This is a genomic window from Burkholderia cepacia, assembly GCF_001039005.1.
GTDB lineage: Bacteria > Pseudomonadota > Gammaproteobacteria > Burkholderiales > Burkholderiaceae > Burkholderia > Burkholderia theae.
Genome location: NZ_LDWR01000069.1, coordinates 1 through 57671, shown reverse-complemented (window position 1 = coordinate 57671; position 57671 = coordinate 1). Strand labels below are relative to the sequence as shown.

Annotated in this window: 39 protein-coding genes and 2 pseudogenes (1 of these 41 running past the window's edge); 21 read left to right on the top strand and 20 right to left on the bottom strand. The window is 59.6% G+C overall.

Features of this window, described 5'->3' with window-relative positions; genetic code table 11:
• Together VL15_RS34425 and VL15_RS43380 are read left to right on the top strand one after the other, a co-directional pair.
• Nucleotides 1-1489: the 3' portion of a fimbria/pilus outer membrane usher protein gene (locus VL15_RS34425; protein ID WP_230684585.1), read on the top strand. Its footprint begins 1034 nt before the window's first position; only the last 1489 of its 2523 coding nucleotides appear in the window; its start codon lies beyond the left edge, outside the window; it ends in the stop codon at nt 1487-1489.
• Nucleotides 1490-1698: 209 nt separating this feature from the next.
• A complete protein-coding gene (locus tag VL15_RS43380; protein WP_230684584.1) occupies nt 1699-2757 on the top strand; it encodes a fimbrial protein in 1059 nt (352 codons plus the stop codon).
• A 154-nt stretch (nt 2758-2911) separates the two neighbouring features.
• Here the strand turns inward: VL15_RS43380 and VL15_RS39305 are convergent.
• The 4 genes and pseudogenes from VL15_RS39305 to VL15_RS34400 all read right to left on the bottom strand — a co-directional run.
• Nucleotides 2912-3777, bottom strand: a pseudogene (locus tag VL15_RS39305) (IS3 family transposase); the annotation flags it as partial.
• A gap of 168 nt (nt 3778-3945) precedes the next feature.
• Nucleotides 3946-6123, bottom strand: coding sequence for a peptidase domain-containing ABC transporter (locus VL15_RS34410; RefSeq protein WP_048251255.1), 2178 nt, complete (start codon nt 6121-6123; stop codon nt 3946-3948).
• Between the two features lie 44 nt (nt 6124-6167).
• On the bottom strand, nt 6168-7427 hold the full coding sequence (locus VL15_RS34405; RefSeq protein ID WP_048251254.1) for an HlyD family secretion protein: 1260 nt from the start codon (nt 7425-7427) through the stop codon (nt 6168-6170).
• A gap of 49 nt (nt 7428-7476) precedes the next feature.
• Nucleotides 7477-8808 carry a TolC family outer membrane protein gene (locus VL15_RS34400; protein WP_230684583.1) on the bottom strand — a complete coding sequence of 444 codons (1332 nt, stop codon included), beginning with the start codon at nt 8806-8808 and terminating at the stop codon, nt 7477-7479.
• Nucleotides 8809-9705: 897 nt separating this feature from the next.
• On the opposite strand from VL15_RS34400, the gene VL15_RS34395 reads away from it, so the two are divergent.
• From VL15_RS34395 to VL15_RS34370, 6 genes are all read left to right on the top strand, one after another.
• On the top strand, nt 9706-10308 hold the full coding sequence (locus tag VL15_RS34395; protein WP_230684582.1) for a fimbrial protein: 603 nt from the start codon (nt 9706-9708) through the stop codon (nt 10306-10308).
• Between the two features lie 737 nt (nt 10309-11045).
• Entirely contained in the window at nt 11046-11621 is a 576-nt protein-coding gene (locus VL15_RS34390) for a fimbrial protein (RefSeq protein WP_053077759.1), read from the top strand.
• 107 nt (nt 11622-11728) lie between these two features.
• Nucleotides 11729-12487, top strand: a complete 759-nt coding sequence (locus VL15_RS34385) for a molecular chaperone (protein ID WP_048251251.1) — start codon at nt 11729-11731, stop codon at nt 12485-12487.
• Nucleotides 12488-12651: 164 nt separating this feature from the next.
• Nucleotides 12652-15258: a fimbria/pilus outer membrane usher protein gene (locus VL15_RS34380; RefSeq protein WP_048251250.1), complete on the top strand. Its 2607-nt coding sequence runs from the start codon at nt 12652-12654 to the stop codon at nt 15256-15258.
• A 476-nt stretch (nt 15259-15734) separates the two neighbouring features.
• On the top strand, nt 15735-16412 hold the full coding sequence (locus VL15_RS34375) for a response regulator transcription factor (protein ID WP_048251249.1): 678 nt from the start codon (nt 15735-15737) through the stop codon (nt 16410-16412).
• A 144-nt stretch (nt 16413-16556) separates the two neighbouring features.
• Nucleotides 16557-19619 (top strand): ATP-binding protein, encoded by a 3063-nt coding sequence (locus VL15_RS34370; RefSeq protein WP_048251265.1) that lies wholly within the window; start codon nt 16557-16559, stop codon nt 19617-19619.
• 938 nt (nt 19620-20557) lie between these two features.
• Here VL15_RS34370 and VL15_RS34360 read toward each other — a convergent pair.
• The 4 genes from VL15_RS34360 to VL15_RS42285 form a co-directional block, all read right to left on the bottom strand.
• Nucleotides 20558-20989 carry a DUF1090 family protein gene (locus VL15_RS34360; protein ID WP_048251264.1) on the bottom strand — a complete coding sequence of 144 codons (432 nt, stop codon included), beginning with the start codon at nt 20987-20989 and terminating at the stop codon, nt 20558-20560.
• Nucleotides 20990-22087: 1098 nt separating this feature from the next.
• A complete protein-coding gene (locus VL15_RS34355) occupies nt 22088-25009 on the bottom strand; it encodes an autotransporter outer membrane beta-barrel domain-containing protein (RefSeq protein ID WP_230684581.1) in 2922 nt (973 codons plus the stop codon).
• Nucleotides 24994-25386, bottom strand: a complete 393-nt coding sequence (locus VL15_RS42920) for a hypothetical protein (RefSeq protein ID WP_196319661.1) — start codon at nt 25384-25386, stop codon at nt 24994-24996. Before VL15_RS42920 ends, VL15_RS34355 begins: the two co-directional genes overlap by 16 nt.
• A gap of 345 nt (nt 25387-25731) precedes the next feature.
• Complete coding sequence (locus VL15_RS42285; protein ID WP_230684580.1) at nt 25732-25980, bottom strand: hypothetical protein; 249 nt, start codon at nt 25978-25980, stop codon at nt 25732-25734.
• Between the two features lie 1699 nt (nt 25981-27679).
• Here VL15_RS42285 and VL15_RS34350 point away from each other — a divergent pair.
• A complete protein-coding gene (locus VL15_RS34350; protein ID WP_048251246.1) occupies nt 27680-30736 on the top strand; it encodes an ATP-binding protein in 3057 nt (1018 codons plus the stop codon).
• 363 nt (nt 30737-31099) lie between these two features.
• Nucleotides 31100-31357 carry a hypothetical protein gene (locus VL15_RS42280; protein ID WP_155420349.1) on the top strand — a complete coding sequence of 86 codons (258 nt, stop codon included), beginning with the start codon at nt 31100-31102 and terminating at the stop codon, nt 31355-31357.
• A 625-nt stretch (nt 31358-31982) separates the two neighbouring features.
• Here the strand turns inward: VL15_RS42280 and VL15_RS41080 are convergent.
• Nucleotides 31983-33176 (bottom strand): AAA family ATPase, encoded by a 1194-nt coding sequence (locus VL15_RS41080; RefSeq protein WP_080971045.1) that lies wholly within the window; start codon nt 33174-33176, stop codon nt 31983-31985.
• A 623-nt stretch (nt 33177-33799) separates the two neighbouring features.
• Between VL15_RS41080 and VL15_RS34340 the strand changes: the two genes are divergently transcribed.
• The 5 genes from VL15_RS34340 to VL15_RS34315 all read left to right on the top strand — a co-directional run bounded on the left by VL15_RS34340 (nt 33800) and on the right by VL15_RS34315 (nt 40371).
• A complete protein-coding gene (locus tag VL15_RS34340; protein ID WP_329955981.1) occupies nt 33800-34255 on the top strand; it encodes a helix-turn-helix transcriptional regulator in 456 nt (151 codons plus the stop codon).
• A gap of 1190 nt (nt 34256-35445) precedes the next feature.
• Nucleotides 35446-37434: a DDE-type integrase/transposase/recombinase gene (locus tag VL15_RS34330; RefSeq protein WP_048251242.1), complete on the top strand. Its 1989-nt coding sequence runs from the start codon at nt 35446-35448 to the stop codon at nt 37432-37434.
• A 44-nt stretch (nt 37435-37478) separates the two neighbouring features.
• A complete protein-coding gene (locus VL15_RS34325) occupies nt 37479-38417 on the top strand; it encodes a TniB family NTP-binding protein (protein ID WP_048251241.1) in 939 nt (312 codons plus the stop codon).
• Entirely contained in the window at nt 38418-39443 is a 1026-nt protein-coding gene (locus VL15_RS34320; RefSeq protein ID WP_329955980.1) for a TniQ family protein, read from the top strand.
• A 100-nt stretch (nt 39444-39543) separates the two neighbouring features.
• Nucleotides 39544-40371, top strand: coding sequence for a TniQ family protein (locus tag VL15_RS34315; RefSeq protein WP_048251239.1), 828 nt, complete (start codon nt 39544-39546; stop codon nt 40369-40371).
• A gap of 110 nt (nt 40372-40481) precedes the next feature.
• Here VL15_RS34315 and VL15_RS41075 read toward each other — a convergent pair whose 3' ends face one another.
• Nucleotides 40482-41249 carry an ATP-binding domain-containing protein gene (locus tag VL15_RS41075; RefSeq protein WP_080971050.1) on the bottom strand — a complete coding sequence of 256 codons (768 nt, stop codon included), beginning with the start codon at nt 41247-41249 and terminating at the stop codon, nt 40482-40484.
• A 29-nt stretch (nt 41250-41278) separates the two neighbouring features.
• Between VL15_RS41075 and VL15_RS34310 the strand changes: the two are divergent.
• Nucleotides 41279-41794 (top strand): annotated as a pseudogene (locus VL15_RS34310) (SDR family NAD(P)-dependent oxidoreductase); the annotation flags it as partial.
• 440 nt (nt 41795-42234) lie between these two features.
• Here VL15_RS34310 and VL15_RS34305 read toward each other — a convergent pair.
• From VL15_RS34305 to VL15_RS34295, 3 genes are read right to left on the bottom strand one after another with little or no spacing between them, the layout of a single operon-like run.
• Complete coding sequence (locus VL15_RS34305; RefSeq protein ID WP_011547007.1) at nt 42235-42861, bottom strand: hypothetical protein; 627 nt, start codon at nt 42859-42861, stop codon at nt 42235-42237.
• Between the two features lie 48 nt (nt 42862-42909).
• A complete protein-coding gene (locus VL15_RS34300) occupies nt 42910-43797 on the bottom strand; it encodes an ImmA/IrrE family metallo-endopeptidase (RefSeq protein WP_011547008.1) in 888 nt (295 codons plus the stop codon).
• A complete protein-coding gene (locus VL15_RS34295; protein WP_011547009.1) occupies nt 43790-44113 on the bottom strand; it encodes a helix-turn-helix domain-containing protein in 324 nt (107 codons plus the stop codon). Before VL15_RS34295 ends, VL15_RS34300 begins: the two co-directional genes overlap by 8 nt.
• Before the next feature lie 213 nt (nt 44114-44326).
• On the opposite strand from VL15_RS34295, the gene VL15_RS41065 reads away from it, so the two are divergent.
• Nucleotides 44327-44632: a DUF3892 domain-containing protein gene (locus VL15_RS41065; RefSeq protein WP_011547010.1), complete on the top strand. Its 306-nt coding sequence runs from the start codon at nt 44327-44329 to the stop codon at nt 44630-44632.
• Between the two features lie 29 nt (nt 44633-44661).
• Nucleotides 44662-44868: a DUF2188 domain-containing protein gene (locus VL15_RS41060; protein ID WP_077179465.1), complete on the top strand. Its 207-nt coding sequence runs from the start codon at nt 44662-44664 to the stop codon at nt 44866-44868.
• A gap of 312 nt (nt 44869-45180) precedes the next feature.
• Here the strand turns inward: VL15_RS41060 and VL15_RS34290 are convergent, their stop codons facing one another.
• The 4 genes from VL15_RS34290 to VL15_RS34275 form a co-directional block, all read right to left on the bottom strand.
• Nucleotides 45181-45399, bottom strand: a complete 219-nt coding sequence (locus VL15_RS34290; protein ID WP_048251238.1) for a hypothetical protein — start codon at nt 45397-45399, stop codon at nt 45181-45183.
• Nucleotides 45400-45636: 237 nt separating this feature from the next.
• Entirely contained in the window at nt 45637-46290 is a 654-nt protein-coding gene (locus VL15_RS34285; protein WP_048251237.1) for an NADPH-dependent FMN reductase, read from the bottom strand.
• A 319-nt stretch (nt 46291-46609) separates the two neighbouring features.
• Nucleotides 46610-48106, bottom strand: coding sequence for a methyl-accepting chemotaxis protein (locus VL15_RS43720; protein WP_048251236.1), 1497 nt, complete (start codon nt 48104-48106; stop codon nt 46610-46612).
• A 433-nt stretch (nt 48107-48539) separates the two neighbouring features.
• Nucleotides 48540-48845 carry an NIPSNAP family protein gene (locus VL15_RS34275; RefSeq protein ID WP_048251235.1) on the bottom strand — a complete coding sequence of 102 codons (306 nt, stop codon included), beginning with the start codon at nt 48843-48845 and terminating at the stop codon, nt 48540-48542.
• Nucleotides 48846-49126: 281 nt separating this feature from the next.
• On the opposite strand from VL15_RS34275, the gene VL15_RS34270 reads away from it, so the two are divergent.
• The 3 genes from VL15_RS34270 to VL15_RS34260 all read left to right on the top strand — a co-directional run bounded on the left by VL15_RS34270 (nt 49127) and on the right by VL15_RS34260 (nt 53096).
• The gene (locus tag VL15_RS34270) at nt 49127-49915 is read left to right on the top strand and encodes a GNAT family N-acetyltransferase (RefSeq protein WP_048251234.1); all 789 of its coding nucleotides are present in this window, start codon (nt 49127-49129) and stop codon (nt 49913-49915) included.
• Nucleotides 49916-50275: 360 nt separating this feature from the next.
• A complete protein-coding gene (gene kdpB, locus VL15_RS34265) occupies nt 50276-52333 on the top strand; it encodes a potassium-transporting ATPase subunit KdpB (RefSeq protein ID WP_048251262.1) in 2058 nt (685 codons plus the stop codon).
• 64 nt (nt 52334-52397) lie between these two features.
• Nucleotides 52398-53096 (top strand): response regulator, encoded by a 699-nt coding sequence (locus tag VL15_RS34260; protein WP_048251233.1) that lies wholly within the window; start codon nt 52398-52400, stop codon nt 53094-53096.
• Nucleotides 53097-53106: 10 nt separating this feature from the next.
• On the opposite strand, the gene VL15_RS34255 is transcribed toward VL15_RS34260, so the two are convergent.
• The 3 genes from VL15_RS34255 to VL15_RS34245 all read right to left on the bottom strand — a co-directional run.
• Nucleotides 53107-53754, bottom strand: coding sequence for a lytic transglycosylase domain-containing protein (locus VL15_RS34255; RefSeq protein WP_080971043.1), 648 nt, complete (start codon nt 53752-53754; stop codon nt 53107-53109).
• 128 nt (nt 53755-53882) lie between these two features.
• A complete protein-coding gene (locus tag VL15_RS34250; RefSeq protein WP_048251232.1) occupies nt 53883-55241 on the bottom strand; it encodes a DUF3999 domain-containing protein in 1359 nt (452 codons plus the stop codon).
• On the bottom strand, nt 55238-57671 hold a 2434-nt coding region (locus VL15_RS34245), incomplete at its 5' end, for a DUF2339 domain-containing protein (RefSeq protein ID WP_048251231.1). The genes VL15_RS34250 and VL15_RS34245, both read right to left, overlap by 4 nt.

Genomic DNA, 57671 nt, shown 5'->3' with positions numbered 1-57671 from the left:
GTTGCGCCCGGGCAGCAGCCGCTTTAGCGTCACGGTGGGCAAGTACCGCAACCAGCAGCAGAGCGAATCGCCGCTGATGTTCGAGGGCACGGTGACGCATGGCTTCACGAATGCGATTACGGCCTATGGCGGCTTTCAGGCAAGCGACGGCTATCTTGCCGGAGCATTGGGCGCTTCGCTGAACACCGAGCTTGGCGCGGTCGGTCTGGACATCACGCAGTCGAATACGCGCTTGCCGAACCAGCCGAATCGCAGCGGGCAAAGCGTGCGGATCACTTACAGCAAGCTGCTTGCGCCGACAAACACGAACATCACAGTGGCCGCCTACCGCTATTCAAGCAGCGGCTTCTTGAGCCTGCCAGACGCCAGCGCGTTGCGGGATCTCGCCGGGCGCGGCCTGACCGACCACATGTTGTCGAGCGGTGTGCAGCGCGGCCGGTTGCAGCTCACGGTCAACCAGACACTACCGCAAGGGTACGGGTCGTTCTATCTGTCGGGTTCGACTCAGGATTACTGGAACCGCGCAGGGCGGGACACGCAATTCCAGGGCGGATACAACAACAGCTTCAAGCGGATGAACTACGGCGTGTCGATGTCGCGCCAGTTCGACCTGACGCAGCGCAAGTGGAACAACACGGTGATGTTGAGCGTCAGCATGCCGCTTGGGCGCGGTATGCACGCACCTTATTCGTCGACCAATGCGCAGCGCGACTCGCGGGGCGTCACGCAGGTTCAGCAATCGCTGTCCGGTGCGCTGGGTGAGGACAACGGGCTGACGTACGGCATGAATATCGGCAGCATGAGCGGTGGTTCGACGCGCACCACGACCAATGTGGCCGGAAACGTGGGGTACATGACGCCGGTCGCGTCGGTGAAAGGCAGTGCGTCAGCCGGGACGGGTTATACGCAGTTTGGCGCAGGGGTGTCGGGAGGCATCGTCGCCTATGGCGGTGGCATCGCATTCTCGCCGCAACTGGGTGAAACCATGGCGATCGTCGAGGCCAAGGATGCGAGCGGCGCTCGCGTGACGAACGGCTCCGGCTTGCGCGTCGATCCCTGGGGACATGCCGTGGTGTCCAGCCTGAGGCCATTTGCGAAGAACGACGTGGAGATCGACCCGAAGGGCCTGCCATTGAGCGTGGAGATCAAGTCGACCTCTCAATACACGATGCCGACGGCGGGCGCCGTCGTGCGGCTCAAGTTCGAGACAGAAGGCGGTGGGCGCTCGGCGATCATTCGGGCGAAGACCGCCGACGGCCAGCCGCTCCCGTTCGGCGGTCAGGTGTTTGATTCATCGAACCAGGAGGTCGGCACGGTCGCCCAGGCCGGACGGATCATCGTGCGCAGCATGAAGGGCGATTCTGGCGAGTTCAGCGTGAAGTGGGGAGATGGCGTCAACGAACAATGCAGGATGTCCGTCGTGCTGCCGAAGGTGCCGGAAAACGGGCGAGCGCATTGGACGGTGGTGGACGCAGTGTGTGTCCCGTAACAGGCGCTTGCCGCACTACTCTATTCCTCGGGAGCGGCTGAATTCGATTGTTTGAATGATCAATCTGGATATTCGGGGTTGGCATAAATCCATCTGTTAATAAGTGGCGTAAAGATGTATGGCTTGTCACATACGTGTATGTGGTGGAGCGATTCATCGTTCGAATGACTTGCCGCGTTTATGCATTTAATTTTTAAAGGGCGGTAAAAATGTTTTATCGTGCGGGTTTGATTGCTGCCGTTTTTGCGATATCTGGTGGCGCGCGGGCAGCATGTCTCATGACTCCAACAGGCGGCGTGGCATCGTCCGCGCCTATTGTGCTTTATATACCTGCGTTCCAGATAGGTCCATTTAACCCAAACGTCCCAATCGGTTCGATGCTCGGTGGAACAACTGAAGCGACGGCGTTTAGGGTGCAATTATCTACCACCGGGGGCAAGATCTCTTGTCCTGAAGGCCTTGGAGGCACCTCCAGAGTAATTCAACATCGAGGCAAGACAGCCGTTGTTGGTAAGTACACTAGCGTAAACGGTCACGTTGCCGACATATATGCGACAGGGGTACCCGGCGTAGGGATGATTTATAGGATGGTACATATGGGCGGGGGAGCGCTGAATTATTGGCCCACTGATTTGAGCGTTCGTACCAACAAAGAAATGACCGTGTTCGACAAGGTGGGGTGGTTCTTCAATTTTATCAAGACAGGCCCGATCACGGCAGGGGGGGTACTCACGGGTGGTGAGATAGGAGCGTGGTATGGGGGATCTGACGGGCAGCAACTCGCGTCGTTTCGGGTAAGTGGAGGTATTACGATTCTACCGCAGGTACCCACATGTCGTGTGACCACTCCGTCGATTACGGTCCCTCTCGGGAACATACCCGCAAGTACGTTTGCCGGGGTCGGTACACCTTCGCCCAGCAAGCCCTTCAATATCGTGCTGGAGTGCTCGGGCGGCAACGCGGGTACCTACACCAATGTTTATACAACGCTCACGGATCACACCAATCCGGGCAATGTGTCGGACACACTGACGCTTGCAAGGGATTCTATAGCAACTGGTGTTGGAATTCAGGTGCTAAACGGGACCACGGTGATCAAATATGGCCCGGATTCCAGCGCTACAGGTAACACGAACCAGTGGAAGGCGGGTACAAGCGGGAATGGGACATTTACCATTCCGCTGACCGCGCGGTATGTTCAGACAGCACCTAAGATCACGCCCGGAACGGCCAACGGTCTCGCGACGTTCACGATGAGTTATCAGTAACTGGCGATTATCTACATCGGAAGCCGTCGATTAACGACGCCCTGCCAATGAACGATGGAAGGTCTGAAGCTGAGTGTTCGCGTGGGCACCTGCAATCAGACCCCAATGACAGGGAGTCGGGTCTGATTCTGGCCCAATTTCCGTCCCGGCCTTCGTTGGAAATTTCCGGCTCTTTGGGGTGGGCCGACTCGGCTCGGACGGTGCACTGGCGGGCGAATTCCGCTGGCATCATCCATTGCAGCGCAGAATGAGGACGCGCCTCGTTATAGTGCTCGCGCCAAACCTCAATTTTGAGTCTGGCGTCCTGCAACGACAAGAACCAATGTGCATTGAGGCATTCCTCCCTGAAGTGTCCGTCGACGGACTCATTCTTCGCGGAGTTGGTCGGCTTGCCTGGGCGCGAGAAGTTGATATCCACGCCATTCTCGTACGCCCGTTTGTCGAGCGCCTTCGAAATGAATTCGCTGCCATTGCCGGCCTTGATATTGCGGGGAAGCGAGCTGTATTGGGCAAGTCGGGTCAGCGCTACGACAACATGCTCGCCCCGCACCGAACCGTCGACCTCGATCGCCAAACATTCCCGCGAGTAGTTATCCACGATCGTAAGTGTGCGTAGCCGTCGGCCATCGAAAAGCGCATCTGCGACAAAATCCATACTCCAGACTTCAGTGATGGCACTGACGGACTGCTTCGGCTGCCGGCGCCTTGCCGACTTGTTGCGCCGCGGTCGTCATTTGACGCAACGAATGCCCGAGTTCGCGATACACGTGTTCGACGCGTCTATGGTTGTCCAGCCAGCCTTTGCGGCGAAGCATCGCGTACACGGGGGGGCACCGTAATGCCCCGCACTTAAGTGATCTCAGTGATGCCCATCTCCAACGCACTCTGGTGTCGAGCAACTGACTTATAGCGGTCGACCGTGCGGGACAGATTCAGCAACGAACACGTCTGTCGCTGACTCGCTCCGAAACGCTGCATCAAGTCCGTGATCACTTCAAGGCACCGGGAAGGCTTCAGAGCTAATAGGATGGTCTCCCCTCCCAGAAGGGCGATACTGAAGCGCCTGAAACCGTTGGAGAATGATCATGCGTATCGTTCCCTACAGCTGTGCCGTCTACGGTGTCGACCTGGGGAAGACGACGTTTCGCATCGCCGGAGCCGACCAGCATGGACGGCTCACCCTGAGGATCAAGCTTCGTAGCGACGCGTCGCTACAGTTCTTTGCGGCAGCTTCTCCCACGCGTCGTGGTCCTGTTCGCGTGCGCATCCGTGTGCCAGCACGATCACCCGATCCGCGCTCCGGATCGTTTCCGGCCGGTGCGCGATGATGATCCGTGTGACATTCATCGCGTGCACCGCGTCGTTGATCAGCCGCTCGCGCTCGACGTCGAGATGGCTCGTCGCTTCGTCGAGCACGAGAATCGCGGGCTTGCGGTAGAACGCTCGCGCGAGCAGCACCCGCTGGCACTGGCCACCCGACAGCGACGAACCCATGTCGCCGACGAGGCTCTGGTAGCCCATCGGCATCGCGACAATATCGTCGTGGATCTGTGCGAGCCGCGCGGCGTCCTCGATGCGCGCCTGATCCGGATGCGGATCGAAGAAACTGATGTTATCGGCGATCGAGCCGGCGAACAGGATGTCGTCCTGCATTACGCAGCCGATCAGCTCGCGATGCTGATGCAGCCCGAGTTTGCGGATGTCGACGCCGTCGACGTGTACGCTGCCCTGTTCGGGTTTCAGTAGGCCGAGCAGCAGCTTCGCCATCGTGGTTTTTCCCTGGCCCGACGGGCCGACGAGCGCGACCGATTCGCCGGGCGCGATCGAGAACGAGCAGCCGTCGAGCACCCACGACTCCGTTTCCGCGTAGCGGAAGCGCACGTCGCGCACATCGATTGCGGGCGGTGCCGCATGTCCCGCAGCCGCCGACGGCCGGGCAATCTTCGCCTCCATGTCGGCTTCGACGTCGGTCAGCACGATGTCGGCGAGACGCTCGCCGTGCAGGCGTAGCATCCGGAAATCGATCAGCGTGCCGATCAGTTCAGCGCCACGGGCCATGAATTGCTCGGCGAAGCTGATGAACGCGACCAGCATCCCAGCCGAAAACTGGCCGTCGAGCACCTGCTTCGCCGCGAGCCAAACGAGCATCACGCGGCCCGCGCCGGAAATCACACCCTGCAGTGTGGAGAAGCCGATCGACAGCCGCTCGATCGCGACGTGCTTGTTGGTGCTCTCGACGACGGCGTTCGCATACGTGGCGACGCGTGCCTCCTGCTTGTTAGCGAGCTTGATCGCCTGCACGCCGCGGATCGATTCGAGCAGGTTCGATTGCGCGCGCGCCGCATACACGATCTGTTCCTCGTTCGCCTGCCGGAACGGCTGATACGCGATCCAGCGGATCGCGCCGTAAGCGGCGAACAGGGCGAGCACGAGCCACGTCAGCGTCGAGCTATAGACGAACAGCATCGCGAGCGTCACGATCGCCATCACACCGTCGAGCAGCGCACCGACGAACTGAGTGGTGAGCGTGCTCTGGATCGTGTTGATCGCACCGAAGCGTGACACCACGTCGCCGATGTGGCGCTGTTCGAAGTAAGTCATCGGCAGCTTAAACAGATGCGAGCAGACATTCGCCGTCCACTGTACGCCGAGTAGACTGGAGAACCACGTCACGACCCAAGAGCGCAGGGCCGACACGGCGTGCTGGAACAGCATGACAAGCAGGAATCCGATGCCGAGCAGTGTTAGAAGATCGGCGTCGGCCGACACCAGCACCTCGTCCATCACCCACTGCATGTAGAACGGCGTGATTATGCCGAACACTTCGAGCGCGATCGACAGCAGCAGCACTTGCGCAAACGCTGAGCGGATACCGGTGACGCTGCCGACGAGCTTTGCCATCGAGATCGATTCGCGCGCTTTCGAGCGCGTGAAGGACGGCGACGGCAGCAATTCGAGCGCCACGCCGGTGAAGTGGTCGGACACGTCGGAGAGCGGTACGTCGCGCACACCGTGCGCGGGATCGTGGATTGTGATCTTGCCGCGCGACACCGACTTCAACACGACGAAGTGGGTCATGTCCCAGTGCAGGATGCAGGGAAGTCTCAGCTTGTCGAGTTCGTCGAGATCGAGCCGCAGCGCGCGCGACGTGAGATCGAGCCGGGAAGCCATCAGCATCACGTCGTTGAGCGTCGCACCTTTCAGCGAAGGGCTGAAGCGCCGGCGCAGGCTGACGAGGTCGAGATCGTGGCCGTGATAGTTCGCGATCATCCCGACGCACGCGAGCCCACATTCGGCCGCCTGCGTCTGCAGCATGACGGGCAGGCGCTGGCGCCAGCCGAATTGCAGGGCATCTATCCATTTCATTGTTCAACGGGCTCCGTAACGAATGCGGAATGCGCGGGGTGCGGTCATGCCGATGCGCGGCGGCCGAGCGCGTACAGCGGCTCGAGCACCCATTCGATCAGCCGGCGCTTGTCGATTAGCACGTCGGCCTCGAGCGCCATGCCCGGACGCAGCGCTTCGCGCTTTCCATACGCGAGGATGTCCTGGCGATCGAGCGCGACAACCACGCGGTAAAGTTGCTCGGGCACATTGGCTTGCCCGGTCAGGTGCGCGACCTCCTGTGGCGACAGAGCGGTGCGCGACACCTCTGCTACGCGCCCGAACTGCTGGCCGAATTTCTGGAACGGGTAGGCCTGGTACCGCAGCACGACGCGCGCGCCCGGACGCACGAAGCCGATCGCGCGGCTCGGCACCATCAACTGCGCCTCGAGCTGCGCGCTCTGCGGCAGCAGCGACACGACAGACTGCCCCGCGTTGACGACTTGTCCCGGCTTCGCGAGCAGCGCCGCGACAACGCTCGCCTGTGGCGCGCGCAGGATCACAGCGCGGCGTGCCTCGTTTTCGGCGATCGACTGGTCGACGTCGGCAAGCTTGCGTTCGATGTCGTTCTGTTGGTTGCGCGTGTTGAGTGGCAGCTCCCGCAATTGCTGGCGAATCTGGTCGTGCTGCTGCTCGACGTCGAGCCGCTGGCGCGCGAGATCCTGCAAACGCGCTTGGGCGTCGAGCAGCGCAGTTTCCTGCAGCTCGACTTGGCTGTTCGACGCATAACCCTGTTCGCGCATCGATTGCAGCTTGTCGAGCTGCCGCTGAGCGAGCTCAGTTTGCCGTGTGCGCTGAGTCTTTTGCAACGCGATCTGCGTGAGCTGGTCGTTCAGCGCCGCTGCGCGCGCTCGCAACCCGCGATTTGCCTCGTCGCTCAGTTGCGACTGGCTCGCGAGATCCGCCTTGAGACGTGTACGCTGGAGCCGAAGTTGATCGCCGACGCGCTCGCGCGTGCCGCCGAGCTCGGTCGCGACCTCGGCCGATACGCCCATCAGCTCGTCGCCGGCAGCGACGGATTGCCCTTCGTGTACGCGCGTGCCGGTCACCGTGCCCATCAGCGGCGGAGCGACCGTCAGCAGCCCCTTCGTGGGCAGAAGCTGGCCAGAGACGCGCTCGCGCTTCGTGTACGTGCCGAACACGAGGAACAGGACGACTGCGATGGTCGTTGCCGTTGCGACGCCAATCATCGCCCAGCGCCACGGGGGCGAATACAGGCTGACGGTACCCATCAGCTTGTGCCTGGTCGCGTCGAGCGCTTCCTGTCGAAACAGCGAATCTGTCATGTGCAGTTCCCGAAAGCGGAGAGAGGGAAGAGCGGCGAGATGCGCATGGTCAGTCTCCGTTGCGGCACGCGATCGCGGCGACGTCTGTGTTGCCAAGCGTGCCGAGCGCGGCCGACAGTTGCAGTCGCGCGCGCAGATAGCGGTAGCGTGCGTCCGCGAGGTCGCGGATCGCCTCGAAGTAGCGCTGCTGTGCGTTCAGCTCATCGAGCTGCGTACGTAACCCCACTTCGCGGCCGAATTGGGTCGATCTCACCTTGCTGTCGGCCGACGCGAGCGCGCGTTCGCGCGCGCGCATGAGCGCGACGCCGTTGGTGATGCCGAGATACGCGGTGCGCGCGCGTTCGCGCGCCTTACGGCGCGCATCCTCGAGCGCGTCGCGTGACTGCTCGCGGCGGCGGTAGGCTTCGCGGCTTGCCGACAATTGGCCGCCGCCCGCGAATAGTGGAATCGTGACCGTCACGCCGACTATCAACGAACGCGTCTTTGATGTCGTGCCGAATACCTGGTCCCAGTCGTTTTCGCCGGACCCGCGGCTCCAGTTGGTGCCGTAGCTCGCCTGCAGATTGACGACCGGCAGGTTCGCGGCGGCCGCCTCGACCACGTTGGCCTCCGCCTGCTTGGCCTGCTTTTCGCCGATGCGGACGTCGACGTTGTAACGAGCGGCCTCATCCATTGCGGCTGCAAGATCGACGGGCGGCGCCAGCGACGCGCACTGCCACTCGATCGGCGCGATCGCATTGACCGCGAGGCCTGTGAGCCGCCTCAACGCGCCGCTGGCGACTTCGAGATCGTTCTGCGCGTTAACAGTACGTGCGTGCGCGTCGTCGAGATTCGCGAGCGCCTCGTCGACGTCGGTGCGGGTACCGTCGCCGATCCGCAGTGCGGCCTGCGCTTGGTCGAGCTGCCGCTGGAATACCTGACGCGCGGTTTTGGCCGCCTGCAGCACTTCGCCACCGTACAACACGTCGAAATATGCGTCCGATACATCCGTGATCAGCGTTTGCCGTGCCTTCTCGAATTCGATGTCGGCCTGGTCGGCGAGCGTACCGCTGCGCTTGAAGTCGGCAACCCTGGCCATGTCGAAGATTGGTTGGGTGACCGTGGCCGACACTGTATGCCGGCGAACGGCGGCCGCGTACGGCGCGCTCGGTTGATCCTGCTGCGTGTAGTTGCCGTCTATCTGCGCGCGCGGCAGCAGGCCCGCGAGTCCTTGCCAGCGTTTCTCGTGGCCCGCGAGTCGCGCATTGCGCGCGGCCGCGATGCCGGCGTCGAACCTCCAAGCGGCATCAACTGCGTCGAGCAAGTCCGCGGCTAGCGTCGGCGATGCCACGGAAAGCGGCACAAGCGCGACCGCCAGTTGCATCCAATGTTTCACATTCATCTTGTCTGTGTTCGCTGCGACTGAGAAGCGGATTTGTTCGTTGCGAATACTATTACTTCGAACGTGCGATCGATTTCGCACTGGTCCACATATGCAGCACCATCAATTGCTGTCCAGGATTATTTTGGAAATTATGAGATTCACATCGGCTGATCGGTGGCCGGATTAAATACCCGGTCGGTCAAAAATGTTTTGATGCGGCATCGAATATCGGTAGATGGATTTTTGCGTGGATCGCATCCATTAAACGGGGATGCCGCCGTGCCGATATTCGTGTTACGTGGTGAACTATGCATTAATTTTTGATGCCGCAGTGGATTCTTGAATCCGAATCGTACTCGTACGATGCCAATTAATGGCATTTTCGGACGCGTCTTATTTTTTGTGCGTCGATGGCGCCATAGAATATTAATCATCGTATTGATGTAGTGGCGCGAGCGCGCACACAGAAATGTCTTTCGCCGGAGATCTATTTTGCTAAAAATAAAGAATTTTCAATTCGCAGATTTGTCGAAGGGTTCGCTGTCCGCGATAGTGGCCGTTTGGCGCACCTTATGGTATCGAGGCGCATATATGGAGTCATCTCGAAAAATTGACACGAAGTGCTTGCAAATGTGTTTTTTGGCAGTTTGCGCGTTTTGGCCTTGGAGCGCGCAGAGTGGCCCGAATCTTACGGCATTTGGGGCGACAAGAATAGCGGCGCCGTCTAATACGGCGACGAATACTATTGTTGCGCGCCAGTACTTTACGCCAAGAGATCTATGCGAGAAGGATGTTTGCGAAGTAACTAGTGCCTCTCTTTACAACAAGGCATCAATTGCCGGACCACGGGATGGTCCGGAGATCGAAACGACTGCAGATGGATTATCGACGCGTGTTTTGTTGGACGGGGCTCCGATGACTTCAAAAGTCAGGCAAACGGTGCGAAGCGTGATCGAAGTTCAATTATTCCGGGATAGTAGAGCCCCAAAGAATGGCACGCTCAAACCCGGCTTTTTAAGCAACTACTTCACGATTCGCTACAAATCTGGATTGTTGGGCGATCTGGCGATGATTTATCTTGCGGCCGATGTCAATTTTATCAATGGCACGTGTTCCATTCCGAATCAGACTGTCAACTTGCCTGACATTTCTCGCACAAGCTTACGGGGTGTAGGCTCGACTGCCGGCGGCAGAGCGTTTGCACTTCGTCTAACCAACTGCCCCGCGGGTTATAACCGAATTGGCTATCAGGTATCGCCGCTGAATGGCTCCGTGAGTGGCATCCCTGGCGCACTGAAGCTGCGGCCCGATGCGACCGCGAGCGGAGTGGGGGTCAGGCTAAGCGACGCGAAGACCCAGCAGCCGCTCGTCTTTGATCGTTCGATCGCAACCCCCTACAACGGGAGCGCGGCGCCACTGATCGATATCCCGCTATACGCAGAGTACGTGCAGACCGAGGAAACGATCACTGGCGGAACCGTCCAGGCGGGCGCGCTCGTGTTGCTCGATTACCAATAGGCCTGTACGTCCGCCCTGATATGACGATGTCGATCGGGTGGACGTGTCGTTCCAACCGACTCACCGAAACATCGCCAGCGTTCTCAATGGTTGTGTGCCACAAAGGCGGCATGCGAGTTCCCCGGGGTTTAGAGTTCGATCAGCGTGGGTACCGTGCGTTGCCAGCCGAGCCGAACGAGAGCATCACCCGGGCCGCTCGACGAGAGTCGGGACAACCGCACCGATCAGTCGCCACCCTGTAAGAAAAAATGCAGCACCGGACAATATTTTAGCGTGTAAATGATCATTATTGTCGTGAGCGCTATATTCGTCATGCCGTGTGTAAATGTGGCATTGGATCTCTGTCTTCGTTGCTGCCCGCCTTGAGTTGAATTTAATTTCCATCCGTGCGCATCCTTGATCCTCCGTCGTTTGCAATAGCCTCTTATCATTCGGATTATTCGATCCGACTCACCTCACCTCCAACGACGCATACATCTTTCCTTTTTTCGCTTCTGTCAGGCTGGATCAGTCGCCGCGCCTGAGATAGACCCAGTCCGGGGCACGACTGCCTTGTGGCGCGATGCCCGGGTGGAATTCGTACAAGTACGAGGCAATATTTTGACAAATCCGTACTTGTCAAATATCCATCACTTCACCGGATATGGATAATAGTTATTGAAATGTGATTCGTAATTATTTTATTGCGAGTTGCTTTCGAATCAACGTTTCTATTCAATCATATTTGAGGTAATCACATGCGGAACAAAATCAACGTCGCTCGTATTGTTCAGGGAATGGCAGCGGTAGGTATCCTTGTGTCGATGTCCCCCGCAATGGCGGCCGATGGCGAAATCGCGTTCACCGGCAAGGTGTTGTCGACAACCTGTTCGATCGGTGCAGGTGGCGGCGCCACTGGCAACAAAAACATGACCGTGAAACTGCCCAGCGTATCTGCGAGCGCACTCGCGAACGCAGGCAATGTTGCAGGTCGCACGCCGTTTTCGATCGTGCTGAGCGGTTGCACGGGTGATTCGACCAAAGTGTCGACCGTCTTCGAGGCTGGAGACACGGTCGACGGCGGTAGCGGCCGCCTGAATCTTGTGTCTGCCGGTGCCGAAGACAAGGTGGCGGCAAACGTCCAGATCAATCTACTGAACGACAAGCAGCAACCGATCGCCGCGGGTTACCCGGGGGCGCAGCAGAATTCGCAAGTTGTTGCGCTGACTGACGGCGGCGCAACGCTGAATTACTTCGCGGAGTACTACGCCACCGGCAAATCAGCCGCCGGTTCGGCAAACACGCGTGTGCAGTACTCGCTCGATTACCAGTAATCCGCCAATGGGCCGCCTGGCGCAGTGCCGGGCGGCATCCAACCAATACTCACGTCGGCCACCTCCATGCGGAGTGATCGTCGGCACATAATTCCAACGGAAGACAAATGAACTGGAATCTACCGAAGGCGGCGGCCGCGTTCGCATTATTGGCAACACTATGGAGCGGGGGCGCGCATGCCAGCGTCGTCATTACTGGTACCCGCGTGATCTTTCCTGGCGACAGCCGTGAAGTAACCGTGCGCCTGATGAACGATGGCAATGCGCCTGCGCTCGTTCAGACATGGATTGATACCGGCAACGAGAAGGAAGCGCCGGAGCAGATTTCGGTGCCGTTCGTGCTTACGCCGGCAATGTTTCGGCTCGATGCTGGTAAGGGGCAATCGTTGCGCCTGATTCAGACGCAGGAGTCGTTACCCGCAGATCGCGAATCGCTGTTCTGGCTCAATGTGCTGGAGATTCCGCCGAAAGCGAGTGTCGAAGATTCCGCGAATAGAGTCCAACTCGCGTTCCGGTCAAGAATCAAGGTGATGTATCGCCCGAGCGGCCTAACCGGGCATCCCGAGGCGGCGGCAGATCAATTGAAATGGAAGCTTGTACGCCAGATGGGCGGCAGTGGATATGCGGTGGAGGCATCCAATCCGTCGCCGTACGTCGTGAACCTCGGTGTAGTCAATGTCGACGTAGGTGGCCAAAAGCATGAACTGAAACCGAATTTCGTGCGGCCGGGTGAAACGACGGAGTTTCCGCTGCCGGCAGACGTGGTCGCACCCGCGAGCGCAGTCGTCGAATATAGCTATATCGACGATTGGGGCACCGTCAGGCCGCTTAAACACAGTAGGGTTGGAGGAGCGACGCACAACTGATTGACTGCGATGCGTGGAATCCCAGTGGTTCGCGCGGCGAGTCGATGGCGTGGTCTGGCGACTCGATCGTAGGCCATTCGACCCTGGTTGTTGGTATCTGGAAATTCTTCCTGCGGAGCGATCCATCAATATATTCGTATAACTAACTAAATAATAAATCGACCATGAACCTATTTTCCCAAGCGAACGAAAGCACACTCCGTATGCCACGTCAGAATGTACTCTATTCGATGGTGCTGTCCGCGCTCGCGGGCTGGACGGCCCACGCGGATGCCGCGACCGTACATTCCGACTTGCATGCCGAATCGCTAACAGCTGCTACGCAGGTGGTGAGCGTGGAGTTCGACAGTGGGTTCTTGTCTCGGGATACCCGCGGGCAGGTCGACGTGTCACGGTTTGAAAAGGGGAACACGACTGCGCCAGGCACATATGGCGCCGACGTATACGTGAACGAAAACCTCGCCGCGACGATGCAGATCACGTTCCGTGCGTCTGCGCAATCGGCCGACGCACAGCCGTGCTTCGACGAAGCGCAATTGGAAGCGATTGGTGTCGATGTAGATCGGCTCGTGCCAGGCGTGCTGTCGCGACTGCGCGACGATCGCGCGTGCGTCGAAGTGGGTAGCGCGATCCCCGACGCCCGTGCAGAGTTCGAATTCGGCGAGCAGCGTCTGCGCCTCAGTATCCCGCAGACAGCGCTGCGCCGTAGCCCGCGTGGCTACGTGGGTCCCGAGCGATGGGACAACGGCGTCACGGCCGGCATACTCAACTACAACGCGAACGTGTACAGCCGCCGCAGCAACGGGGGCCCGACGCTCACGCAGGGCTACGTCGGACTGACGAGTGGCGTCAACGTTGGCGCATGGCATTTTCGTCACGAGGGCTCGTATAGCTGGTCGACGGGCGGTGCTGGGCGCTATCAGGACATTGCGACATATGCGCGGCGCGACCTCACTGCGCTGAAGTCCCAGCTTACAGTCGGCGAATCGTACACGTCGGGCGAGCTGTTCGATTCGACGCAATTCCGTGGCGTACAGCTCGCGTCGGACGACCGGATGCTGCCGGACTCGGTGCGCGGCTTCGCACCCGTCGTGCGGGGCGTCGCGAATAGCAACGCGAAGGTGAAGATAAGTCAGAACGGGTTGACGATTTACGAAACGACGGTCGCCCCGGGCGCGTTCGAAATCGACGACCTGTATCCGACGGGCTATGGCGGCGACCTGATCGTGCAAGTGACCGAAGCCGACGGATCGGTCCATCAATTCAGTGTGCCATATGCGGCCGTGCCGATGTCGTTGCGACCTGGCGTTCACCGCTACAGTTTCGTCGCGGGTACGGTCCGCGACACGCAGAGCGACCGCAGTCCGCTATTCGTGCAGGCGACGTGGCAGCAGGGCCTGACGAATATGGTGACGGGATACACTGGCGCGACCGTCGCGCAAGGATACCTGTCGGGCATGATCGGTGTCGCGCTCAACACGCGATATGGCGCGTTCGGCTTCGATGTCACGCAGGCGAGCACGTCGGTACCGGGCATGAAACGCTTCAGCGGCACCAGCGCCCGGCTCAGCTATGCGAAGTCGATCACGCAGACGCAGACCGACGTCGCGCTCGCTGCGTATCGCTACTCGACGAGCGGCTTCTTCGGACTGAACGACGCGATGCTCGCGCGCGAGCGCGTCGCGAACGGCGGGCCCGTCGATTCGGTCGCGCGGCAGCGCAGCCGTACGTCGCTGACGGTCAACCAAGCCTTCGGCGAACGCCGGGGGCGACTTGGGCTCAGCGCATCCGCGACGAGTTACTGGAACCGCGCCGGTACCGACATCACGTATTCGGCCACGTACTCGAATACGTTCAAACGCATTACCTATGGCGTATCGGTGTTGCGTCAGCAAAACAGCATGGGTCGCAGCGACACGCAGTACTACGTGAGCGCGACGATCCCGCTTGGCCGCACTTCCCCGGTGACGGCCACGACAAGCTTCTCGCACAGCACGACCGGCGAGAACCAGGCGCTCGCGACAATCTCGGGTTCGGCGGGTCGCGACGAAAATGTGTCGTACAGCGTCACCGCGAACCGGGCGTCGGGTACCGGAAACGCGAGCAACGACGGCAGCGGCAGTGTCGTCTATCGTGGCGCGTTCGGCGAACTGTCGGCGACGGCTGGCGCGGGATCGGGATACCAGCAGGGTTCGATTGGCATCCGTGGCGGGATGGTTGCACACCGCGGCGGGATCACCCTGTCGCAGCCGTTGTCGGAAACCTTCGCGATCGTCAAGGCGGACGATGCAGCCGGCGCGCGTGTGATGAATTCGCCGGGCGCGCGCGTCGACGGGCGCGGCTACGCGATCGTTCCGTTCCTAACGCCGTATTCGCTGAATTCGGTCGAGCTTAACCCAGAAGGCCTGTCTACCGACGTAGAGTTGAAGGCGACGACGCAGCAGGTCGCACCCCGCGCGGGCGCCGTACCGCTGATCGAATTTTCAACGGTGTCGGGTAAGTCGGCTTTGATCGATGCACACCTCAGCGACGGCAGCGCACTGCCGTTCGGCGCGGCGGTCGTCGATGATCAGGGCATCGAAGTTGGCGTCGTCGGCCAAGGCAGTCGGATCCTCGCACGCGGGCTCGATGACAGTGGCACGTTAACGGTGCGATGGAACGACGCGGGCGACCAAATATGCTCGATTCAGTACACGCTCCCGATTGCGAAACGTGGTTCGGCTGCTCGTGGCCTGCGCCAACTCTATTCGACGTGCGTCGCAGGCCAGTAGTGCTTGTGGCATAACTCCTGATATTCGATGCGGAACCAGGCGGCCGGCGAGACACATTACGATGGAATGATCGCTCGCCTGAATCGTTCGGCGGGCGCTCCTTCCGCGTTCTGTGGCGGTGCGTTCGGCGCATCCACAGCGGTGTTTCGACCGCCGCCCTGCAGGCGGATCGCTGGAGTCAACTGCGGAGCTTCGACGGCAGTTAGCCGTGTTTTGCCAGATGTTTCAGTGGCACATCAGTGCGTGGGACGCGAGTCTATTTGTGCGTTCGATGAGGCGCGCCGGTCACCCAACCAAGGAAAGTCGACGGGTTAGTCGACACAGTAGGGGAAATCGACGCTACTTTTTTCTCGTTATCGGTCACATTCTATTCAGCGGATCGAAAGTAGCTATTCTTCCACATGACGGCACGAGTACGTTTGTCGGCTGAGTCGACAAACGGGCTACGTACCCGATGTCATTAAGGAAACGGAATCATGAAGGAATTCTTTTTGCGCGTGATGGTGGCGGACGATCATCCGGCCTCGGCACTTGGGATCGCACAAGCGTTCGAGAGAAACAGCACGATCAAAATCGTGCAGACAGTTTCCAACTCAACAGAGTTGGTCGCGGCCCTTGATGACCATCCCTGTGATGTGCTGCTGCTTGACTACGTGATGCCGGGCGGCAAGTACGGTGACGGACTCGCACTGCTGTCGTTCCTGCAGCGCCGCTACCCGGCACTGCGCATCGTGACGATAACGATGCTCGACGAACCGACCATCTTACGTGCGATTCAAAGCCAGGGGGTGAATGGTATCCTGAGCAAGTCGGATGCGGTATCGCATATTATCGGGGCAGTACATGCCGCATATGTAGGAGCACATTACCTGTCTCCAGCCATCAAGAACCTGCTTCAAGACGACGCAGACGCCAAACCTGTTGTGCGGCGGCTGTCTCCACGCGAGATCGAAGTAATTCGTCTTTTTTGTGCCGGGAATACAGTGGGTGAAATCGCGGAACAGCTTCATCGTAGTAAGCAGACCATCAGTTCGCAAAAAGCAAACGCAATGAAGAAGCTCGGAATCACGCGCGATATCGATCTACTCCGCTATGCGGATGCGGTAATATTTACCAATTCGCCCGCGCCGGGCACGCCTCTCACAGAGGAATAGCGCATGCGGATCCTGCGCGATTGCACGGCGTGCACGCGACACCACTGACTCGCTCACCTATCACAGACTGGACCATTGTGGATGAAATCGGATCTGCGCGAGTGGTTGCTTTGCGATACGTGATGAATACATCGGATGATACGCATGCAGGAAAAATCGAAGCGACACGGCGCCAGGATCGCGGCCGCAGGTCGCAAACCATACGAACCGGACCGGGTCCGGCGTCAGCAGCAATCTTTGTTGTACAGCAGCGGCGTGGCAATCACGGTGTTCATCCTAGTGTGTGTGGTGCTCATTGCGCGGCTCGAAGTACTCGGCTACTTCACGCAGGTGCGAGGGGAGTTTCTGAAGCGAGAGGCTCAGCTGCACGCTGAGTTGATGTCGACACAATCGTTGTTCGGTCAATTCGTCAACACTGCGCAGGGGCGCTTCATAGCGGCAGAGCCCGTCCCGCGTGAGGTATTGCAGAAGTTCGCCGATGACCAAGGTCGCATAGTCGGATATCGGCGCGGCCATGCCTGGTACGTTGGGATAGCTAATGTTACGCCGGAGCATCCGGCGAGTCAGTATGCTCGTTATATTTCGACAGCTATACCGCATTTCAAAGTCGCGGCAAATAATACTTCAAACGAGAAAGGCCGATCCGGTTATATGGTCGCGACCAACGATGAATTCCTCGGCATTTTCAATCCCGAGCTTGTCGACCGCGCACTCGCCTTGCCTCACGGGTTCTCGTTGAAGTCGCTGATGCGACAAGTCACGCCATCGGACGTGAACTTCACCGCCGGCTCTCAAGATAACGCGGACAAGAATGCTCTCCTGATCGAGACCCACGTCGATCCGTTGTTGGGGCGTCGCGTGCTGCGCTTTGCCCAGCGCCTGTACGATGACAAGGGGCAGCAGTTCGCCTGGGCGATCATGAACTGTCGTGCGCTTATCGACGATATTCTCGCATCGCAGTCCGGCGACGAACAATATGCCCTGATCGATGCGCGTGCCAATGTGCTGGTAGGTGTGGCACCGAGCCGCGAGATGATAGCCAATGCAATCGACCATGCGCGCATCCCGTATAGAGATCATGTGACTGCGCGCCGCGTCGGCACCAGTTTTGTCATCGGGGACTACTTGCCAAGCTCCGATCTCATGTTGATGGCTACTCTCTCGTGGCGGAGCGTCGCGGCTGCCGTCCTCGAGACAGTCAGCCTGACGGCTGGAATTGCGTTGATTGCCATTTCAACTCTCTGGATCGGAATCGTCCGCTTCGATCGGCGGGCACTGCGTCCCGCGAACCGCCGGGCAATTCGATTGATTGAAAGCGAGGCCCTCAACCGCACGTTGATTCGTGCAGCTCCTGCGGGAATTATTTTGCTGTCGCTGGCTGACGGTGAGACGATGGTGCGCAACGACGCCTTTCTCCAGTACGAAGACACAAATTCGGGTATGTCGCTCGGCAAACGAATCTGGCATGCGTATCAGGACGGAACGCGGGCGCCTGATGTGCCGCGCGTCATGATGCAGGAGGTGGCCGTCCACGTTTCCGGCCAGCGGGTAGTGTACTTTGCCGTGAACATCGTGCGGACGCGATATCGTGGCGTCGACGTACTTCTTTGTACGTTGGTCGATATCACAGTCCGAAAGGAGATGGAGGAGAAGCTGCGCGAAGCGCGTGAGTCGGCCGAGTACGCAAACAAGGCGAAATCTACGTTTCTCGCAACGATGAGTCACGAGATCCGTACGCCGCTCAACGCGATCATCGGCAACCTTGAACTGATGGAGCGTGCCCAGATGTCCGTTTCGATGCGGCGCCGGCTAGGGACGATCATGTCGTCGTCGGACGCGCTGCTGCGTGTGATCAATGACGTGCTTGACCTGTCGAAGGCCGAATCCAACCAGATGGTCCTTGAGCATATTGCGTTTGACTTGCACGTCCTGCTGCAAGACGTCGCCGCGATCTTCCAGCCGCTCGCAGATGCAAAACATCTGACACTCATATGCCGTGTGTCGCCGGAGTTGACCGATGGTTATGTCGGCGACCCCGTGCGACTACGGCAGATCGTCACAAACCTTGTTAGTAACGCGATCAAGTTCACGAAACATGGCACCGTGACGGTAGACGCGCGGCTCTCACGGGTCGGGACAGGGAACCAGCGTGTCGAGATCGCCGTCAGCGACACGGGTGTCGGCATTCCGAAGGAAAGTATGTCCACGCTGTTTGATGTCTATATTCAAGCCGACGCGTCGACGTATCGGCGTTTCGGTGGAACTGGGCTCGGGCTGCCACTGTGTAAGCGTATCGTCGAGCTAATGGATGGAGAACTTTCCGTCGACAGCCGTTTCGGCGAAGGCTCGAATTTCGTTGTTACGCTCCCGCTGCTGGATGCGCCGCCCGGCTGGCGCACTGAGCTGCTGGATCTCGACACGTGCTCTGACCCAGCGTCCGTATCTGATATTTACGCCAAACCGGTGGCGGACGAAATTGGCGAGGAGGGAAGCGAAGGCGGTGAGCCGATTCGTGTGCTGGTCGCCGAGGATCATCCCGCGGGTCGCGTGCTGCTGCGCGACCAACTTGACGCACTAGGTTACGATGCGACGATCGTTACCAACGGCATCGAGGCCATGCGAGAGTACTTTGAACGGCCATACGATATTGTGTTGACCGATCTCGGGATGCCGGAACTCGACGGCTTCACGCTCTCGAATTTTCTCCGCGAACAAGGCACAGGGGTGCCGGTGATCGCGATGACCGCTCATGCGACCGATGAAGACCGCCAGCGTTGTGAGAAAGTTGGCGTCGCGGAAGTTGTGTTGAAGCCGCTATCGATCGACGCACTCGATGCGGCATTGCGGCGGCACGCGGGGCGTGATGCCGCGGCGCCGATGTTGCAGAGGAGTTCGGTGCGCCAAGTGGAGGTCACTGATGAGATTCGCCATTCACTACACACGTCGACAGAACGCTCGCTCATGATAATCAACGCAGCGCTGATGAGCGGCGACATGGACGCGATCAAGATCGAACTACATTCGATGCGAGGTGGCTTCGCGCTGGTTCGTGACGTCGTTGCACGGGATGCGTGTGCGCATGCTGAGTCGATCCTGCGTGACAATGGCCAAGACGCGCTCAAACGAACCTGGCCGTCACTCGAAGAAGCGGTTACGCTGGGGTTGAGGCGTCTGGCGAGTGGAGATGCGCAAGATGATTCGCCATAAGCAAACCGGGTGGATCGCAGCGGGCTTAGCCTACCGGCGCTGAGCCTAGGTGAGTTCGATGAGGGACTCTTGAGCATGATATGGATGTTGCGGAGGCGCTTTGTCACCCTTCAATCGGCTTGGATTGACCTAGGTTGGGAAATGCAGCGCGTCAGACCGAGTTCAGTCCTTCGCGATGGCGACCAAATCGTGATCAACTTTGCCAAATTTTCCCTTTCAGCCGAATGTTTGCGAGCTGACGCGAGTATGGAGAGATGGACGACAGAGAAATTGGTGTCTAAGCGGCGATACACCGAAGAGTTCAACGCGGGAAGAGTCAAGCTGCGAAATCTGCTGGACAAGGTGAGTCGGCCCGCGGGCCAGGCGTGCCACTACTGACGCTGGGGAACTGGAGGCAGCTTGGTCCTACCGAAGTGGCCTCGCCGTCTGACGGTGTAACGGGGATTCGATGGATCTCCTGCCGGTGCCACCGAAACTGCTGCTTTGAGTTGATCGCTGGCAGCCCAATCAGGCACGGGATGGCGACATCGTGTCTGCCAGCCGGTGAAGGCCAGTTGTATCCGTCTTGACATCGCCGATTCGGTCGAAGGCCATCACACTTGGCATGGTTCCCTGTTCGGTCGAAGTCTCATTCGACGCGAACATCCGAACGGGACACTTTCGTGGCGTGGTCCCGCATAGGGCATGCACAATGGCCTCGTTTCGCTGTCGCGGTACCGTGCGTCGACGTCGCACCGATATCGACGGGAGGCGTTAATGTTTGTGCATGTCATTGCTGTGCTGTCGAATGAGTCTTGTACTTGTGCGCTCGTGAGGTTCTAAGAGCGCGAAGTGCAGATGACACCTGGCGTGATGCCACAGACGATGCGCGGGCCGGCCGCGCATTGGCCGGCACTGTTGCTCTGGGTACGGGCTTCCCCGACGGGGACCGTATCGTATCAGCGCTTCAGCGTTTCGACGTAGGTTTCTACTTCGCGCATGTCGCTTGTCTTGTCACGCAGCTTATCCTGCTTCTCGACGAGTTTCCTCCGATTCTTCTCGATCTCATTCGTATCCGCTGACGATTGGGCTTCACGTAAGCGCTCCTCTGCTTGATGGACGTCATCCTGTGCGCTGCGCACGCTACGTCGCTTGTCCGCGAGCTTGCGCTCGATACTGGAAAATTGGCCAGTGCTTGTGCAACTCGCTTTGATATGTGCGAGTGCGGCCTGCTTGCCGATCACCTGATGCGTATTACCGTATCGCTTCGCATTGTCTATCTGCGCCTGAATCGCCCGGATTCGTTCGGCGCAGTTCAGACTACCAGCGATCGCTTGCGACCCGATGGGTAGGATGAAAGGAACGACGGCGGCAATCAGGATCTTCTTCATCGTCAGCAATTTCGCGGATATGTCAATTAAGATGGGCAAGTGTGCGTATTGCCACTTGTACCCCGGATCGGGAACTTCGACGGGACGGCAGGGCAACCGACCGATTTGTTGACCGCCATTTGAACAACAACTTTCGTGGCGGTAAATATGACTTGTATGAAACTGTATTCGCGGGTATTGCTCGCGCACGGAGGACACCGCGCGAAACCTCAAGTGCATCGGCCCCCTTTTCTATCGCCAGGGATGACAATGGCCGGCGCTGCGAGCCTCACCGAGTTCAATAGTGGGCGTCGGCGCCGCTTGACAAGCCTCGAATCCGCGTTCCGGCACTCCTGATATCTATCGGTGAGATATGACGCTTGAGCGCTTTCGGGGGAACTGTGCACGGCCGCCAGACATGTGACACCCGGGCCGATAGATGTAAGACGTGTTGTGAGTGTGGTATTTAAACTCAAACGAGCAACGTGGCAGCAATTTAACGCCACATTGCCGATTCCTCCTTGCGGACACGGACGAACTTAGAAGTTGTTCGACCTGTGCTAATCACCGCCCCCGGTTTCGCACGCTGTGGTATTTGCCCATGAAACCGTCTTGCCGGATCGCCCGCCTGGCCACGGTTACACAACTCGGCGACGCTTAGGGCTTCGCCTTGATGACCGCGAGATCCGCTTGTGAGACTGGTTCAACGACATCGCAGCGAAGCTCCACCGATAGCCAACGAGTGTCTTGATCCGGAGGACGGGAAGATTAGCTGGCCCACAACAACCTCGGCTGCGGCTCGCATCCTCTGTATGTGGTCGCTCGCGCCTTCGGTCGGCGCAGATTTTCCAGCCCGAGCCGCCGCCACACTGATCACGCGCGATCTCAGCAATGGACTTTCCAGCCTCGATGTCCGCTTGCACACGCAGCGGTAGAACACCGAACGCGAAGTAGCTCTCCACGTGTGCGCCTATCTCGGCAAAATTTTCATGGGGAGGATGCCCGGTACAGGTACGCGGAAGAAAAGTGACCCTTGATCACTGGAATTTGGCGATCAGCGACCAGTTGGCGCCACGCGGCCTCCATCTTCCGGAACAAATCCGCGGCGTCCGCGCGCCTTCACCACCGGTACTTAGCTGCGAGCTGCCCCTTCACGGCCGCGTAGCCGCCGAAGTCCGTATCGACACCGATGCTCGACGATACGCTCATGCGCTTCGACAGCTGCCCTGTCGCGCCGGCCGTGAGCCCGGCGCGATCGCGGGGCACGGCGTAGTCGAACGTGTTGCCATCGATCGTCAGCGAGCGCGAACCAGGGCCGTGCCACCAGTTCGCTTCGACGAACGGCCGCAGTTCGCGTCCCGCCGGCATCGCCGTCGCGCCATGTACGCGCACGCCGAGCCGCGTCAGCATGTTGTTTGCGTGTTGCGTCCCGATGTGCCCGGATGGTGCGTTGTGCGCCGATGCACGGTAATGCGAATAGACGAGCTGCGCCTGCGGCTCGACGAAGAAGCGCGATGGGCCATGCTCGTAGAACAGCAGGGAATAGCCTGCTTCGACCGAACCCGTTACCGTGCTCGACCGATACGAATCGCCGATGAGGCTGCCGCCGATCGTGTTCTGGTATGCGCCGTAGAGCCACCACGTGTCGACATGCAGCCCCGACATGATGTCCCGATTGCCGTACCACGTACCGTACAAGCCAATGTTGTAGCCGTCGACGCTGCCGCGTGCGGTTGCCGGCGCTTCGCGTTGCTCGGCGGCGTTCCACAGCGTGCGCGTTGACCAGCTCGTGAAACTGCCGTACATCCCCATCGCACCGAGCCGGAAGCTGCCACCGCGACTGTCGTCGAAGCGCAGCAGGTCGGCGCCCGCGTGCACGACCCGGCCGTTGCCGCGCACGCTGCGCCCGCCGCCGGAATGTGACGCGAATTCCCCTTCCGCGCGCATCCAGACAGCGCCGTCGAGCTGGCCTGAGCCAGGGCCGTCACTGCGCAGAGAGAGATTCTCGCGCTGGCGCAGCGTGTGGATCGCCAACGTCGCCGCTGCGTCGGCATTCGCGAGATAGGCGTCTGGTTCGGGCGCGACCGCGGCGGGGTGAGCGGGATCGACGGTTTCCGGATGGAGGCCCGAGTTGTCTTCGCCTGGATCGGGTGCAGGCGGCGGCTCGACAGATTTCGCCGCGGACACCAGATACCAGTCTTCGGCATGGCCGCCGTTGCCGCCGCGCGCGAGCATGTAGTCGTAGCCGCCCGCGGACAGCGTGCCGAAGCCCTTCCGGTAGCCGTCCGACCCGGCATCGAGCGTGAATGCGGTCGCGTCGGTCGTGCCGCCGTTGCGGGTCTCGACCAACGGGATGCCGACCCTCGTCTGCGCGCCGTCACCACCGGTGCGCCGTACAACGATGGCTGTATCGCCTGATGCACGGCCGCCGTCGATCACGAGCCGGTCGGACGGCGACGCGTCGTCGCCGAGCACGGTGTTGACGACGATGCGGCCATGACGTGCCGCGTAGTCGCCTGCCACGACGAGCAAACGGAATGCGTTCGGCGCCGGCGGTGCGAAACTGATGGCCGAGTCGCTCAGCGACAGCGGGCCGATCGTCGAATCGCCAGTCATGTGCCAGTTGCTGCCGCCGTCGAGCGACAGCGTGCGCACCGCGTCGCTTGCGCCGCGCCACGTCGAGCCGTTCGATAGCGTGACGTTCGTCACTGAGGGCGACACCCGACCATCGTCGTTCAGCAGGTTCACGATATCGCCGGCGACATGCGCGTTGCCGTCGAGCGACAGGCGGACGGGTCCGCCAGCTACGGCATCAACCGCCAATAGCATGCCGTTGCCGCCCGTTACGCGCGCGCCGTTCTTTAGTGCGATCGTTGCGTCGGCCGCCGCGATGGCGCCGTGGCGCTCGCTCGCGAGCGAGCCGCCGTCGACGGAGAACGAACCGCCAGTGACGATGGCTCCCCACGCGCCGTCGCCCGCGGCGCGCGCGTCCGTGTTGTGCAATTCGACGCGCGCGCGCGTGCCCGCATAGACGACCGGGGCGCCGGCGCCATGCGTCGTGAGCGTGCCGCCGCTCAGCGACGCGAGCGAATTTGCGCCGGAGGCAAACAACCCGTACGAGCGCTCGCCGAAGGTTTCGATGCTGCCGCCCGATAGCGTGACCTGGCCGCCGAGTCGGGCCACCGCACCGATCGAGCGGTTGCCGGTTGTTACGACGTCAGTATCAGTCGCCCGCACCGTCGGCGTTGCCGCATACTCCATCGACGCGTACAGTCCGTGCGCGCTCACGCCTTGCGTCAGTACACGCGTGTGCGCGAGTTCGATATTGGCCGCGCGGGTGTCCACGCCGAGAGACAGGTTGCCGTTGGTCCGCAAATGCGAGTCTCGTATCGTAGCCGTCGACTGCCCCGGCATGAAGACGGCCGATGCGAAGTCGGCCGTTGTGCCGAGATCCACGCGCTCGAGCGTCACGCCGATGTCGTCATAGCTGAGAAACACGCCGTTTGCGAAGTCGCCAGTGGTGCGGATATGTGCATCCGTCACGTTGATCGACGATCCCGGCGCAAAGTTGATCATGATGCCGGCCGCTTCGCGTCCGCGCGTTTGGATTGTGCCGCCGGCGAAGTCGATCCGGCCTGGCGTGCTACCGTCCGGGCGGCCATTGTCGATATAGAGACCATGTCCGCTGGCACCTTCGGTGTTGATCGTGACGTCGCGCGCCGTTACCGTGCCGCCGAACTGAGCCTGAAAGCCAGTACCGCCCGTGTTCGTTATCCGAATTTCCGCGCCGCCGAGCGAGATGCGTGAGCCGACCCCTGTTGCATAGGCACCGGCGGCGCCGGCCCCCGCCGAGGCCAGTTGTACCTTGCCGGCCGTGGTCAGTATGCCGCCGTTGGCCGCGTACAGCACATGCTGGCTTGACATCGTCGTTGCGTAGTCGCCCGGCGCGACCTCGAGCGCGATTCCGTCCGCGCGTTGTGCGCCTCCGGCCGTGGCCTCAGCGAGCGGCAGCACGGCGCCGGCGATTAGCGCGGAACGCACGAGCCGCCTTGCGCCGGACGCAGGTAGCCCGCCGGCGCGTTGATGCCTGTATCGCATTGTTGCCTCTTCTGGGTTTCGTGTGAATTGAGGAAAGTAGCGAAGGGTGGGGATAAATGAAATTGGACGTGTACGAATTTTCGTTCGAAGCGACGCGCCACAAGGGCAATCGACGATATGTCGGAACCGAAAAATAGCGGCCCTGTAGCCGTCGCTGGCGCCCGCTTTGCGCCGTCGATTCTTGATGCAATCTTTCGTAGTCCTATCCGTATGGGAAGGCTCAAGTAGATGCGGCGAAGAATCGAAAAATTCTGGACGGGGTTGCCGACGCGAACCCAGCACTGGTTTTCACCGAAGGGCATCTCCAGCACCCAGTGCATGCTGTCTTCGATACGCCAGCACGCCAGCACGCCAGCACGCCAGCACGCCCGCGCGGCCTGCGCGGCCTGCGCAATTCGAACTTCGTCGGGAGGCAGGCTGTGACGCGTAGTAACTCCGCTCGGTCATCTAGTAGTCACCGATTTCCCGAGTGGCTCCGACCACCACGATCGAACTTGACTCCCTGGGCCATAAGTTCGGATCGGGATCCCTGCACACCGGGACACCACTGGCGGTACACAGGTACGTCTCGATACGTCCTTGATCCTTGTCAATTCCGTGATGCCCGACGGTATGGCACGCAGGTGCATAGCGGATCCGCCCCAGCAACGTCGAATGATTGTCCGTTACCGCCAACGTAGCCCCGCTTGCTTTGACGTTGCTCCTGGAAATTTGGCACTGGCATCCCATCCATCGAACTTGACGATCACGCCCTTGAGCAGCAGCACCTCGAGCCGCGCCGAGATGGCTGTGATTTCGGGGCTCTTGTCAATGCTCCACACTTGCCCCTGCGGTACCCATTTGGCCTGCCCTTGCCGACGCCAGGTCGATGCCACGCCGGTTTGCGCTGCGTGAGCCTCGCCCGGCCCTGCCATGGATCGTCACCTCTTCGTCGCCCAGTGCAGGACAGAGTCCGGGCGTTCAGCGAATGAAACAAGCTTCGACCCCGGCGGATCGAGCGCCGCGAAACGCGACTGAGCGTATCGTGCGACGGTATTCCGCACTCCAGCGACCCGTACCGGCACAATCAACCGTGCTTCGATTCGCCCCAGATCTGGATCGCAACCCGGCTATCCGTCCCCGACAGAAATCGCATCCAGCGAGACAAAATGGATCTCTCAAAAATCATGCGGGGACGGGGGGCTACGCAAATCCGGAAAACTGTCGATTGGTTCTTTGATAGTCAATACCATCCTGCTGCAAGATGGGCTGTCGAACGGGCTCTTCTCTACGGCGCATCAGTCACTACATCGTGCTTTGGGCTGGCTTTTTAGCAAGCATAAGCCGTCCATAACGATCTATAAATTTCGTGCGATTGCCATGTTTGCTCGTACTTAAAGTCCAAAATTTCGAATTTGTCCAATGGTGCTGGGACACTAACAATTCTAAGATCGGGTCTCTGCTGAGCGTCAACCTTGCATCGGTCCATCACTCCAGCGTCGAGCGCAGCCCGTAACATGCTAAGTGTGCTCGATGGACTACAGCCATTTTGTGAAGGGAGGCTGCGATAGAGGGACACGGATTGTCGAGAGGCGATTCGGACAGTAGATCTAAGCCGGATCTGTGTGAGCACGTCGTACCTGATTGCAATCGCCGTAGAGCAGAATTCCAGATCCGCAAGATCTAGTCGCAGACCAGGATTGCTGTCGAGATCATCTCGATTCGTCGAATTTTTGTTGTATCACGTTTTCGGAGCGAACATTGTGAGAGTGTTTGATGCCTTTGGAAGTCGGCGCTACCCTCGACGATAGTCTGATCATTGGAAGTGACGGTTTCGGTAACCGTGGCGAACTCTCCGAAATCAAGTCGACTGTGGCGCTGACGTGGGCAAGCAAGCTGCCTTTGGAGGCACGGCTTGTAACGGAATTGATGTCAGTAGCGACAAAATCTGAAAAGTCACTTGGTGATTCGGTAAGAGAAAGTAGTAGGACGGGCTCGACTCACGTCGCGTTGTATCAGCTCAGGAGGAGATAGTTCTGTGCGCCAAAAAGTGAAGATACTGAATTTACTGTTGGAGTTCGCGTTACTTCCTGAGAAATCGAGAAGGACGTTTCTTATAGAAGTTATCGAATATTTAATGATGTCGCACGCACAGCGGCGACATGCTATCCACGAGTGGGAAGAAGGAGTCAGAGTCTGTGGTCGGTCTGAGAGTCAGCACTCACGTTGACAACCTAAGTTTGAGCATGTTGAAAGGAACCGGGCGAAGAAGTATCTATCGTTGGTATGTGACGATGAGCGTGCGAGGTTAGCTAAGCCACTTGCATGCTCTGGATCGGCACTGGCTCCGCCGTCGACCAATCGGCATACCGGTATCTCCCATTCAGCTGGTGTCAACATAGTTCAGATAACAGCGGAGAAGAACACCAGGGCCAGTGACGATAAAGCATAGGTCAAGTTCGAAATTACGGTCTCGGAGGACTTGACGTGTATGAAATGCTTCGCCGACCCCATACGGCGGGCGAAATGTTTGGCATATTAGCAACCACGTCTTTCAACAGGTCGACAATACGACGGACGCAATGTCAGCTCACCATTGCTTCACCGCGCTCGCGGGTTCCGCCATGACGCACCATGCCAAACAGTACTCTCCAAACATTACGCCGCTACCAGAGCATTTCAGTGTTCGGTGGCGGAATCATTGTCACAATATTGATTCTGCTTGCCAGCGGACTCGGCATGACGTGGATCGTCTACACCTATGCAGAAGGAGAGCGGCGTACCTATCTCAACGGGCTGGAGCAGACAATGAACGCAATCCAGGTGAGCGAGACGTCGTTCCGTAACAGCGTCTCGAACGTGCAGCTCATCTGGCGGGAGGTTGGCAATGCGCCGGCGTCCATGCTCGGCGATTTCTTCAGAAGCGGTCAGCAGTTTGCGACCAAGCCCTATTCGTCGCTCGTACTCGGCGTGCCGGAGCAAACCACCAATCGTGTCGAAGTCGCGCGATATCTGTCGATGTCGGCGCTGTTAGCTCGCATTTGCGCGGCCAGTTCGATCAATCGAGGGCACACGCTGGAGGGTTATCACTACAGCACACGCACGGGTGCCTTCGCGCTGGTACCGAACCGGCAGCACGATTATCCGGCCCTGGATTCACCGGAAGGTCGTGCTCGCGTGTTCGATGCGTTACGCATCCAATTCGGTGAGCCATCTCGGAGTGCCGATGAGGCGCGGCCGCAGGTGCGTTGGCTGCCGCCCTTCATCGACCCCGTGACGGGGCAGTCGAGGATCAGGATCGCGGCCGAGGCGCATGATCATGGCAAGCCATTTGCGGTACTGGTAACCGAATATTCCCCAGAATATCTGTTGTCCTGGCTCGACAATTACCGCCGCGCAGGCGTCTTCTATATTACGACGAGCGACGGTGGAGTGGTATCGATGGACCCGAGAGTCGTGGGCTCGAACGAGCGTGTGCAGTACCTGCTGCAACTGAATCGGATGCAGGACGACACGTCGCCGGGCGCTCCCATGCTCAGCGGCGGGTTCTTGCTGTTTCGCGATCATCTAGGTTCGACCGGCTGGTCGCTCACGTACGCACTGTCATGGGGCGATATCGTGCGCGGCGTGGCGTGGCCCGCCGGAACGGTCGCGGCGGCAACACTGGCGGCGCTCGCGGTCATGTGGACGTTGCTGTTGCGCTTTCACAGGCGCGAGTTCGTGCCGCTATATGTACGATCGCAGCGCGTATTCGATAGCGAAGCGCTGTGTCGAAGCGTCATCGAGATGGCGCCGATCGGGCTTGGTCTAATCGCGCGCGACGACGAGCACTTCATGCTCGCGAGCCCTGCCCTAAAAGAAATGGTCGAACGGATTGGAGGTGAATATCACGTGCTGTCGAGCCAGGTGGTCGGTGCCTGGCAGGTAGGCGATGCGGATTGCGAGGTGCTCGCCGGCGACATCCTGTTGCCCGGTGTGGAAGCGGCAAATCCTCACATCGAGTTCATGGTGTGTGGTGGACGCTATCAGGGAAGGGATGTGTTGATCACCGTGTTTGCCGACGTGACTGCAAAGCGGCAGCTGTTTCAGAAACTTGAAGAAGCCGTTCGCGCAGCCGATTCCGCAAATGCCGCGAAATCGTCGTTCCTCGCTGCGATGAGTCACGAGATCCGCACGCCGCTGAATGTTGTCCTCGGAAACCTGGAACTTCTCGAGCGTTCGGCACTCGACGCATCCCAGCATGGTCGTATACGTGCGCTGCGTACGTCGGCAACGAACCTGCTCGCTATCGTCAGCGACATATTGGATTTCTCGAAGATCGAAGCCGGCTCGATGTCGGTCGAATCAATCGAATTCGATGTGATCGCAATGATCGAGCGTGAGCTAGACGCGTTTTCGCTTGTCGCGAAGGAAAAGGGGGTGCAGTTGTTTTGTGAGATCAACGCATCTGTTGCCCAGCGAATGCGTGGCGATCCGACCCGTCTAGCGCAGATATTTGGCAACTTGCTGAGCAACGCGATCAAGTTTACTTCCGCGGGCAGTATTACATCGCGAGTCAGCGTGGCCGTCGACGGCCGCGATGCATCGGAAATTGTGTTCGAGGTTGAGGATACAGGCATCGGAATAGCCGCGGAGCATTTGGTCAAGTTGTTTAGGCCATTCTCACAAGTTGACATGTCGATCACGCGGCGATTCGGTGGCACGGGACTTGGACTCGCGTTGTGTGACCGGCTTGTCACGGCGATGGGCGGACGAATCTCGGTTGAGAGCGAGCCGGGCGTCGGAAGCTGCTTCACGGTGCGGCTTCCGCTTGGAGTAGACGTTTCCAAATTCGACGCGCGACGTGCGACGAACGGTCGGACCCTGACCCTCGTTGCCACTCATCCTGAGTGGCGAGATTTTGTATTGCCGCATTTGAAGTCATGGGGCTTCGACGTCCGCATCCAGGACGGGCCGCTAGATGTGCAGCACCACGGCATCGATCGGCTTGGCACGGTAATACTGGTTGGCGATCCCGATATGTGGCCGCATGTGGATCTCGACGGTGTGTACAGCTGGACCATCCTGGCGACGCGCGATGGCCCGCTCGAGCCGTATTACACGGGGAACGTAGTTCGCGTGTCATGTTATTCACTCTGTGGCTTGTACTTGACCCTGATGCAAAGCGATCATGGGGGCCCTGAGGTGGGGAGGGACTTCCCAATGGAAAGTCCCTCTCGGAGGCTCGAAGCCTCCGCGCATTATGCGATTGGCGGGTCATTGCGGGTGCTCGTGGCGGACGATCGGGTCCTCCACGGCTCTCTGCTGAGCGAGCAATTTCAGGCGCTTGGTTGCACAGGGTTCGAAGTCGACTCGGCGCAGGCTGCACTCGATTCGCTGGCCACCGGCACTTGGGACGTGCTGATGATCGGTGCCGACCTTCCCGACATGTCGGCGCTCGCGCTTGCCGAGACCGTTCGCGATCGCGAGTTCGCCTGTGACGTGCTGGTCGTGACGTCACATATGTTGCCGGACGAGAAGCGCCGCTACGTGCAAGCTGGCGTGCACCGTGTTTTGACGAAGCCCGTGACACTCGCGCATCTGCACGTCGCGCTTGCGAAGCGGCGCTGGAACACAGGGAGTCATCGTTTGCGTGGGGCCAACCTGCCGCCAGAACGAGTTGACTCCGAAAAGGTGTCCCGCAACAAATAATCACAAACGTGTCATAACGGAACGCAGGTTAGAGATCGAGTTGGGGGAAGATCAATGCAGGATTCGCATCATCGACGCCGCCCAGAATTTTGCGATCCTGCGCCGCGTTTGCCTGAACCAGCTCCAAGCGGATACGACTACGGAGGCCGGAATCAAGAATCGACGACGCCCGTGCAGCTGTTCTCCGTCTGCGACATTTTGTGCGATAGTTCTGCTGAATTGCGTGCTTCGTGGTCGAAATCGAACTTGTCCAATTGCGCTTGATTCGTTGGTTCGTTACATTGCAATGGTGCTGCAGCCGACATACAGTCGGTATCTGAGTTGATAATTTCAGCACACGTCGTTAATAGAGGATTGCATAACATGCGTGAATTGAATGTTTCTGAAGCAAGGCAGATTTCTGGCGCCGGGCTGGTGATCGCCGGAGGTATCTCCGGCAACGCTGGTACGTCAGGGAATAATGGTGTCGGCGTTGCCATCGGTGTCGGCAAGGGCGCCAACGTGACGATCAATGGTCGCCCCGTTTCGCCCACGAGCTCGAGCAATAACGGTGCTGGGGTGGTCGTTGGACGTTCGTGGTTCGACGCCTCGAAGTTCACCAGCTCGTTTTTCAAGTTCTAACTCGGGGGCGTTGAACCCAGGATTCAAATAGATCGATAGATGTATATTGAGGGCGGCGATTCGCTGCCCTTTTTTTTGAAAACGCAATGCCGGGGCGTTCTGGCGAAACGCTATTACTGTTGTACCTGACTGATACGGAGATGTTTGAGGCTCCGTTTTAAAGACGAGAGCCTCTGGCCGGAATGAGGCAGGGATCCTGGACGCGTGCACGACAGAACGCCAATCAGTGGTCTACAAGGAGCGTGCACCGAACTATCGTTCGCCGGCAGAACTTGCGGCGGAACAGCGGACAACAGCGGTTGCTCCTGTCGCTTTCCAGGAACTGGTTTAAAGGGACTGTGCTAGAAGCCCATTGGCCCTACTGATGGGGCAGGTGACCACGAACTCGACAAGTGGAGCGCACACTGGCTGTGTGCGATGCAACTCACGCACTGACGCCGTACCGTGCTCTGGTTATTGCAGTACCGTGACAAGTTTGCCACCGGCAGCCGTACGAGCACGCCCCAATTCAAGCAGCAGAAGCAATCCGAGAATCGGAACCTGTCTGCATCCTTGCGTCTCGACAGGGATGCTCAGATCGTCCGCCATTGCGAAGTGGGTCGTTACCTCTTCCATGACTGAGCGGCTATCCGTGACGCGTGAACCCGATTGGTTGTCGCTTAGTAGGGGGGGGTAGCACCGGCATGGCAATGCCTTTTCCCGTCGCTAGCGCAATCGCGAATGCATCGATCACAATGCGATGAAGTTGGCGTAGATCGAGGTCGGTGCGCTCCGCAAGGCCCGTTGCGCCATCTTCTTCGAGTTGTATATGCTTCCCTGTCGATCTTCGCAAGTGCTGGATCTTCGCAAGAATGATCTGCATTCGCTGTTCCGGATCAGGTGTTGGGATATCGAACACCTCGGCACGACTTAGAAGAGGGGGCGGTACCCTATCAAGATCATTCGCCGTGAGTACAATGATCATTCGGCTTGCATCAAATTCCATGCGAAGGAACGCGTCGTGGAACGCTCTAGCCGTATCTGCCTCAAGGAGGTCAAGCAATACAGGAACGACAGGGTAGTTGCTACCGCTTCCGATCTTGTCTACTTCGTCGAGTATCAGAACCGGAGCTGCCGAATCTCCTTTGGCAAGGACTTCGAATATTGCCCCGGGCCGAGCTTGGCGCCATCCACTGTCCCCGCCCACGAGTTGGAAGCTCGCCTGTGCGCTTCCAGCGGACCACTTTCGCATTGGCACCGCGAGCGCCTCGGCGAGCTTGGACGCGAGATGCGTTTTACCAACGCCGGGTTCGCCCATGAGCAGAATGGGGCGAATGCGAAACTCTTTGCTACGCATGGCACTTGCAAGCATGAGATCGACCATCAGTTTTCCAATGGGCTCACTCAGGTTTGTGAAGCTTTTGCGTGCAACATCAAGTCTCTTCAGTGCCTTCTGAATATCGGGAAGCTTTCGACAGCCTTCGTTGCTGCCGGCCTTCTCAAGCAGCGGTCGTGCGTACTGCTGTTGACTCGCGTCGGTGCCGTCCAGAGCAGCGTTTGCTTGCTCAAGTGCATCTGGCGAGAATATATGGACATGCCGTGCCCTGGGTCGACGTGAAGGCTTGTTTGCTATCGACTTTGCCGCGAGCTTCAATTCGGAGCCCACCGGCGACTGCGTTGGCTCAGAGGCCGTTCGCTGAGTCTTTCGGATCGTAGCAAGCTCGTCGTGCGTGCTCAGTGGAACGAGTAGCCGCCACGAATCGCGACACTGGATGGTTGATAGATCACCAAGTGGGGCAAATCCTGCTGGACATTCGGCATGTTGTTTCGAGACCGACATGACGGATTCTCCAAATGCGACGTAGCGGCCTGGTAGCCGCGACATCCAAACCGCCTAGGTCGCGATTTGGTTTGATGCTGAGAACTCAGCAGTCAGTTCGCATCGAATTTCGCACGAGGCGTGCGAATGCAAGGCTGCCGATCCCGAACGATCGGATCAGTTCATGCCAGTAACGAATACTGATGGCAGCCATGGGGAAGGTCACTTGGTGTTGACGGGTAGCTTCCGTGCCATTCAACGATACCGCATCTAGCCCAAAGGCGGCTAGACCGATTTGCAGAAAATTGCCTTTCGCGAAGCACTGGCCATGGCCTGTGAACCCAAAAGCAATGGTTACGGGCGATCACGCAGCTGTTGTATGACTTAACGGACGTGGAAAGTTGACGCCACTCCACCTGGCAAGGTCGCGGGTCAATCGTACCCCAAAAAGCCGCGCTTTCAAGAAATTGGCTCGGCGTGGAGTTGAGTGCCATGCCATGTTCGACGCGTCGGTATCTACGGTTTCTGATGAAAAGTGCAGGTAAATATATCTTTTCAACATTTATAAAGGCGAGTGGATTTCGGTGGATAAAAAAACAGATATTTTTTTGAATTGTAGTATTTGTCGTAGTGTTTGACGTCGAATGGCCGCTGAGATAACGTATTCGAAATTGTCAAAAGCGAGTTCATTTATGCTCGTTGCACGAACGCAGATATCGTTCGCTGACTACCTCACTGCAATCCGCCGTCGCAGCGGGCAGCGGCAGAAGACTGTCGCTCATCGAAGTGGCATGGACCCGTCGTACCTCGCCTCCCTTGAGACTGGTCGCCGGAACCCCCCGTCGTCGGAGGTGATGAACCGTCTGCTGGATGCTATCGGTGCGACAGCAGAGGAGCGGCGGCAATTACATCGGTTGGCGTTTGTTCATGGCCTCCAATCCTATGTGGACCATCGAGCACCACCGGATTGGCCGCAAGAGGGAAGCGAAATTCTTGCAGCAGTCCCCATGCTGTCTGCAACCCAACTCAGATGTCTTTCGTCGATATTGAAGGCCGTCGCAGATAGCGACGCCCCGGTCACCACGGAGGAGTCCATGTAAACGAGAAACGGCGAGAAAGACCCTTTCGAGTCCCCCCGCCGTGTGTACCCAGCAATGCCGCACTGAGCACGTGAGAGTTTTCAGTATGTGGCCTCGCTGGTACGCACGTCAAGGGCTCTTTTTGCTCAAAAATACGGGAGCGAAGGAAATGGAACTCCGTGCTCCCATAAATGGAGCAGAGATATGCCATTTGCAGCCAGGCGCAGGCCAGCATCGCGCGACCACGATAGTGCCGAGTGGGACGATCTCAATGCTTTGCCCGCTGACGAGAAAAACAAGCAACCAGCGCGGTCGATCATTTCCGTGGTGCCACATCGAATCGTCGGAGGGTTCGACCTACCAGGTCGGGCGCCATATGCGCTCGAGTGGGAGTCGTATCTGGAGCGAGTTTGTTACGCAACTTTGGCGATGTCACGGGACGTCGAGTGGATGGCATCCCAACCGGATGAGTTGCAGTATGTACTGGATGGGGTGCCACGCCGGTACTACCCGGATCTATTTGTACGGTGCAGCAGCGGCGAATACTACGTCGAGGTGAAGCCGCTAGCTATCCTCGTCCGAGACGACAACTTGTGCAGATACGCAGAAATAGCACGAAAGCTGCGGATCAACGGAAAAAGATTAGAATTCCTTACGGATGAACAGATTCTTTCCAAGAAAGAGCGAGTTGAGAACGTCATGCTGATGCGTCGGTACATCAGCGGTGTACTCGACGAGCAGCGCAGCGGTACCGTTCTCCAACGCCTCTCGGACGGTGCGCTATCTATCAGCGAACTGACTGAGTGTTGCGAGGTGAGCATCCGAGAGATCTACACGATGGTCGCGAGGCGATATCTGACTATCGATTGGGACCAGACAGTCACACTCCGATCCAGCGTGACGACACCCACATCCGACAACAAGGGGCTTGCGTTTGAGACGCTTATCAATTCGGGTCGGTTTTATCCTCTTTTGGCACAACTCGCTATGGGCCATCGACCGCAGGATCAACGAATGTTGGAGCTTGCGAAGATTGATGGACAACGAGGCCGTACTTCTGAAGGACCATCAATTGTTGGAGGTTTTCCGAGCGAAAAGAGCAAAAGTCGTATCTACGAACCCGACGATGTACTTCGAAACTCTAGCTCCCGACGAACTGCTCGAAACCGAACACGCTCTCCGAGCAATCTGCAGCGAAGAAGGAGAGCGTAATGAGAAATTTCATCATAGCGAAAGGACTGGTTATCAAATGGAAAGGGGCGGTATGTGAATACATCTCACGCGCTACAGGCATTTTCTACTTTAGAGACGTCCTAACGCAGGCCGTTATTCAAGTCACCGAGATTGAATTCTGGGGCGAATTTCGATCGCGAAAAATCTGCATAGTAGAGGCGACGTCGACGCCCACACATTTACTCTACGAGGAGGGAAAGTCAGATCTGGATACAAATAATGATAAAAATATCACCCAGTTAGCTGAAAGGTGGCAAGAAGATGCTGATAAAAAGGCATTTTACATGGGCGAACTGAATCGCCGAGGTATAACGTGTGGGCAGCGTACGCAAATGCGCGCGGTGCTCCGTGAAATCGCCAAAAAATTGGGAGACTTGGAAAAGCCGCCCGCTCCTTCGACGGTAGGAAAATGGATGAGCAAGTTCGAGGGTTCCGGTCGGGACATCGCGTCCGTTGTGTCAGGCTTCGCCACGAAATCTCGCCGGAAGTCGACGGGGCCTGACCATGAAGATATTATCCAAACATCAATCGACGACCATTACTTATTGCCGACGAGGCCGTCAAGGACGAGCGCGTACCGGTGGTACCGGTCGAACCTCGAGACAGAGAATCGCGAGCGATTGTCGGACTCGCTCGATCCTCTTGTACCCATCTCATACCGAACATACGTGCGCCGCATCGACGAGCGCCCAAAGTATGAAGTAGATATGGCCCGATTCGGAGCTCAGGTTGCGAAGCGGCGCTACACCATGATCGAAGGGCATCTGCCAGCGAGTCACCCGTTGGATTACGCCGAGTCCGACCATACGCCGCTCAACCTGTTTGTTATCGATGACGAGTCATATCTACCACTAGGTAAACCGTGGCTATCGGCAATGAAAGATCGGTTTTCTGGAGTGCTACTCGGCCTGTATCTAACCTTTTCTCCCCCCAGTCTACAAAGTACATTCGGGCTACTTCGACATTCATTGGAAGGTCACCATCTAGCGACGCTCAAGTGGCCGGATATAGAGAATCCTTGGTTGTCGTCCGGACTCGCTGCGACATATGTTTCCGACCGCGGATCGGACTATCGCTCACTTCGATACCGGATGGCCATACGAAGCCTTGGTGCTGAATACCAGTATTGCGAAGTCAGAACCCCATGGCACAAAGCATCAATCGAAAGATTCTTTGGAACTGTCGAAACAACATTTCTTGAGAGTCTGCCAGGAAAAACGTTCCGTTGTCTTGCGAACCGTATGGATTACGATTCGTCTGGAACCGCGGTGATACGATTTTCAGTTCTTGTATATCTGCTTCACAAGTGGGCTGCAGATTTCCACAACGTATTCCCCAACAGTAGATCCGGTGCTCGTCCTATTGATCTATGGAACGAGGGGATTATTACTGCACCTCCCAGTTTACCAGCTAATCTAGATCAACTGGAAGTAGTCCTCGGCAACGTGGCTTCCAGTCACCTCTCGAACGTCGGTCTGCGATATGAAAATATGACGTATTCGGATAGCTATTTGCGCGATTTGATGAAGGATCTCGGTCCAGGTGCGGTCGTTACATTTTCAGTTCCGGCGAACGATATGGGGGTTGCATACGTGCTGGATCCTCGGAATAACAAGAATATCCCGATTCCAAATACGCGGCCGGACTATGCGAACGGACTTTCACTATTTCAGCATAGATGGATGAAAAAAATTTGCCGAGAAAAATATAAAAAATCATCGATAGACGGGCTGGTTTCAGTAAAGGCGGAAATCCACGCGAGAGTTAGAGATGAGTTGGCAGCGAAGAATACAAGATCAAAGACGACGCTGGCTCGCCTTGCAGGTATCAACTCTCAGGCTACTTTGAGTGGCGAGGGTAGAACAATTCTCGATCCATTAGCACCTTCCAGAGCTCGATCCGATTCGACGACCGAAGTTGTTAGTTCAATTTCCGATATTCGACGGCCGCGTTGGGATATTATCTGATGATCGCGGTGCGGGCCTAATGTCAGCATGCGGAGGATTGCTCAATGGACGTCATCGAGCGCGAACGAACTTTATTCGAACCGCCTTTCGTTTTTAATAAGGAAGTGAAGAAGTCGCCACATGAAGTGCGTATGGAGGCGTTGGCCGGAAGTCCATTTGAACGTGCAAAGTACGTAGAGGCGATGCTGATTAGAACTGCGGAGTTCGAGCAGGCTGAAGCGACCATTGAATCTTTAATGCAGCGCTCAGAGGCACTATCCTGTCCCGGGGGGCTATGCATAATCGGTGATGGAGGGACGGGAAAGAGTTTCATTAGTGAATATTTTATTAAGCGTTATCCAATCGAAGAGACGGCGTTGCGTACTTTTTGCCCCGTCCTGGCGATGGAGTTTTTTGCCACGCCGACTCCGCGTCAGCTGGTCGCTGATTTGCTGACGGCACTCGGGTATCGATCTGTTCGCGATGACATACCGCTAAAAAAACTGACTCCGATATTACTTAAAGCATTAATCGAGTGCTCTGTTAAGATAATCATGATCGATGAGGCTCATCATTTTATTCCTTCGTCTGGATCTCGAAGGAATAAAGAGCGGCTGGGTGGTGAATTGGGTGATGTCGCCAAAAATCTTTATGATAAATGTAAATTGCCGTTCGTTTGGAGCGGTAGACCAAGCTTGGGAGATTTGTTTGATGCAGATAAGCAATTTAAAAGTCGATGGCCGGGAACCATCCGACTCACAGAGTACAAATATGACGACACGTGGAAAGTTCTACTTGATGTGATCGACGAGGCGCTGCCGATGGAGCAGAAGTCCGGCCTCGGGGAAGCCGCGCGAGCCGGCTGTATTCATCAGATTACACATGGAAATTTTAGAATTTTAAAGTCCTATTTGAGCGAATGCGTGCGCTTAGCTTGCGCAGATGGTAGACAGTTAATTACGTCTGATAACTTTGAAAGAGCAAGATACGTAATGTCACTTTGAATGCATCGTGAGGTAACCGTGATGCTAGGTCCCACACCATTTTTCTCTGTCACCCCATATTGTGACGAATCTGTTGGCGGATATATGTTGCGCATTTCCGAGGTGAACTTGGGGTGGTCAGCGCAGCATCTTCTTCAAGTGGTGTTTGGTAGCAAATCCAGATTCACTTTCGAAAAGGCAGGCGACCTTGCAGATTTCTGTCGATCTGATCCAGCTTCTGTTTGCGGACTTTCCGGGTACTGGCGATTACGTGATGGTATAGATGAAAACATGATAGGCGAATGGTGGATACCTAGAAGACCGCATGTGGTGCGTTCGTGTTCGGCACTTTGCCCGGTTTGCCTTGATGAAGCTCCGTACTCGAAAGCGATATGGGACGTTGCGTTGGTCTGTTGTTGCCCATGCCATAGGACCATGCTCGTCGATAGATGTCCGCGATGTGGGTTGCTGGTTAGTATTCGACGAAACAAAGTGTGTCAGTGTCGATGTGGTCACGACTATCGATCCATAAAGCCGGTACTCGTATCTTGCGGTGCGATCGAGATTGCGTGCGATATTCAGAATGATATTTGGAGGGGCGCTGGATCGAATTTATTGTCGGAAATCGATGTGGTGAACAGAATTTCTGCCCAAACCAATTTGTTGTCTACTTTACGATACTTCTGGTTCTTCGGTGCAACCTTCCCTACGCTCGTTGCAGGTGTTCCAACGCGCGGCCAAAGCACGATGAGTAAAATTCGAGCGATTTCCGTCTGTGACGAAGCGGTGCAAATTATGCGCGATTGGCCGGGGTCATTCTTTTGTCGATTAGATCGATTGCATCGAACGCGTAGTCGTCGAGATGCCGAAATGGTCGATAGAGTGCTTAGGGCAGTGTGGGCACAAATTGTCACACTAACAAGTCGTAGCGACGTAATTGATATGCGAGGTGCTTTTGTAAATTATGTGCGTTCGTATGTAACTCAAAAAGCGAGAAATAATTCTCTGAAAATTTGCCTAAATCAAAAGGAGTTGCCATTTGACTAATCGAATTTATAAGCTGCGTCATCAAACTTTCGCATTATGGGGTAGAAACGTAAAGATTGACGTCTATCCAGCCCCCCGGTTGATAGGATCCCCTTCTATCATGCCAGATGAAGCGTTAAGCGGGTGGGTTCACCGCGTATGCATGCATCATGGGATCAAGCCGGGCAGTTTGATCCGTAGGTGGGGAATCGAAGCTCCCGCGTCAGCTCTTGATTTCTATCCGATCGGCCGGCCTATTCTACTGAGGATCGCCTCGACTACGATGTGCAATATGGAGGACCTCGATGAGGCGACGTACCTCGATCACACCATTCTAGGGAACACGAGATTTTCTTGCTTGATTAACGATTTTTATGAATCTCGCCCAATATATAGATATTGTCCGGCTTGTTTGAAGGGGGATGAAATATCTCACTTCAGAATCTCGTGGAGGTTCGCGTATAGCTTTGTATGCGAAATCCATCGTTGCCCATTATTCGACGCTTGTGTGCATTGCGGGAGGAGGGTCGATTTAACTTGGAAATTCCCATGCAGGCCAGGTCAAGTGGCGACATGGGAGACTTCATTTTGCTACCATTGTGCGACGCCCTTGCATACGGCGCCGTCTAGTCCTATTTGCGATGAGATCGCAAATCAGATGATCGTATTCCAGCGATGGTTTCATGAGAGGGTTCGAAGGGGAGGAGTATCGGATCTCGGAATACCAGAGTTAGCGCCGATGTTCGTTGGGCGTTACCTCAGAAGTATCCCATCCGAACGTTCGTCGATTGTGCATTACGTTGGACTCGATATGGATAAGTTGTTCGGTCGCGATTGGCGAGATCTTGCACAGCAGATCCCATGCATGTATAGCTCCGGACGTGTGGTGCCAGAGGAAGTAAGCGGCTCGGCGCGGCCAGTCCCCGATTCACGCGCGCGTGGAGCATGATGTGAGAGGTTGGAGAATTCCGTGTGGATCACGTTAGATCGTGCCCACGATCGCTGATCATGGGCACGATCTAACCAGATTTACCTGGCAATTAGATGTATAAGGCTGGACTAGGCCAAACAGACAGCGTCAGATCGTCTGACCCAGTTCGGCGATGAACGGCCGTTCGCTCTCACGATATAAACTGGAGGCAATCTGGATTCTCCGTGCCCCATCCTGAGCACGAGATTGCATCGATCGCCTCCCCGGAAGTCGGCTTTATGCGGCGCAGGCATAACGGTCGAGGCCCCCTTGAGCAGGACCGCGTATAGGTCCCTTCTTGTGTGAGGCACTTGACCAGCGGCTAACAGGGCAACGCAACGATCGGCGAAGGCGACTGGCACCGCGAGTGCAGCCAAATGCCGGGCGCGCGTCAGGCCAACGTAGAGGACGCGCTTGGCCTCTGAATCGGTGCGGGCCTCCCACGATTCAAACAGGGCCTCCCCTCGATTTTCAGGGGCACGATTGGGTGGAATCACGACACACACGGCGCCATATTCACGACCTTTCGCCTCGTGAATCTTGGCGCATCTAAGACCGAGATCGAGCGCGATTTGAAGATGGTCAGACCATCGTGCATTGGTCGGTCGCCGAAAGAAATTCCGTACGGTCACGCCGGCCGGCAGCGGCAGGTTCAGCCGTTCTGTCTCCGCGTGAACACGGGCAATCCAGGCCAGCCGATCAGCATCGGCATTTCCACACGCTTTGGGAAGACTCATAAGGAAACCCAGCGCGCATCTTCGATGTGCGCGTCGATCCATTCCAATACGCTGGACTGTTCGCACCGGATGCTCGTTCGGCTGACGTAGACCCATGAGGTCCAGCAGCAACGTCTCCATCGCCTGAACCACCGCCTCCCTCGATCGCAGCCATTGATGAATTCGGGTGCCTCGATATCTTGGTGAACAATTCCGGAGTCTATGCGTTTGGCCCCATAGAAGAGGTGTCGGAAGCGGAGTTCCACCGTCAGTTCAATACCAATGTGCTTGGACTTTTATTGGTAACGAAGGCTGCAGTGAAGCATCTCGCCGAGGGCGCGAGCATCATCAACATTGGGTCGGCCGCGTCCCACGTCCCGCGAGCGGGGAGCGTGGTTTACACAGGCACCAAGGCCGCAGTTGATGCGATTACCGGTGTTCTGGCTCACGAGCTGGGTTCGCGAAAAATTCGCGTGAACTCGATCAACCCGGGCTATGTGGTGACTGAGGGGACACGCAGCGCCGGCTTTCCCGGTTCGGATGCCGAGGCCGACATGATTGCCAGAACGGTCCTCGGGCGTGCGGGGCAGCCCGACGACGTCGCAGACATTGCTGTCTTCCTTGCTTCCGATCAGGCTCGTTGGATGACGGGGGAAATGCTTCTGGCAACCGGCGGCATGCATTGACGGCCGTGCACGCAGATGGCAGACGGTAAAAGTGCCCAGTGAACGGGGCCACTCCGGTGTTTTCTCTCCCCGGTCCGAAAGTGAGGGCTTCCGGCGCATCGCCGACCATGACCTCGGCAGCGAGGGCTGAATATCTCGATTGACGGAAATTCCTCGATCAGGCGGAGAATGACCGGGACGGACATATGGACTCCGGTACCGGCCTCGACCTGCAGGGTGTTGTCCCGAACGACACACCGCCCCCCGCTGTAAACTTCGATTGGCCACCCCACGATCTCGCGTCCCTCATACGGCGTATCCGCACTCAAGCCGGTTACCCTGTCCGACTTCGGAAAGGTTTGACGTATCGGCATACTTGAGAAGATTGTGATGAACACTGTCACGCCTGCCCTTCGAGTACATCGCTCGTAAATTAGTGGGCTCGTCTGAACTGGGCAGTTTCAAGCACCGACGAGTTTCTTGACATGAAACATCACCTTCGCTGCGACTTCAAATAGATCGTGTGCAGTAATCCGATTCTCTTCTGATATCTGGAATATCTTGTCGTGCTTGCCAATACCCTTCTGGCCCGGATCGGGATAGCGGCCCGCCCAATATACGAAGTGTGTGAGAAGTTCAAGTGTTGCTAGTTCTTTGGGGGAGAGGTCATCGATAAAATTCGCGAGACGATGAAGTTCGTGATGCTTGTGGTCACGCTCAGCTTCAGAGTACGCGGCAACTCCTGCGCGGAGGATGATCATCGCTTTCAGGCAGACTTCCAAGCTATAACCAACTAACATGAGGGCGACTGCGCAGTACTGAGAATCGCAAATTCCCCGCAGTTCGGTCGGCATGTTGTCGAAATTCGGTTGCTGTTTTACGAGCGTTACCGCTGCCTGAGCCATCGCCTCGGCTTGAGTCAGCCACAAAATCGGACTCTTTAGATCGTCGCTGCTGGGAGCATTGGTCGGATCGACGTCAGCACCATGGGCTGCGGCCAGCATCGCCCAACGGCTCCATCCGGAGAGGCTGTACCCGGCTGGGTCCTGGATGAACATCTCTCGATTCGGCAACATTGGATCGAACATTCCGGTTTCCTTTGTAATTTGTGGCGATACGGTAGAACACGCACTAAGCTATTGGCGCGTCCAGTTCAATCCTTTCGCTCGTTCAGTCAGAAAGTCGGCCGCGTCAGAGGGCGCATCCTCGGCATGTTCGATATGTCCAGGCGACACAAATCGAACCAAGAAGATGGCGAGGTCGAACTGGTCGGAGACGATCAGAGACTCTTCTGCTTCGAACGATGGGTGCCACACGCCTGCGGGCACCGTAACGATCCGGTCTCTCGCGGCATTTGCTTCTGCCAAGCGCTCGACTGACGCGGAGGGTACGGGTGCTCCTGGAGGCATGTAGCAGCCCAACTTCGATGCGCGGGCACTGGGGTAGCTCCAGCATATGAAATCATCCCGCGCAACCACGAGCATGGCTGCTTCGTCCGTGATGTCCAGCCACTTCAATGTGGTGGCGGTGAACGATGTGTCGTACCGAGAAGCGCAGTGGCCGAGCAGATCAACCGTAATCGGCTGTCCGGAAATTTGTTGCCGAAAATCGTCCGCTGGCATGAGCAGGAACGACGCAAATTTGTTGGCTTCCGATTCCTGCTTTTTCGACTCCCCTTCGTTGTAGCCCATCGTTTCGAGTTGGCCACACGTAAAGGTATCGCGCATCGCTCGATGCAAAAAGTAGTGGCCCAGTTCGTGCCCCAGCGTGAAATTGATACGTCCGGGGATGGTTACCGCCGCGTCATATGAGATGCACCAGTCGCCCTTGCTTTTTCTCTTTGAGAGCATGCCGTCGATGCCGGCAACACCGTGAGGCTTGATGACGCCAACCGGGTCCGAAAATTTGGCCTTGGTTACCTCAAGCGCGAGCACCTGTACGTCGACCGGGAAAGATTGACCACTTTGCGTCCACAATTTCGACAACTGGATACCCCACGCGGCTGGCGTCGTCGGCTCACTCATCGTCGTCTATCGCCTTGAGAAATTTTTCCAACTGGGCACGTTTAGTCGCATCAAGGCGACCGATACGCCTGAAAAAAGCCTCGTCTACATCCGATTGCGATGCTTCCTGCTTCTCATCGTCCAGCAAGAATTCCACTGTCACGCCCAACACCGCCGCAATCTTAGAGATCTTGTCTGCAGACGGGCGCACTACGGGGCGATTTTCTAACTCCCAAATGTAGCTCTTACTTGACTCTGTCTTCTCGGCAAGCGCATCCAGTGTCAATTTCAAACGTTTGCGCTCGGCTCGAATCTTTTCGCCCAAGGGGGTTGCCACTTCACTCTCCTGTATAGATCGCACGCTCGCTGGCGGCCGATGATGGGAACGCGTCACGCGAATGGGTAGGGGCCCCCCATTCTTGACTACCCGATGTTCAGAGTAGGCGCACTTTTCATGCTTGACAAGTGAATTCGAGGCGCCTATATTTTTTGTGCGCCTACTCCGAACATTTTGTTGGCGCGTTCCTCAATTTTTGAAGAGGTGCCAACCATGGCAAGGACTTTGAAGTGCGTAGCGAAACGGATGGGCGGCGGTGCAGGCCACGAACACATCACGCATCTGTGGTGGCAAGTGTGGGACGGCGATCGAGCTGTCGGTGAAAGCGGGGTTTTCACTCGCGATCAAATGGTCTCGTACATCGAGCGTCAGGGGAACAATTCCGTCTGGTGCCCGGATCGCAACCCTCAACGACAAGGAGCATGGGTACACGTCAACAACAACGGGAGGACCAAGTATGTGCAAACGGTCGCCGATGGGCGCTGGACCGACAACTTGCTTGCGCTTCCTGACCGGTAAGCAACTTCAATCAGCTACGGAGTAGACCAATGACCAACAAGATCTTTGTTGAGCGTCGCCTCGATGAAGGCGATTACGCAGTTCGTCGTCCGAATTCGCAACGGGCAAGTGCAACTGCCACGACGCAACGCGAAGCGATTGAACGTGCACGCGAACTCAACCCGAGCGGCCCTGTGCTGGTGGAGCGGGTGCGTACTACGAGTGCCGGGAAGCCGGACAAGTGGCGGAAGCCTTGACGCATTTGATGATGGTTCCGGTCAATGCTAGTCCCGCCGACTAGAGTTGTGAGCGGAGGTGGCGTGGGAGGCCACTTCCGCTATAGTGCTCGGCCTATCTTGACGAAAATCGATCGATAGACCGCCCCATCTTGGGAAGAATCAAGCCTATTAGCGAGTGCTCGTATTTCTTGTCAATTCAGCGGCTTTTGCTCACCTTGTATGGCAAAATGAAGCGAGCAATCATGGCAAAGTTTTTTGCAAGCCATTGATTTTATTCATGTACACCGCTCAACTTTATTGACAAACGATAGCACGCCGGCCAGGCGCGCGTCACACGTGCGTGTCGACCCAGAGGCGGCCCCAGCGGGACGCGTAGGCGAGCGCGTGTTCCTCTTCGAAGAAGAAATCGATGGCGTCGAACGACACGGAGCGCGGCGACGGCCCGCCACCCGCCCGCTCGATCGTCAGGTTGGCGGCGAACAGCCCGTTCGGCAACCGGGCGGCAGCGGGGGCGACTTCATAGCCCTTGTAGCGGATCGTACGGTTCATGGCGTGTGCGGAGAAAGTTCGGACTTTCAGCGTACGAAAACCCGCCGGCCGCGTGAACCAATCTTTCGGGCAATGCAAATCACGCAGCAGGCTGAATCGTTATCGGGGCGGTACGCAGGGAAAGGACCACGGCGGCGAAGCGGCGGCACGCACGGCACATCGCCGCGCGTCCGAAGACGCACCGCCCGCGTGCGGCGAATCGGGTCGGCCGGACGCGGGCGGCGGAATGCGGGGGGATTACGGGTGGTTGGCGATCTTCAGCACGGGTGCGAGCGCGTCGACCGAAGCCGCATGCGTGGCCGCGCGATGCGACGCGAACGCGAGCGCGAACTCGGCCGCTTGCGCGCCGACCGTCTCGAGTTGCGCGGTGACCTTCGGATCCGAGCAGCTGTCGGCGCTTTCGAAGCGCGTTTCGAGCGTGTTCACGGTCGCGCCGAACGGTGTCGGCCAGCCGCGCAGCGCATGGACGATCGAACGCAGCGACGTCAGCACCGTGCCGGCCGCCTGCCAGCCGTAGGCGGTGACGATCAGGCCGACCGCGCGGCCGTCGAGATAGGGGCGATCGTCCGCGCGCAGTTCCTCGAGCGTATCGAGCGCGTTCTTCACGAGACCGGAGACGCCGCCGTGATAACCGGGCGTTGCGATGATGATCGCGTCGGCCTGGCGCACGGCGTCGATCAGTTCGCGCTGCGCGTCGGTCAGCGTTTTGTGTTCGGGGGCGTAGTGCGGCAGCGTATGCAGGAACGGGCCGTCGAACAGGCGCGTGCGAGCGCCGGCGGCTTGCGCGCCGCGCAGTGCGAACGACAGCGCGCGTTCGGTGGACGACGCGGCCCGGGTGGTACCGCCGATGCCGACGACGAACGGGCGGCGGTGTTGATCGAATGCAGTCAAGGGGCGCTCCTCGGGGATGGCTTGCCCGGCTAAGCACAGGCTTAAAACCAGATGGTAACGACCCCGTTGCCACTCTGAAAACGACTTTTCGTTCTATCGATATGCCGTGCAGCGGGGGCAATCGTGTGCGTGGCCGCGCAGATCAATAGCAGAAATGCTTGGTTGGGACGGTACGCCGCGCTCGATAAGATGGGCCCGTCTCCTCCATGATGTCTCTACTGACATGGGTTGGCCCCGCCGGGCGGATGCTGGCGGGGCTTTTTTTTGTTCATCGCGGGAAAGCCGTGTTGCGCGTGTTGGCGCACGCAACATGCCGAGCCTAGAGCTTGAAAACGTTGACCGCTGTGTGCAGCTTCCTCGCTTGATCGTCCAGCGACTGCGCCGCTGCGGCAGCCTGTTCCACCAGAGCCGCATTCTGCTGGGTGACTTCGTCCATCTGCGTGACTGCCTGCCCAACCTGATCGATTCCCTTGCTTTGCTCATCGGAGGCTGCGGCAATTTCTCCCATGATGTCCGTCACCCGTTTGATGCTGGTCACGACCTCCTCCATCGTGTTGCCCGCTTGGTCGACCAGCTTTGTGCCTGTTTCGACCTTGCGCACCGAATTTTCGATCAGCGTCTTGATTTCCTTGGCCGCTGCCGCCGAGCGTTGCGCGAGCGTGCGCACCTCGGTGGCTACCACCGCGAAACCCCGGCCATGTTCGCCTGCGCGGGCGGCCTCCACCGCGGCATTGAGCGCGAGAATATTGGTCTGAAAAGCGATCCCGTCGATCACGCCGATGATGTCGACGATCTTCGCCGAGCTGGCGTTGATTTCTCCCATGGTCGCGACCATCTCGCCCACCGCGTCGCCTCCCCTGACCGCGACGGTCGCGGATGACTGCGCCAGCCCATTGGCCTGCCGCGCATTCTCCGTGTTCTGTCGCACCGTGCCGGTCAACTCCTCCATGCTCGCAGCCGTCTCCTGAAGCGAAGCGGCCTGCTCTTCCGTGCGGCTCGACAGATCGACATTGCCTGCGGCAATCTGCTTCGAAGCCGTGCTCACCGATTCCGCGGAGTCCCGCACCGCGCCCATGACCTCGGCGATCCGGCCCATCAGGTGATTGAAAGCAGCAGCCGTCTGGCTGATTTCGTCTTTACCCTGAACGGACGCACGCCTTGTCAGGTCGAGTGATTCGCTCGCTTGCTGCAACGTCCCCTGGATGCCGCCCAGCGCGCGCTGGATCGAACGGGACAGCAGGAGAATCCATCCGACGACAATCGCCATCGCCACGACCAATACGGTCATGACCGTCCTGACCGCATTCGTGCTGACGCGGTCGGCAAGTTCCGCGGCTTGCTGGCCACGATTTCCTACTTCCGTGATGGTCGCCTCGATCGACGCACTGAGCGGCTGAAAGTCGTTGTGGTAGAGCGAACCGACCTGATCGTTGGCCGCCTTGGGATCACGGGCAGCCAGTTCGATCAGCTGTCGTGATTTCTGGTCGTACGCATTCCATTGGGCGCGCAGCGTCTTGAGCCTTGCTTGTTGATCCACGGAATCGAACAGCGGGCCAACGATCTCGGCCCATTTGCCAATGTTTCGTTCTGCTTCGGAAAAGATCTTCTTGGTATCGTCCGACGCCGGGTCAAGCTCGACCGTGGATAGCGCGCTTGCCTTGATTTCCGTTATGCCGCGCACCTGCGTCTCCCGGCGATGCGAGGCCGCCTCCGCATCGCTCACGGAACCGAATCCGAACGACGTCACAGCGATACCGCCCCCGATGGCCATCAGCGTGACGAGCATCAAAATCTGAAGTTTTAACTTGATGGTCATAGCAGGTCGTAGCGAGACTCCAAAGATTTTCGGCAGAGAAACCGACTCTGTACATGAATCGGTTAACGGTGCGCGTCATTGGTTACTAGAGTCCGGTCTACTACCGATATTCAGCGTTAACGCATAGGGATTTGTCAGGCTAATTCGCTTTGGGTGTGCCCTCCATTTCCTCAGAGGGAATCGGGAGATGCGGTGTTGACGTGACGTGTGGCGACGAATGAAAACGACGTTCGGCGTGCAACGCCGCCATCGTGATGGTGAACGTCCGTGTTTGCCGATGACGCAACGTGTGGTAGCGACGAGTTGAGTCCGCAGGGACGCGCAGGTGACCGCAACTTGCGGAACGTCGACGGTCAGCCTCGCGTTCCCCCGGAAATCCGCGATGTACTTTTATTTTGTTCCGATGGGGAGCAGGGGCGCGATGCTCGGGCCGTTACTCGAACACCGGCCGGAAGAAGCTGCGCTCGTAGCTGACGATGCAGCGCGTTTCCTCTGCGTAGCGGAATGCGGCTTGGCAGGCCGGATCGTCCTTCGAGCGTTCGCGATAGCGCTCGTACTCGGCGAGGCTCGGGAACGAGAACATCGCGAGCGCGATATTGCTCGCGCCTTCGGATGGCAGGAAGTAGCCGTGATGCGTGCCGCCGAATTGCTCGACGAGCGGAATCCACATCTTGCCGTAGGTTTCGAACTGGTCGAGCTTGTACGGATCGACGACGTAACGAAGGAAGCAGGTGATCATGAGCGCTCTCGGTGCGGTGGGGGAGCAGCGAGTCTGGATGGCGTCGCCGCATGTGTCAACGGCGAGCGGGTCCGGCCTCGATGCACTTGCGGGATACGTTGCTTGCGCGAACAACGATCGGCGTTCTTTCGTGCGTCCACAACGATGCATGCGGAGCGGCCGTACGTACCGTTTCCACCGCTTCTTCCGCACGCATTCCCCCAAACTTTTACGACATTTTTTCTTGCGAGGGCGGTCGGCGCGCTCATAGACTTCGAGCATCCCAACCACGGAGCACTGCGATGTCGATACCCTGGAACGCGATGGCCGAACGTCTCCCCGCTGCGCCGCCTTCCGTGTGCGCCGACCGGGTGGTCGTACGGCGTTTCGATCCGGCAGTCGACAGCTATGCGCAACTCACGCCGATGCTGCATCGCGCGTTCGCGCGGCTCGGCGCGATGGGGCTCAACTGCACGTGCGTGGACCAGGACGAAGACGTCACGCACCGCCGCGCGGAAGCGGGCGAGTGTTATGTCGCCGTGTGCGGCGGGCGCGTCATCGGCACGGCCACGCTGTATGGCACCGATCCGTCTTCGGCCTGCTCGCTGTACCGCCGGGAAGGCGTCGCGAGCGTGCGCCAGGTGGCCGTGGATCCCGATTGCCAGAGCCGCGGGATCGGCGCGCTGCTGCTGTCGTTCGCCGAGCAGTGGGCCGCGTTGCGCGGCTATACGCTGCTCGCGCTGGATACGCCGCATCCCGCTTCGCATCTGCTGGCGTTTTACGGTGCGCAGGGTTTCGATGTCGTCGACGTGATGCGCTTCGCCGGCAAGCGCTACGACAGCGCGATCCTTTGCAAGCGGCCTGTCGCACATGTCGTGCGCCGCATGTCGCCGGCGTCGCGGCTGGCTGCGCGCATGGCGGCCGTGCGGCGCCTGGCGTTTGCACTGCCGTCGCGCATTGCCACGGTGGCCCGGCGCGACCTGCGCGTGCGCCGTGGCGCCGGATTGGCCGCGCGCCGCGCGGCCGGTGCCGCGAGCTGCCGTTCGTCGCCGTGGCGGCCGCGCCAGCATGGGCGCCACACGTTCGGCTGAGCGCCGCGCCCTGACTCGCTTTCCTGCTTTGACCGCGTAACGTCGCGTGAGCGGAGTGTGGCGCTTCCGCTCGTGTACGGCCCATGAGACACCCTCGCCGCATCGCGGCGAAACCGACGTTTACGCGCTTTTTATGCTCCGACGCGATCCTTTGCCGCGATCTTCACGCGAACCTTCATAAGATGGTTGCGTGGAAACGGAAGCCGCACGCGCGAAAGCGTGAAGGCAGCCGGCTCGTCTGACCGACGCCGGGTGCCGCCGCGCCGCTGCGCCGGCAAAAGGAAAACCGCCATGTCTCTCGCACCCGTGACCGGCCAGCGCCCGGAGCATTCCGGCCATGCGCGCACGGCCGTGCGTTCGATGTTCGATCCGGCGCTCGTGCGCCCGGCGATCGTGGACTCGTTCAAGAAACTCACACCGCGCACGCAGTTCCGCAACCCGGTGATGTTCTGCGTGTATGTCGGCAGCATCCTCACCACGCTGCTGTGGATCGCCGCGCTGTTCGGCCAGGCCGAGGCGCCCGCCGGTTTCATCGTCGCGATCGCACTGTGGCTGTGGTTCACCGTGCTGTTCGCGAACTTCGCCGAAGCGCTTGCCGAAGGGCGCTCGAAGGCGCAGGCCGCGTCGCTGCGCAGCGCGAAACACAACGTGGTCGCGAAAAAGCTCGCGGCGCCGCATGCGCAGGCCGCCGTCGAGGTGATGGCATCGACCGACCTGCGCAAGGGCGACGTCGTGCTCATCGAAGCCGGCGACACGATTCCGGCCGACGGCGATGTGATCGAAGGCGTCGCGTCGGTCGACGAATCGGCGATCACCGGCGAATCCGCGCCGGTGATCCGCGAATCGGGCGGCGACTTCTCGTCGGTGACGGGCGGCACGCGCGTGTTGTCCGACTGGATCGTCGTGCGGGTCGCCGTCAATCCGGGCGAGGCGTTCCTCGACCGGATGATCGCGATGGTCGAAGGCGCGAAGCGCAAGAAGACGCCGAACGAAATCGCGCTGACGATCCTGCTCGTCGCGCTGACGATCGTGATGCTGCTCGCGACCGCGACGCTGCTGCCGTTCTCGACGTTCGCGGTCGAAGCGATGAAGGCCGGCCACGTGGTGACGATCACCGCGCTCGTCGCGCTGCTCGTGTGCCTGATCCCGACGACGATCGGCGGCTTGCTGTCCGCGATCGGCGTGGCCGGGATGAGCCGGATGATGCAGGCGAACGTGATCGCGACGTCGGGCCGCGCGGTGGAAGCGGCCGGCGACGTCGACGTGCTGCTGCTCGACAAGACCGGCACGATCACGCTCGGCAACCGCCAGGCGTCGGCGTTCGTGCCCGCGCCGTTCGTGACCGAGGAAGCGCTGGCCGACGCCGCGCAACTGTCGTCGCTCGCCGACGAAACGCCGGAGGGCCGCAGCATCGTGGTGCTCGCGAAACAGCGCTTCAATCTGCGCGAGCGCGACATGCAGGCGCTGCATGCCGTCTTTCTGTCGTTCAGCGCGCAGACGCGGATGAGCGGTGTCGATCTGCCCGGCCGCGAGATCCGCAAGGGCGCGGCCGACGCAATCGTGCACTACGTCGAGTCTCACGGCGGCCGCGTCACGCGCGAGATCGAAGCGGTCGTGACCGACATCGCGCGTCGCGGCAGCACACCGCTGGCGGTCGCGGAGCGACGCGACAGCGTCGCGCGCGTGCTCGGCGTGATCGAGCTGAAGGACATCGTGAAGGGCGGCATCAAGGAGCGCTTCGCGGAGCTGCGCAAGATGGGCATCAAGACCGTGATGGTGACGGGCGACAACCGGCTGACGGCGGCGGCGATCGCGGCGGAAGCGGGCGTCGACGATTTCCTCGCGGAGGCAACGCCGGAAACCAAGCTCGCGACGATCCGCGAACACCAGGCGGCCGGCCGGCTCGTCGCGATGACGGGCGACGGCACGAACGACGCGCCGGCGCTCGCGCAGGCCGACGTCGCGGTGGCGATGAACACGGGCACGCAGGCGGCGAAGGAAGCGGGCAACATGGTCGACCTCGATTCGAATCCGACGAAGCTGATCGAGATTGTCGAGATCGGCAAGCAGATGCTGATGACGCGCGGCTCGTTGACGACGTTCTCGATTGCCAACGACGTCGCGAAGTACTTCGCGATCATTCCGGCCGCGTTCGCGACGACCTACCCGCAACTGCGTGTGCTCGACATCATGCACCTAACGTCGCCGGCGTCGGCGATCCTGTCGGCGGTGATCTTCAACGCGCTGATCATCGTCGCGCTGATTCCGCTTGCGCTGAAGGGCGTGCGCTATCGCCCGCTCGGCGCCGCGTCGCTGCTGCGCCGCAACCTGCTGGTCTACGGCCTCGGCGGCGTGCTGCTGCCGTTCCCGTTCATCAAGCTGATCGACATGGTGCTGGTTGCATGCGGATGGGCCTGAACGTGGACGCGCACAATGCCGGCCGCGACAGTCCGCATGACACTCCGGACGGAGGCGCTGCCGCATGAGCGAACCGACCGTCGTCATCGTGATCGTCGACGAAGACAGGTTCATCCGGCATTTCGTCCGTGTCGCGCTGAAGGCCGAACACATGCACGTCTGCGAGGCCGGGACCGGCGCGGCGGGCGTGGCGGCCGTCACCGCACGCCGTCCGGACCTGATCGTCGCGGACACGAATCTGCCCGATCTCGGCGGCACCGAACTGATTCGTGCGCTGCGTGCGTGCTCGGCCGCGCCGCTGATCGTGCTGTCGGCGCTGAACGCGGAAAGCGACAAGGTCGCCGCGCTCGATGCGGGCGCGGACGACTACCTGACCAAGCCGTTCGGCGCGGCCGAGCTGATCGCGCGGATTCGGGCGCACCTGCGGCGGCAGGCGAGCGGCGGCCGCATCGATGCGATGCGCGTGCGCTTCGGCGACGTGACCGTCGATCTCGGCGAGCGCCAGGTGCTGCGCGGCGGTGCGCGCGTGCATCTGAGTCCGATCGAATACCGGTTGCTGGCCGTACTCGCGCATCATGCGGGACGGCAGCTCACGCACGACCGCCTGCTGAGCGAGGTGTGGGGCGTGGCGCACGGCAAGGATGCGCATGACCTGCGCGTGTATGTCGGCCACCTGCGGCGCAAGCTGGAGTGCGATCCGCGGCGGCCCGAGTACATCGTGACGGAGACGGGTGTCGGCTATCGTCTCGCGGGCGCCGCGTAGCTCGGTATGCTCAAGGGTTCGCGGCCGTCCGCAGTTCGTCGGCCGCCGCGCCGGTCGAACGGTGCAGCTGCGCATCGAATTGCTGCACGCGCAACGCGACGCGCTGCGCATAGCGCTTCGTGCCGCCGTTGTAGCGCACGAGCGCGGTTTCGACGTCGCCGTCCGCATTGTCGAGATAGCCGCGAAAGATGGCTGCGCCGATCCGCACGTTGGTCGCCGGGTCGGACAGGTCCCTGACATGCGCGACGAGGTCGCGATGAGCGGTGGGCAGTACCTGCATCAGCCCGCGTGCGCCGACGACGCTGACCGCATGGCGATCGAAGCCCGATTCGACCGCGATGATCGCGAGCAGCAGCGCCGGTGCGAGCCCGTAACGATCCGATTCGGTCTGCACCGCTCGGGCGATCGTGCGCGCTTCGGCATACGCGATGTGAAAGCGATTGCGTAGCGTCGTGACGATCGTGTCGAGGGTCGGGGGCAGCGATGTATCGGGCGCGCTCGCGGCGGTGACCGGCGCCGCCGGCGTGTCGTCGGCCTGCGCGGGGAGCGTGGCCGACAGCGACAGCGCGATCGGGAGGAGCAGCAGAAGCCGCTTGAGCGGTAGCGCCGGGCGTGTACGCGGCGCCGGCTGGTCATGCGATGAATAGGTTTCCTGCATGTCGTCGCATCGTGGTTCCGATGCAACGACTGTACGCAGTTATGCGTTGCGGCCGTCGAAAGAAACAGGCGCGCCGGATAAACGGCGCGTAAAGACGTCCGACCCGCGAACGGGGTGGCCGCGCGGCATCATTCGTCGCGGTCGCGCGGCTCGCCGCCGCCTTTCGCGAGACGCCATGCAATCGTGCCGAGCACGCCGACCGCGACGATCAGGGCGCCCCACAGCACGTAGCGGCGCGTCGCGTCCGTATCGGCGGCGGGCGCCGGCGCGACCGCCGCTACCGGCAGCGCCGCGCCGACGCGTGCGGGCCGCACTTCGGGTGCCATGCCGACCAGCAACGCATCGCGGCTCACGGCCGACGACACGAGCGACGCGTCGCCGACGCCGAGCGTAAACGGCGGCGCGCCGCGCGCGACGAAGGTCAGCGCGGCCGGATGCCAGCCGATTGCGACGGCCGGCTGGCCGCCGCCGAACCCGCCGTTGCGCATGTCGACGACGATCCGCCACGCGCGATCCGTGTCCGCCGCGAACTCGAGCGGCGCGTTGCGCTGCTCACCGCCCTTGCCCTGCAGCCGGAACAGCACGGCACTCGCGACGTCGCGCCACGGTGCCTGCGCGTCGGCGCGGCTCTGCAGCGTCGCGCGCGCGACGGTGTTCGGCTGCGGCAGGTCGATCCGCACGCGATCGACCGGATACGCGCCGTCGGTGTCGAACAGATACTCGCCGGGCGCGCCGCCGGCCCGGACGCGTGCGGCGTCGCGCCATTGGCGCGGTACGGAGGCGGTGTCCGTTCCGCGCGCGTCGCGCGGATGCGTCTCGACGTCGATCGACGCGATCGCGGGCGCGCCGTCGAGCCAGTCCAGCCGCAGGTAGCGCGGCGTCGCGCCTTCGAGCGCGATACGTTCCTGCACCAGCATGTCGTCGCCGTGGCCGACCTTCAGCAACTGCGTGCTGCCGAGCGATCGCCAACTGCGCAGGTCGTTGCTCGCGTCGACGGTGACGCGCCCCTGGTAGCTGTCGTCTCCCACGTGCACGAGCAGCGCATCGAGGCTGCCGTCCGCACGCGACAGGTCGACGAGATCCGCGCCGCGTTTTGCGGGCGGCGGCGTGGCGACGGCGGCGCGCAGCGAGCCGTCCGGGCCGACCGTCACCCCGAGCGTTGCGTTGCCGTTGTCGGTGCGCACCGGCGGCAGCGGGAACCAGTGCACCGGCGCGCGCGACCGCGGCACGGCGGGCGTGGCCGCAGCCGGTGCGTCGAGCGAATACGGCACCGGCTCGTCCGCGCCGTTGAAGATGCGCACGTCGCCGAGATCGTCGCGCCGGCTGGTCGCATACACGGGCTGCGGCACGGTGAGCTGGTAGTACGCGGCGCTGCCGTCGAGGTCGAGCGAGAAGCGCTGCGCGACGCGCTCGGCGTCCGGTGCACCGTCGGCCGCGGCGAACGACGCGAGCAGGCTCAATCCGAGCAGGGCGGCGAGTCGCTTCATTGCCGGTCGTCCCGTTGGGCAGCGGCCTTCGGCGGCAGCGGCGAGAAATAGCCGATCAACAGCAGCAGCACGCCGATGCCGATGAACGACACGATGCGTTCGATGCCGGTCACGTGCGACAGGTCGAACAGGAACAGCTTGACGACCGTGAGCGCAAGCAGCGCGGCGCCGACGAACCACAGCGGACGCAACCCGCGGCGCGTGGCCCATATCGTCGTCGCGAGCGCGCAGACCGTCCAGTACACGGATACCGAAGCCTGCACGAGCGTCGATTCCGCCATCGCGCCGAATTCGTACGGCACGCCGGTCCAGTGATGCAGCGTGCGCAGCAGGATCGCATTCAGCCACAGGAACACGGTCGCGCCGGCCGCGCTCAGCAGTTCGACGCGATAGGCGTCGAACGCCCAGCCGAGCTTGCGCGCACGGACGAACCACGATGCGGCGAGCGCGTAGACCACCGCAAGCACGAGATCGAGCGGGTTGAAGAGCGGCACGCGCGCCCAGCTTCCGCCGTCCTGCGTGAAGTTCGCGTAGAAGGTCCACACCCACATCACGACGATGAGCGGCAGCGACGCGAGCGCGCACACGCGAGCGATGCCGTCGCGGCGCGTCAGCCACATCCCGGCGAATGCGAACACGCTCCAGCCGACCATGAACACCTGCTGGATGCCGAACGACGACAGCACGGTGTCGATGTCGTAGGCCAGGTGGAAGCGGTGATGCAGCGTGCGCAGCATCAGCGCGTTGAACCACAGGAACACGGTCGCGATCGCCGCATAGTCGACGACGCGCGGATGCCACGCGATGCCGAGCGTCTTCAGGCGGCGCAGCCACGCGGCGAATGCGACGAACACGAGGAACTGCGCGATGTCGAGCGGATTGAGCAGCGGCAGCCAGAAGAGCGGCGAAGCGTCGCCGTCGCTGATGATGCTCGCGATGCTCCACAGCCACAGCAGCGCGGCGAGCGGCGCCGCGCCCCACACCTGGTACGCGCGAGGGAACGCAGCGACGGGCCAGCGCAGGCGCGAGCCGGGGCCCGACACCAGCAGGAGCAGCGCGCCGAAGCCGTAGGCCCACGCGCTCCAGCTCCACGCGCCTTCGGGCACGAATGCGCGCAGGCGCCAGAAACCTTCGAGCGACAGCAGCACGCACAGGGTCCAGAACATCAGCGTATGCAGCGGCGCGATCACGCCGGCGGCGATGGATTGCACGACGCCGGGCACCGCCCCCTTCGCGGTATCGGCGCCGTCCGTGCCGCGCGACTGGCGCCACAGCAGCGCAAGGCCCGCGCCGACGGCGACGGGCCACGCGAACGCGCCCAGGCCCGACAGCGGCGCTTCATGCGCATCGAACACACGCAACGCGAGCAGCGCCAGCACCGGTGTCAGCGCGAGCGCCGGCCATTCGGCGAGCGGCCATGCCAGCCGGCGGCGTGCGACGTACGCGAGCCATGCGGTGCCGGCCGCGAACAGCGCGGTCGTATCGACGACGAAACGGTCGGCATGCAGGTCGACGTGATGGCTCGCGTAGACGAGGATCTCGTGCAGCCCGCCGCTGACCCACCACAGCAGCCCCCACGCCGCGGCCGCGGCGCCGATCTCGGGCATCCACGCGTGCCATGCGCGCGCTTCGCCGCGCCCGTGCAGCCACCAGCCGGTGAACAGGCCGGCGAGCGCGATCAGCAGCATCGCGATATACGGGCTGTTGAGCACCGGCAACGCGTTGGCGTCGGTGGGCCCGAGCAGGCTCGTGAAGAACGCGCCGGCCGCGGCGACCTGCATCAGCAGGCCGAAGCAGAACGGCAGCAGGCGTTTCTGGCGCACGCCGAGCCAGACCACGGCCGCGCCTTCGATCGCCCATGCGGCGCTGGTCGTCGGGCCCGAGAACGCGAGCGGCACGGCCAGCGTCGCGAAGATCACCGCGAGCGCGAGCATCGCTTCGAACAGCAGCGCAAGGCGGTCGCGGCGCCGTGCGAGCCACGCGGCGACCACGACGTAGAACGCCGACAGCGCGACGGCGCTCCACGCGAGCCCGAACGGCATGTCCTTCACGAGCGACGCCTGCAGCGCGGTCGCGACGATCGGCGTGCCGAACACGAGCGTGCCGTCCACGTAATGCCGCAGTGCCAGCTCGCGTTTCACCGCATACAGCAGCGCGATGCCGACATACATCAGGAAGAACAGGATGAGGAACGGCTCGGTGCTCGCGAACAGCGCGGGGCGATAAGCCGTCACGCCCCACGCCGAGCCGATCGTGAATGTGAACACGAAGCCGAGCAGGTTCAGCGGACGCCACGCCTTGAACCACGCGATCGCGAAGATGCCCGCGTTCAGCAGCGCGTAGTAGCTGAACAGCGCGACGTGGTTGCCCTGGCCGGTCGACAGCAGCACCGGCGCGAGAAAGCCGCCCGCGCTGCCCATGAACGCGAGC

Bases quoted from the DNA above. Each gene is read 5' to 3' on its own strand.
- VL15_RS41065 (WP_011547010.1), top strand. From the start codon at position 44,327: ATGGCAAGGACTTTGAAGTGCGTAGCGAAACGGATGGGCGGCGGTGCA.
- kdpB (WP_048251262.1), top strand. From the start codon at position 50,276: ATGTTCGATCCGGCGCTCGTGCGCCCGGCGATCGTGGACTCGTTCAAG.
- VL15_RS34390 (WP_053077759.1), top strand. From the start codon at position 11,046: ATGCGGAACAAAATCAACGTCGCTCGTATTGTTCAGGGAATGGCAGCG.
- VL15_RS34320 (WP_329955980.1), top strand. From the start codon at position 38,418: ATGCATCGTGAGGTAACCGTGATGCTAGGTCCCACACCATTTTTCTCT.
- VL15_RS34340 (WP_329955981.1), top strand. From the start codon at position 33,800: ATGGCCGCTGAGATAACGTATTCGAAATTGTCAAAAGCGAGTTCATTT.
- VL15_RS43720 (WP_048251236.1), bottom strand. From the start codon at position 48,106: ATGACCATCAAGTTAAAACTTCAGATTTTGATGCTCGTCACGCTGATG.
- VL15_RS34380 (WP_048251250.1), top strand. From the start codon at position 12,652: ATGAACCTATTTTCCCAAGCGAACGAAAGCACACTCCGTATGCCACGT.
- VL15_RS34330 (WP_048251242.1), top strand. From the start codon at position 35,446: ATGAGAAATTTCATCATAGCGAAAGGACTGGTTATCAAATGGAAAGGG.
- VL15_RS34375 (WP_048251249.1), top strand. From the start codon at position 15,735: ATGAAGGAATTCTTTTTGCGCGTGATGGTGGCGGACGATCATCCGGCC.
- VL15_RS34270 (WP_048251234.1), top strand. From the start codon at position 49,127: ATGTCGATACCCTGGAACGCGATGGCCGAACGTCTCCCCGCTGCGCCG.
- VL15_RS34385 (WP_048251251.1), top strand. From the start codon at position 11,729: ATGAACTGGAATCTACCGAAGGCGGCGGCCGCGTTCGCATTATTGGCA.
- VL15_RS34315 (WP_048251239.1), top strand. From the start codon at position 39,544: ATGCCAGATGAAGCGTTAAGCGGGTGGGTTCACCGCGTATGCATGCAT.
- VL15_RS34410 (WP_048251255.1), bottom strand. From the start codon at position 6,123: ATGAAATGGATAGATGCCCTGCAATTCGGCTGGCGCCAGCGCCTGCCC.
- VL15_RS34305 (WP_011547007.1), bottom strand. From the start codon at position 42,861: ATGTTCGATCCAATGTTGCCGAATCGAGAGATGTTCATCCAGGACCCA.
- VL15_RS42280 (WP_155420349.1), top strand. From the start codon at position 31,100: ATGCGTGAATTGAATGTTTCTGAAGCAAGGCAGATTTCTGGCGCCGGG.
- VL15_RS34290 (WP_048251238.1), bottom strand. From the start codon at position 45,399: ATGAACCGTACGATCCGCTACAAGGGCTATGAAGTCGCCCCCGCTGCC.
- VL15_RS34350 (WP_048251246.1), top strand. From the start codon at position 27,680: ATGCCAAACAGTACTCTCCAAACATTACGCCGCTACCAGAGCATTTCA.
- VL15_RS34370 (WP_048251265.1), top strand. From the start codon at position 16,557: ATGCAGGAAAAATCGAAGCGACACGGCGCCAGGATCGCGGCCGCAGGT.
- VL15_RS34275 (WP_048251235.1), bottom strand. From the start codon at position 48,845: ATGATCACCTGCTTCCTTCGTTACGTCGTCGATCCGTACAAGCTCGAC.
- VL15_RS34255 (WP_080971043.1), bottom strand. From the start codon at position 53,754: ATGCAGGAAACCTATTCATCGCATGACCAGCCGGCGCCGCGTACACGC.
- VL15_RS34250 (WP_048251232.1), bottom strand. From the start codon at position 55,241: ATGAAGCGACTCGCCGCCCTGCTCGGATTGAGCCTGCTCGCGTCGTTC.
- VL15_RS42920 (WP_196319661.1), bottom strand. From the start codon at position 25,386: ATGCACTGGGTGCTGGAGATGCCCTTCGGTGAAAACCAGTGCTGGGTT.
- VL15_RS41060 (WP_077179465.1), top strand. From the start codon at position 44,662: ATGACCAACAAGATCTTTGTTGAGCGTCGCCTCGATGAAGGCGATTAC.
- VL15_RS34300 (WP_011547008.1), bottom strand. From the start codon at position 43,797: ATGAGTGAGCCGACGACGCCAGCCGCGTGGGGTATCCAGTTGTCGAAA.
- VL15_RS43380 (WP_230684584.1), top strand. From the start codon at position 1,699: ATGTTTTATCGTGCGGGTTTGATTGCTGCCGTTTTTGCGATATCTGGT.
- VL15_RS34325 (WP_048251241.1), top strand. From the start codon at position 37,479: ATGGACGTCATCGAGCGCGAACGAACTTTATTCGAACCGCCTTTCGTT.
- VL15_RS34260 (WP_048251233.1), top strand. From the start codon at position 52,398: ATGAGCGAACCGACCGTCGTCATCGTGATCGTCGACGAAGACAGGTTC.
- VL15_RS41075 (WP_080971050.1), bottom strand. From the start codon at position 41,249: ATGGAGACGTTGCTGCTGGACCTCATGGGTCTACGTCAGCCGAACGAG.
- VL15_RS42285 (WP_230684580.1), bottom strand. From the start codon at position 25,980: ATGGCAGGGCCGGGCGAGGCTCACGCAGCGCAAACCGGCGTGGCATCG.
- VL15_RS34395 (WP_230684582.1), top strand. From the start codon at position 9,706: ATGACTTCAAAAGTCAGGCAAACGGTGCGAAGCGTGATCGAAGTTCAA.
- VL15_RS41080 (WP_080971045.1), bottom strand. From the start codon at position 33,176: ATGTCGGTCTCGAAACAACATGCCGAATGTCCAGCAGGATTTGCCCCA.
- VL15_RS34360 (WP_048251264.1), bottom strand. From the start codon at position 20,989: ATGAAGAAGATCCTGATTGCCGCCGTCGTTCCTTTCATCCTACCCATC.
- VL15_RS34405 (WP_048251254.1), bottom strand. From the start codon at position 7,427: ATGACAGATTCGCTGTTTCGACAGGAAGCGCTCGACGCGACCAGGCAC.
- VL15_RS34400 (WP_230684583.1), bottom strand. From the start codon at position 8,808: ATGAATGTGAAACATTGGATGCAACTGGCGGTCGCGCTTGTGCCGCTT.